The sequence below is a fragment of the Epilithonimonas pallida genome (assembly GCF_900182975.1).
Classification (GTDB): Bacteria; Bacteroidota; Bacteroidia; order Flavobacteriales; family Weeksellaceae; genus Epilithonimonas; species Epilithonimonas pallida.
In genome coordinates this window covers 1-57,671 of the sequence record NZ_FXUO01000009.1, presented here as the reverse complement: position 1 = coordinate 57,671, position 57,671 = coordinate 1, and the positions used below count along the sequence as shown (strand labels likewise).

The 57,671-nt window shown below is 35.7% G+C and carries 56 protein-coding genes (1 of these 56 running past the window's edge); 38 read left to right on the top strand and 18 right to left on the bottom strand.

The genetic code is table 11. The features are described from left to right. The 22 genes from QOL71_RS15690 to QOL71_RS15590 all read left to right on the top strand — a co-directional run. Positions 1-1,925 carry the 3' portion of an MMPL family transporter gene (locus tag QOL71_RS15690; protein WP_283417835.1) on the top strand. The gene continues 1,741 nt to the left of window position 1, outside the view, so 1,925 of the gene's 3,666 nt are visible here — the last part of the coding sequence; its start codon lies beyond the left edge, outside the window; the stop codon is at positions 1,923-1,925. A gap of 33 nt (positions 1,926-1,958) precedes the next feature. Then, positions 1,959-2,873 (top strand): dialkylrecorsinol condensing enzyme DarA, encoded by a 915-nt coding sequence (locus QOL71_RS15685; RefSeq protein ID WP_283417834.1) that lies wholly within the window; start codon positions 1,959-1,961, stop codon positions 2,871-2,873. A gap of 2 nt (positions 2,874-2,875) precedes the next feature. Then, positions 2,876-4,015 (top strand): dialkylresorcinol biosynthesis protein DarB, encoded by a 1,140-nt coding sequence (gene darB / locus QOL71_RS15680; RefSeq protein ID WP_283417833.1) that lies wholly within the window; start codon positions 2,876-2,878, stop codon positions 4,013-4,015. Then, entirely contained in the window at positions 4,015-4,446 is a 432-nt protein-coding gene (locus tag QOL71_RS15675) for a hotdog family protein (protein WP_283417832.1), read from the top strand. Before darB ends, QOL71_RS15675 begins: the two co-directional genes overlap by 1 nt. A 145-nt stretch (positions 4,447-4,591) precedes the next feature. Further along, positions 4,592-5,035 carry a hotdog family protein gene (locus tag QOL71_RS15670; protein ID WP_283417831.1) on the top strand — a complete coding sequence of 148 codons (444 nt, stop codon included), beginning with the start codon at positions 4,592-4,594 and terminating at the stop codon, positions 5,033-5,035. A gap of 4 nt (positions 5,036-5,039) precedes the next feature. Beyond that, a complete protein-coding gene (gene DarG, locus QOL71_RS15665) occupies positions 5,040-5,444 on the top strand; it encodes a flexirubin biosynthesis protein DarG (protein WP_240580538.1) in 405 nt (134 codons plus the stop codon). A 71-nt stretch (positions 5,445-5,515) separates the two neighbouring features. Beyond that, positions 5,516-6,511, top strand: coding sequence for a BtrH-related acyltransferase DarH (gene darH, locus QOL71_RS15660; protein ID WP_283417830.1), 996 nt, complete (start codon positions 5,516-5,518; stop codon positions 6,509-6,511). Next, the gene (locus tag QOL71_RS15655; protein WP_283417829.1) at positions 6,512-7,267 is read left to right on the top strand and encodes an ABC transporter ATP-binding protein; all 756 of its coding nucleotides are present in this window, start codon (positions 6,512-6,514) and stop codon (positions 7,265-7,267) included. It abuts the gene before it with no gap. Further along, positions 7,254-8,522 carry an ABC transporter permease gene (locus QOL71_RS15650; protein WP_283417828.1) on the top strand — a complete coding sequence of 423 codons (1,269 nt, stop codon included), beginning with the start codon at positions 7,254-7,256 and terminating at the stop codon, positions 8,520-8,522. The genes QOL71_RS15655 and QOL71_RS15650 overlap by 14 nt, the downstream gene beginning before the upstream one ends. Continuing rightward, on the top strand, positions 8,512-8,934 hold the full coding sequence (locus QOL71_RS15645; RefSeq protein ID WP_283417827.1) for an acyl-CoA thioesterase: 423 nt from the start codon (positions 8,512-8,514) through the stop codon (positions 8,932-8,934). Before QOL71_RS15650 ends, QOL71_RS15645 begins: the two co-directional genes overlap by 11 nt. Continuing rightward, positions 8,934-9,878, top strand: a complete 945-nt coding sequence (locus tag QOL71_RS15640; protein ID WP_346772107.1) for a beta-ketoacyl synthase N-terminal-like domain-containing protein — start codon at positions 8,934-8,936, stop codon at positions 9,876-9,878. Before QOL71_RS15645 ends, QOL71_RS15640 begins: the two co-directional genes overlap by 1 nt. A 12-nt stretch (positions 9,879-9,890) precedes the next feature. Then, positions 9,891-10,100 (top strand): hypothetical protein, encoded by a 210-nt coding sequence (locus tag QOL71_RS17685; protein WP_346772106.1) that lies wholly within the window; start codon positions 9,891-9,893, stop codon positions 10,098-10,100. Between the two features lie 10 nt (positions 10,101-10,110). After that, the gene (locus tag QOL71_RS15635) at positions 10,111-10,650 is read left to right on the top strand and encodes a 3-oxoacyl-ACP synthase (protein ID WP_283417826.1); all 540 of its coding nucleotides are present in this window, start codon (positions 10,111-10,113) and stop codon (positions 10,648-10,650) included. 104 nt (positions 10,651-10,754) lie between these two features. Continuing rightward, on the top strand, positions 10,755-11,012 hold the full coding sequence (locus QOL71_RS15630) for a phosphopantetheine-binding protein (protein ID WP_034672593.1): 258 nt from the start codon (positions 10,755-10,757) through the stop codon (positions 11,010-11,012). An 82-nt stretch (positions 11,013-11,094) separates the two neighbouring features. Beyond that, complete coding sequence (locus QOL71_RS15625) at positions 11,095-12,294, top strand: beta-ketoacyl-[acyl-carrier-protein] synthase family protein (protein WP_283417825.1); 1,200 nt, start codon at positions 11,095-11,097, stop codon at positions 12,292-12,294. Further along, complete coding sequence (locus QOL71_RS15620; RefSeq protein WP_283417824.1) at positions 12,291-13,352, top strand: beta-ketoacyl synthase N-terminal-like domain-containing protein; 1,062 nt, start codon at positions 12,291-12,293, stop codon at positions 13,350-13,352. The genes QOL71_RS15625 and QOL71_RS15620 overlap by 4 nt, the downstream gene beginning before the upstream one ends. Positions 13,353-13,513: 161 nt before the next feature. Next, on the top strand, positions 13,514-14,275 hold the full coding sequence (locus tag QOL71_RS15615; protein WP_283417823.1) for a polysaccharide deacetylase family protein: 762 nt from the start codon (positions 13,514-13,516) through the stop codon (positions 14,273-14,275). Positions 14,276-14,424: 149 nt separating this feature from the next. After that, entirely contained in the window at positions 14,425-15,051 is a 627-nt protein-coding gene (gene lolA2, locus QOL71_RS15610) for a flexirubin biosynthesis/transport protein LolA2 (protein ID WP_283417822.1), read from the top strand. Continuing rightward, the gene (gene lolB2, locus QOL71_RS15605; RefSeq protein ID WP_283417821.1) at positions 15,017-15,652 is read left to right on the top strand and encodes a flexirubin biosynthesis protein LolB2; all 636 of its coding nucleotides are present in this window, start codon (positions 15,017-15,019) and stop codon (positions 15,650-15,652) included. The genes lolA2 and lolB2 overlap by 35 nt, the downstream gene beginning before the upstream one ends. A gap of 1 nt (position 15,653) precedes the next feature. Beyond that, positions 15,654-16,034 (top strand): ApeI family dehydratase, encoded by a 381-nt coding sequence (locus QOL71_RS15600; protein WP_072958162.1) that lies wholly within the window; start codon positions 15,654-15,656, stop codon positions 16,032-16,034. Next, complete coding sequence (locus tag QOL71_RS15595) at positions 16,031-16,507, top strand: hypothetical protein (protein WP_283417820.1); 477 nt, start codon at positions 16,031-16,033, stop codon at positions 16,505-16,507. The genes QOL71_RS15600 and QOL71_RS15595 overlap by 4 nt, the downstream gene beginning before the upstream one ends. A gap of 4 nt (positions 16,508-16,511) precedes the next feature. Beyond that, on the top strand, positions 16,512-17,684 hold the full coding sequence (locus QOL71_RS15590) for a DUF2062 domain-containing protein (protein ID WP_283417819.1): 1,173 nt from the start codon (positions 16,512-16,514) through the stop codon (positions 17,682-17,684). A 61-nt stretch (positions 17,685-17,745) separates the two neighbouring features. On the opposite strand, the gene QOL71_RS15585 is transcribed toward QOL71_RS15590, so the two are convergent. From QOL71_RS15585 to flxA, 7 genes are all read right to left on the bottom strand, one after another. After that, on the bottom strand, positions 17,746-19,404 hold the full coding sequence (locus QOL71_RS15585; RefSeq protein ID WP_283417818.1) for a C45 family autoproteolytic acyltransferase/hydrolase: 1,659 nt from the start codon (positions 19,402-19,404) through the stop codon (positions 17,746-17,748). Continuing rightward, positions 19,404-20,930 (bottom strand): phytoene desaturase family protein, encoded by a 1,527-nt coding sequence (locus tag QOL71_RS15580; RefSeq protein WP_283417817.1) that lies wholly within the window; start codon positions 20,928-20,930, stop codon positions 19,404-19,406. Before QOL71_RS15580 ends, QOL71_RS15585 begins: the two co-directional genes overlap by 1 nt. 168 nt (positions 20,931-21,098) lie before the next feature. After that, the gene (locus QOL71_RS15575) at positions 21,099-21,983 is read right to left on the bottom strand and encodes a lysophospholipid acyltransferase family protein (protein WP_283417816.1); all 885 of its coding nucleotides are present in this window, start codon (positions 21,981-21,983) and stop codon (positions 21,099-21,101) included. Between the two features lie 48 nt (positions 21,984-22,031). Further along, positions 22,032-22,286 carry an acyl carrier protein gene (locus tag QOL71_RS15570; RefSeq protein ID WP_283417815.1) on the bottom strand — a complete coding sequence of 85 codons (255 nt, stop codon included), beginning with the start codon at positions 22,284-22,286 and terminating at the stop codon, positions 22,032-22,034. 7 nt (positions 22,287-22,293) lie between these two features. Then, positions 22,294-23,514: a beta-ketoacyl-[acyl-carrier-protein] synthase family protein gene (locus QOL71_RS15565; RefSeq protein WP_283417814.1), complete on the bottom strand. Its 1,221-nt coding sequence runs from the start codon at positions 23,512-23,514 to the stop codon at positions 22,294-22,296. 85 nt (positions 23,515-23,599) lie between these two features. Beyond that, complete coding sequence (gene flxB / locus QOL71_RS15560) at positions 23,600-24,331, bottom strand: flexirubin biosynthesis SDR family reductase FlxB (RefSeq protein ID WP_283417813.1); 732 nt, start codon at positions 24,329-24,331, stop codon at positions 23,600-23,602. 11 nt (positions 24,332-24,342) lie between these two features. Next, positions 24,343-25,878, bottom strand: coding sequence for a flexirubin biosynthesis tyrosine ammonia-lyase FlxA (gene flxA / locus QOL71_RS15555; RefSeq protein WP_283417812.1), 1,536 nt, complete (start codon positions 25,876-25,878; stop codon positions 24,343-24,345). Between the two features lie 85 nt (positions 25,879-25,963). On the opposite strand from flxA, the gene QOL71_RS15550 reads away from it, so the two are divergent. Then, positions 25,964-27,211 carry an NAD(P)/FAD-dependent oxidoreductase gene (locus QOL71_RS15550; RefSeq protein WP_283417811.1) on the top strand — a complete coding sequence of 416 codons (1,248 nt, stop codon included), beginning with the start codon at positions 25,964-25,966 and terminating at the stop codon, positions 27,209-27,211. A 45-nt stretch (positions 27,212-27,256) separates the two neighbouring features. Here the strand turns inward: QOL71_RS15550 and QOL71_RS15545 are convergent, their stop codons facing one another. Continuing rightward, complete coding sequence (locus tag QOL71_RS15545) at positions 27,257-27,844, bottom strand: hypothetical protein (protein ID WP_283417810.1); 588 nt, start codon at positions 27,842-27,844, stop codon at positions 27,257-27,259. Positions 27,845-27,867: 23 nt separating this feature from the next. Beyond that, positions 27,868-29,157 carry a flexirubin biosynthesis putative acyl-CoA ligase FlxY gene (gene flxY, locus QOL71_RS15540; protein ID WP_283417918.1) on the bottom strand — a complete coding sequence of 430 codons (1,290 nt, stop codon included), beginning with the start codon at positions 29,155-29,157 and terminating at the stop codon, positions 27,868-27,870. A gap of 171 nt (positions 29,158-29,328) precedes the next feature. Between flxY and ileS the strand changes: the two genes are divergently transcribed. The 7 genes from ileS (at position 29,329) to trpS (ending at position 36,203) form a co-directional block, all read left to right on the top strand. Then, complete coding sequence (gene ileS, locus QOL71_RS15535) at positions 29,329-32,784, top strand: isoleucine--tRNA ligase (protein ID WP_283417809.1); 3,456 nt, start codon at positions 29,329-29,331, stop codon at positions 32,782-32,784. A gap of 139 nt (positions 32,785-32,923) precedes the next feature. After that, positions 32,924-33,304: a TraR/DksA family transcriptional regulator gene (locus QOL71_RS15530; protein WP_072997529.1), complete on the top strand. Its 381-nt coding sequence runs from the start codon at positions 32,924-32,926 to the stop codon at positions 33,302-33,304. A gap of 78 nt (positions 33,305-33,382) precedes the next feature. Further along, positions 33,383-33,625 (top strand): DUF6576 domain-containing protein, encoded by a 243-nt coding sequence (locus QOL71_RS15525; RefSeq protein ID WP_283417808.1) that lies wholly within the window; start codon positions 33,383-33,385, stop codon positions 33,623-33,625. Between the two features lie 61 nt (positions 33,626-33,686). Beyond that, entirely contained in the window at positions 33,687-33,878 is a 192-nt protein-coding gene (locus tag QOL71_RS15520; RefSeq protein WP_283417807.1) for a DUF2683 family protein, read from the top strand. Continuing rightward, a complete protein-coding gene (locus QOL71_RS15515) occupies positions 33,878-34,522 on the top strand; it encodes a lipoprotein signal peptidase (protein WP_120212340.1) in 645 nt (214 codons plus the stop codon). Before QOL71_RS15520 ends, QOL71_RS15515 begins: the two co-directional genes overlap by 1 nt. Before the next feature lie 2 nt (positions 34,523-34,524). After that, positions 34,525-35,166, top strand: coding sequence for a SanA/YdcF family protein (locus QOL71_RS15510; protein WP_283417806.1), 642 nt, complete (start codon positions 34,525-34,527; stop codon positions 35,164-35,166). A 68-nt stretch (positions 35,167-35,234) separates the two neighbouring features. Continuing rightward, on the top strand, positions 35,235-36,203 hold the full coding sequence (trpS, locus tag QOL71_RS15505; RefSeq protein ID WP_283417805.1) for a tryptophan--tRNA ligase: 969 nt from the start codon (positions 35,235-35,237) through the stop codon (positions 36,201-36,203). Between the two features lie 50 nt (positions 36,204-36,253). Here trpS and QOL71_RS15500 read toward each other — a convergent pair whose 3' ends face one another. From QOL71_RS15500 to QOL71_RS15475, 6 genes are all read right to left on the bottom strand, one after another. Then, on the bottom strand, positions 36,254-36,952 hold the full coding sequence (locus tag QOL71_RS15500) for a YjjG family noncanonical pyrimidine nucleotidase (RefSeq protein WP_283417804.1): 699 nt from the start codon (positions 36,950-36,952) through the stop codon (positions 36,254-36,256). 80 nt (positions 36,953-37,032) lie between these two features. Continuing rightward, positions 37,033-37,170: a hypothetical protein gene (locus tag QOL71_RS15495; RefSeq protein ID WP_170144185.1), complete on the bottom strand. Its 138-nt coding sequence runs from the start codon at positions 37,168-37,170 to the stop codon at positions 37,033-37,035. 43 nt (positions 37,171-37,213) lie between these two features. Then, positions 37,214-37,804 carry an RNA polymerase sigma factor gene (locus tag QOL71_RS15490; RefSeq protein WP_120212336.1) on the bottom strand — a complete coding sequence of 197 codons (591 nt, stop codon included), beginning with the start codon at positions 37,802-37,804 and terminating at the stop codon, positions 37,214-37,216. A 218-nt stretch (positions 37,805-38,022) separates the two neighbouring features. Then, a complete protein-coding gene (locus QOL71_RS15485; protein ID WP_283417803.1) occupies positions 38,023-38,496 on the bottom strand; it encodes a hypothetical protein in 474 nt (157 codons plus the stop codon). 128 nt (positions 38,497-38,624) lie between these two features. Next, a complete protein-coding gene (gene metK, locus QOL71_RS15480) occupies positions 38,625-39,905 on the bottom strand; it encodes a methionine adenosyltransferase (protein ID WP_120212334.1) in 1,281 nt (426 codons plus the stop codon). 200 nt (positions 39,906-40,105) lie between these two features. Further along, positions 40,106-41,059 (bottom strand): hydrogen peroxide-inducible genes activator, encoded by a 954-nt coding sequence (locus QOL71_RS15475; protein WP_283417802.1) that lies wholly within the window; start codon positions 41,057-41,059, stop codon positions 40,106-40,108. Between the two features lie 112 nt (positions 41,060-41,171). Between QOL71_RS15475 and QOL71_RS15470 the strand changes: the two genes are divergently transcribed. The 3 genes from QOL71_RS15470 (at position 41,172) to recJ (ending at position 45,500) form a co-directional block, all read left to right on the top strand. Beyond that, positions 41,172-42,662 (top strand): catalase, encoded by a 1,491-nt coding sequence (locus QOL71_RS15470; RefSeq protein WP_283417801.1) that lies wholly within the window; start codon positions 41,172-41,174, stop codon positions 42,660-42,662. A 132-nt stretch (positions 42,663-42,794) separates the two neighbouring features. Further along, positions 42,795-43,694, top strand: a complete 900-nt coding sequence (locus QOL71_RS15465) for a T9SS type A sorting domain-containing protein (protein WP_283417800.1) — start codon at positions 42,795-42,797, stop codon at positions 43,692-43,694. A gap of 93 nt (positions 43,695-43,787) precedes the next feature. Further along, positions 43,788-45,500 (top strand): single-stranded-DNA-specific exonuclease RecJ, encoded by a 1,713-nt coding sequence (gene recJ, locus QOL71_RS15460; RefSeq protein ID WP_283417799.1) that lies wholly within the window; start codon positions 43,788-43,790, stop codon positions 45,498-45,500. A 37-nt stretch (positions 45,501-45,537) separates the two neighbouring features. On the opposite strand, the gene QOL71_RS15455 is transcribed toward recJ, so the two are convergent. The 3 genes from QOL71_RS15455 to QOL71_RS15445 all read right to left on the bottom strand — a co-directional run bounded on the left by QOL71_RS15455 (position 45,538) and on the right by QOL71_RS15445 (position 52,424). Next, a complete protein-coding gene (locus tag QOL71_RS15455; RefSeq protein ID WP_283417798.1) occupies positions 45,538-49,671 on the bottom strand; it encodes a DUF7619 domain-containing protein in 4,134 nt (1,377 codons plus the stop codon). Positions 49,672-49,752: 81 nt separating this feature from the next. Continuing rightward, on the bottom strand, positions 49,753-50,514 hold the full coding sequence (locus tag QOL71_RS15450) for a LytR/AlgR family response regulator transcription factor (RefSeq protein ID WP_283417797.1): 762 nt from the start codon (positions 50,512-50,514) through the stop codon (positions 49,753-49,755). Continuing rightward, positions 50,511-52,424, bottom strand: a complete 1,914-nt coding sequence (locus QOL71_RS15445; RefSeq protein ID WP_283417796.1) for a tetratricopeptide repeat-containing sensor histidine kinase — start codon at positions 52,422-52,424, stop codon at positions 50,511-50,513. Before QOL71_RS15445 ends, QOL71_RS15450 begins: the two co-directional genes overlap by 4 nt. Positions 52,425-52,531: 107 nt before the next feature. Here QOL71_RS15445 and nadD point away from each other — a divergent pair, with 107 nt between their 5' ends. The 5 genes from nadD to QOL71_RS15420 all read left to right on the top strand — a co-directional run bounded on the left by nadD (position 52,532) and on the right by QOL71_RS15420 (position 57,586). Beyond that, positions 52,532-53,152: a nicotinate (nicotinamide) nucleotide adenylyltransferase gene (gene nadD, locus QOL71_RS15440; RefSeq protein ID WP_283417795.1), complete on the top strand. Its 621-nt coding sequence runs from the start codon at positions 52,532-52,534 to the stop codon at positions 53,150-53,152. Positions 53,153-53,158: 6 nt separating this feature from the next. Further along, positions 53,159-53,764, top strand: a complete 606-nt coding sequence (locus QOL71_RS15435) for an XAC2610-related protein (RefSeq protein WP_283417794.1) — start codon at positions 53,159-53,161, stop codon at positions 53,762-53,764. Beyond that, complete coding sequence (locus QOL71_RS15430) at positions 53,761-54,102, top strand: DUF3817 domain-containing protein (RefSeq protein ID WP_283417793.1); 342 nt, start codon at positions 53,761-53,763, stop codon at positions 54,100-54,102. The genes QOL71_RS15435 and QOL71_RS15430 overlap by 4 nt, the downstream gene beginning before the upstream one ends. A 201-nt stretch (positions 54,103-54,303) precedes the next feature. Then, positions 54,304-55,302: a 2-hydroxyacid dehydrogenase gene (locus QOL71_RS15425; RefSeq protein WP_283417792.1), complete on the top strand. Its 999-nt coding sequence runs from the start codon at positions 54,304-54,306 to the stop codon at positions 55,300-55,302. 271 nt (positions 55,303-55,573) lie between these two features. Then, positions 55,574-57,586 (top strand): outer membrane beta-barrel family protein, encoded by a 2,013-nt coding sequence (locus tag QOL71_RS15420; RefSeq protein WP_283417791.1) that lies wholly within the window; start codon positions 55,574-55,576, stop codon positions 57,584-57,586. Positions 57,587-57,671 lie beyond the last annotated feature (85 nt).

Genomic DNA, 57,671 nt, shown 5'->3' with positions numbered 1-57,671 from the left:
TAAATAAATCCTACTCCACTTTAAGTTTAAGAGATTACGAAAAAATTAAAGCCCTTCAAATCTCAGAATTCCTAAGCAACGAAAATGGATTTTACACCGTCTCGAATGTGGTGAAAGTGGACGAAAAGAAACGCGATGCTTTCATCAAAGATGTTGAAAAAAATCACGATGCTTTGGCAATCGACCGCCAACAGATGAACGAGAACTTTTTAGGTTTGCTTAAAAATGATTTTAATACGCTAATCAATTACTCACTTTTAGCCATTATTCTTACGATTATTGTTTTCTTCAGAAATTTTGAATTGACGATCCTGACAATGTTTCCCATTGTTTTAACGGGAGTTGTGACTGCTGGAACTCTCTATTTCCTGGGATTGGAATTGAATATTTTCAGCACTGTTGTCTGTACTTTGGTTTTCGGAGTCGGAGATGATTTCAGCATTTTCCTCACGAAAGCAATGCAGAAAGAACATACAACTGGTAAAAACGAACTTCCAACATACAGAATTTCGATTATTTTGGCAGTTTTCACAACGATTTTATCCATCGGTTCTTTGATTTTTGCAAAACATCCTGCTTTACATTCTTTGGCTTTAGTCGCTTTAATCGGAATGTTTTCCGTGATTGTGATTACCTCAACCTTATATCCGTTTTGGTTTAGATTTTTAATTATCAACCGACAGAAAAAAGGTTTATCTCCAATTACTCTCAGACTGTTTTTGCACTCTGTTTTATCATTTCTTTATTATGGTTTGGGTGGATTATTTTTTTCTTTTTTCGGAACTATTTTTGTGAAGAATGCGAAAGGAAACACCTTGATTTTCATTAAAAAATTCATTGCAAAATACTTAGGTTCAGTTTTGTACACCAATCCTTTTGTTAAAAAAACTGTTATCAGAAATCCAAACGAAGACTTCGGCAAACCTTCTATTATTATTGCCAATCACACATCGTTTCTTGACACATTAGCGATGGCGATGACGACTCACAAAATCGTTTATCTTGTGAATGACTGGGTTTATGAATCACCAATTTTTGGAAAGTTAGTAAAGGCATTGGGTTTCTATCCCGTTTCTCAAGGCATTGAAAACGGAATGGAAAAGTTGAGAGAAAAAGTGAAAAATGGCTATTCTCTAATGGTTTTTCCGGAAGCGAAACGTTCTTATGACAACGACATCAAGAGATTTCATAAAGGTGCATTTTATCTTGCCGAGCAATTTGATCTGGACATTGTTCCAGTTTATATCCACGGCAATTCAGAAGTCCTGCCAAAAGGCGATTTCATAATCTATGACGGTGCAATCACAGTAAAAGTCGGAGACAGAATTAATAAGAATGATTTGAGTTTTGGAACAAATTATTCCGAAAGAACGAAGAAAATCAATGCATTATTCAGAGAAAAATTTTCTGAATTGAGAACTGAATTGGAAGATGAAAACTACTTCAGAAAGAAATTATTCTTAAGTTTCCTTTACAAAGAAAATGAAGTTGTAAAGGAAATCAAACGAGATTTTGAAGCTAATAAGTCGGTTTATTTTGAACTGAATCAATACATTGCAAAAGACACTGTTATTCTGCATATTGCAGATGATTATGGACAAAAAGATGTTTTACTGAGTCTTTATCATGCTAGCAGAAAAATTTTTAGTTTCATCGGCAATGAAGAAAACCGGGAAATTGCCGGACAGAATTATATTGTAAAAACCAGAAAAATCAGTTACATCAAAAATATTTCCGATGTCAACAAAAATATTGACGTGCTTTTGATTTCTGATGACCATTTTAGCTTTTCAAAAATCTCTGATCTACCAGAAACTGTTATATTGTTAAAAACAAAAGCGTTATTGTTCACTAATCAGAATTATTCCCTAATATTTGAATCAGACGCTATAAAAATTTACAAAAAAAATCAGAATAAAGGCTAAAAATCATAGTTTTGTATAAAACCATTTTTATTAATGTCTAAAAAAATTCTTGTCATATACTATTCGCAAACCGGGCAGCTGAAGGATATTGTGAAGAATATAGCTCAGCCGTTTGAGGAAAAAAAGGACGAATACAGTGTTACCTATTATAACATCCAGCTTAAAAAGGATTTTCCTTTTCCATGGCCAAGTGATGTGTTTTTCAATACATTTCCGGAGTCTTACCTTCAGATTCCAAGTGAAATCCTTCCACCACCGGAAGATGTTCTGAATCAAAAATTTGATCTCATCCTTTTCGGATATCAGGTTTGGTATTTGACGCCTTCGATTCCGATTATTTCGTTCCTGAAAAGTGGTTATGCAGAAAATATTTTGAAAGATACACCAGTCGTTACAATCTCTGGAACCAGGAATATGTGGATGCTTTCTCAGGAAAAACTGAAAGTCTATCTGCGTGATTTGAAGGCTCAATTAGTAGGAAATATCGCGTTGGTTGACAGACACGATAACTACACCAGCGTACTTACAATCCTACGTTGGCTAACAACCGGACAAAAAGAAAAATCCGGAATTTTACCTGCCGCGGGAATTTCTGACGAAGAAATTGCCGGTTCTGTAAAGTATGGTAAGATTATTGAAGGGCATTTGCGCGAAAATAGCTTAAAGGATCTTCAGCCCGATCTGGTAAAAAACGGAGCGGTAGAGATAAGACCTTTTTTGGTAAGAGTAGAAAAAGTCGGGAACAAAATTTTCACCGTCTGGTCGAATCTGATTATCAAGAAAAAAGAAAAGCGTCCTTTGCTGATAAAATTCTTTAAGGTATATTTGATGGCAGCGATCTGGATTATATCTCCGATCGTTTTAATATTTCATATATTATTAGCGCCATTATTATGGTTTAAGAGAAAAAAACAAAGAGAATATTTACAAGGAATTAATTTAAAATAAAAATGAGTAACGTTTATATCACCAAATCTTCTACATACTTACCAAATGAACCGATAGCCAATGATGATATGGAAACCTATCTTGGTTTGGTAAACAACACACCTTCCAAAGCAAGAGCTTTGATTTTGAGGAATAATCAAATCAAAACCAGATATTATGCGCTTGACAAAAATGGACAACCCACTCATACCAATGCTCAGATTACAGCTAATGCGATTAACGGGCTTTTTGATGAGAATTTCAAAAAAGAAGATATGGAACTGTTGTCTTGCGGAACAACGTCTGCAGACCAAATACAGCCGTCTCACGCATCAATGGTTCATGGTGAATTGGGTATGAACAAATCTGTGGAGATCAATACATCAATGGGACTTTGCAACTCCGGGATGAACGCGCTGAACTATGGTTTTCTTTCTGTAAAAGCAGGTGTAAAAAACAATGCGGTTTGTGTTGGTTCTGAGCGGTTTTCTTCTTGGATGACAGCGGACAAATTTGACCACGAAGCAGAAAACCTGAAACTATTGGAAGAGAGGCCAATTGTCGCTTTCAAAAGAGAATTTTTAAGATGGATGCTTTCTGACGGTGCTGGTGCATTTTTATTGGAAAACAAACCAAGAGAAAACCAAACATCATTGAGAATCGAGTGGATTGATTTTTATTCTTACGCTCACGAGATCGAGGCTTGTATGTATTCCGGGTGTGAAAAACAGGAAGACGGAAGTCTAAAATCCTGGGCAGATTATCCTTCTGATGAGTGGTTGAAGCAATCTATTTTTGCTTTGAAGCAAGACACAAAAATTCTGGATCAGTATATCCTTATAAAAGGTGCGCAGAGTTTGAGAGCTTCTTTTGACAAACATGAGCTGGATCCGGAATCTATAGATCACGTGTTAGCGCACATCTCTTCCGGTTATTTCAAAGAAGGATTGAAAGAAGAATTTGCCAATGTAGGATTAGACTTCCCGTGGGAAAAATGGTTCTATAATCTTTCCGAAGTTGGAAATATCGGTGCTGGATCCATCTTTATTGCTGTAGAACAATTGATGAATTCTGGAAAACTGAAAAAAGGAGAAAAAATCCTTCTTTGTGTTCCGGAAAGTGGACGATTCGCTTATTCTTGTGCATTATTGACTGTTTGTTAATGGAAATCAAGTTACCAAATTCTGACAAAGATTTCATAGAAAGTCTGATTCCTCAAAAGTTTCCTTTTGTAATGGTAAGCGGGCTTGTAGAATATTCGGAAAATCATTTGATTTCCGAATTTGTCATTAAAGAAGACAATATTTTTGTTAATGAAAACACATTTCAAACCTCTGGTTTGATTGAACACCAGGCGCAGAGTGTAGCTTTGCATACGGGTTACAAATATTTTCTTTTAGGAAAAGAATCTCCTACAGGTTACATCGGCGCTATCAAATCTTTTGAAGCCGAAAGTTTACCTCAAATCGGCGATGCATTGAAATCGGAAGTGACCATTATTAATGAAATGATGGGCGTAACACTGGTAGAAATCAGTACAAAAATCAATGATAAAGTGATTGCAAAATCGCAGATGAAAACCGTTGTGAAATAATAAAAAATAAACCACAAAAGTCAAGAAAGGAAAAGTAATTAATCTAAGTTCAAAAGAAGAATAGTTTTAAAGTGACAATCTTTTTTGAACTTTTAAAAAATAAAAATGGCAAAAACTTTTGTGACTTTTGTGGTTAAAATAAAATATGGAACCGAAGACTGAAAACTTAATCAATATCCACAACTTTTTGCCGCATCGCGAACCGATGCTGATGACGGATTATATTTTGGAATTGACGGAAGATAAAGTCATCACATCATTCAGAATTACTCAAGACAACATTTTTGTTCACAATAATGAATTTGTTGAAGCAGGTTTGATTGAAAATCTCGCGCAGACCTGTTCATCCATTCTCGGACAAAGTTTCTTCGAAAATCCTGATGCAGACACAAAAGTGATTGGTTTCATCACCAATATTAAGAAAATTGAAGTCTTTGCTTTACCGAAAGTGGGCGATAAGATCATTTCAAAAGCCTCTCTGATTTCTCAGTTTGAAAACATCTGCCATATCTTCTGCGAGACATTTAACAATGATGAATTGTTGATACGGGCTGAAATTAATTTGTTTATTCAAGAAGTAAAACACTAAGCCAATGAAAAAACAAGACCTTCCTCAGGACGAAAGTAATCTGAAGTCAGCCAACATGACCGAAGTGTTATATGTGACTGACGAAAACGATAATTACACCACAGCCAACAGCATCGGCTGGGACGCCAAAAAAGCAGCACTCGAAGAATCGATGGAGCTGATTCATGAAAGAATTGAAGAAGCGAAACAAGATGTTGCCAACAATAAAGTAAGCCCTATCATTTATTTCATGGAACTGAATAAAATGGACTTACAAGTTCTTGCAGCCTATGTCGGAATGTGGCAATGGCGGGTAAAAAGACATGCAAAACCAAAAATTTTTAAAACACTAAGCGAGTCCGTACTGAAAAAATACGCCGATGCTTTCGGAATTTCAGTGGATGAGCTAAAAAACTTTAACGGTAAGTAAATCAAACCTCATAGGTTTTTGAAACCTATGAGGTTTAGCAAAGTTATCCGCGATAAAAGAGATAAGAAAAAATGAAACTTAATTTTGAACACCATCAGACCGCACATTGCGAAAACGGTGTCGCCTCTAATTTACTATTAAACAAAGGGTTAAAACTCAGCGAACCCATGATTTTCGGAATCGGTTCCGGATTGTTCTTTGTGTATCTTCCTTTTTTAAAAGTGAATTTCGCTCCCGGTTTCAGTTATCGCCCGATGCCAGGTGCGATTTTCAGCAAAGCGGCAAAAAGACTGGGAATAAAAATTAAAAGAATCAAATTCTCAAATCCGGCAGAAGCCCAGAAAGCGCTGGAAAAAAATTTAGAAAATAATATCCCGACAGGACTTCAGGTCGGCGTTTTCAATCTCACTTATTTTCCTGAAGAATATAAATTCCACTTCAACGCTCACAACTTAGTTGTTTACGGAAAAGAAGACGGAAAATTTCTGATCAGTGATCCTGTGATGGATTACACAACGACGCTTACAGAAGCCGAACTGGAGAAAGTAAGATATGCAAAAGGCGCTCTTCCGCCGAAAGGTCATATGTACTACCCTACTTACATTCCCGAAAATGTAAATCTGGAAGAAGCGATCAAAAAAGGGATTAAAGATACCTGTAAAAATATGTTGGCTCCCGTTCCAATCATTGGAGTAAAAGCGATGCGATGGGTGGCCAAAAGCATTCCGAAATGGGCAGCCAAAAAGGGAACCAAAACAACCAATCATTATTTGGGACAACTGATCAGAATGCAGGAAGAAATCGGAACCGGAGGCGGTGGTTTCAGATTTATTTACGGAGCTTTCTTACAGGAAGCTGCGGTGATTCTTAAAAATGATGAGTTAAGAGAACTTTCCAAAGAAATTACAGCAATCGGTGATCTTTGGAGAGATTTTGCGGTGGATATTGCAAGAGTCTACAAAAACAGGAATTCGAAAAGCGATATTTACAACAAACTTTCGAAAACAATGCTTCATATCGCAGATCTGGAAGAAGCTTTCTATAAAAAACTGAGAAAAGCGATCTAAATGGAGAACTTTATTGAGATTAAAAATTTATATAAAAAATATAAAAATGCAGAAGAGTTTTCTGTAAATGATATTTCGTTGAATATTGATAAAGACGAAATCTACGGAATTCTCGGGCCCAACGGAGCGGGAAAAACAACATTGATTTCCATGCTTTCAGGTTTAATAAAACCAACATCAGGAAGCTTTAAAATCAATGGATTAACTCCTCAAAAAGATGGTTTTAAATTAAGACAAATCATCGGAATCGTTCCGCAAGAATACGCTTTGTATCCAACTTTGACCGCTAAAGAAAACTTAATGTTTTTTGGAAGTCTGTATGGCTTAAGTCACAAAAAATTAAGAAATGCTATTGATGAATCTTTGGAAATCATGGGTTTGTCAAAATTCGCAGATAAAAAAGTAGAACAGTTTTCAGGAGGGATGAAGCGTCGTTGCAACCTGATCGCGGGAACCCTTCATAATCCTAAAGTTTTATTCCTTGACGAACCAACTGTTGGTGTTGATGTTCAGTCAAAAAAAGCCATCATCGATCATCTTTTAGATCTGAATAAAAAAGGAACCTGTATCATTTATACATCTCATCACCTTTCAGAAGCAGAGGAATTCTGTACAAAAATTGCCATCATCGACCATGGAAAGATTCATGCGGTGGGAAGTCCTGAAGAATTGGTGAACAGAGTAACAAATGCCGAAAACTTAGAAGATGTTTTCATTTCATTAACCGGAAAAGAATTAAGAGATGTTGTTGTATAAACTGTGGAGAAGTTTCGTTAAGGAAATCCTTTTGCTGAAAAGAGATATCGGAGGAATCGTCATTATTTTTGTGATGCCTTTATTGTTGATTATCACGATTACCTTGATTCAGGATTCTACCTTTAAAAATCTGGAAGGCTCAAAAATTCCAATCATTTTCATTGATAACGACAAGTCAGAAGTTTCGAAAAACATAAAACAGGAGCTCGAAAGCAGCAAAACATTCGAATTGCTGACCAATTTTACGGAAAAATCCGCTCAGGATGCCGTTTTTGGCGGTGATTATCAAATGGCGATTGTCATCCCCGAAAATTTAACGAAAGATATTAATTCAAATATTGATTCTAAAGTTCAGACCATCATCAGTTCATTCGGTCTGGAAACGGATTCTTCCGCTGTGAAGAAAACGGTTTCAAAAGCGAAAGATATTCATTTATATTTCGATCCGGCAACCAATATCGGCTTCAAAAACAATGTAATGAATGCTGTGAACAAAATGGTTTTTGAGATCGAAAATAAAAAGATTTACAAAGCTTTCCAGGATCAGCTGGGAACGACAGAAAATTTGGAAGAAAATAAAAATTTGATCAGCTTTAAAGAAATCACCCCAAAAAAAGGCAACATGGATATCATGCCGAATTCCGTTCAGCACAACGTTCCGGCTTGGGCTTTATTTGCCATTTTCTTTATTGTGGTTCCTTTGTCTATTAATTTAGTTAAAGAAAAAAGTCAGGGAACAAGCGTGAGAGCGAGAATCAGTCCGACTCCTTATTTTATTCATATTTTAGGAAAAACATTTACGTATCTTATCATTTGTGTCATCCAGTTTTTATTGATGGTTGCAGTAGGAATTTACCTTTTCCCATATATGGATTTACCACAATTCGACGTCACAGGGAAGATGTTCCAGCTAATAATTGTAACTTTATTTGCAGGTTTGGCCGCAATAGGATTTGGTGTTTTATTGGGAACTGTTGCCGATACACAGGAACAGTCTGCGCCTTTTGGGGCAACTTCGGTTGTCGTTTTGGCGGCTGTCGGAGGAATCTGGGTTCCGGTATTTTTAATGCCTGAATTTATGCAGACCATCGCCAAATTCTCTCCTATGAATTGGGGATTAAATGCTTATTACGACATCATTTTAAGAAACAGCGGAATAGGCGGAATTGCGAAAGAAATCACTTTCTTATTTTTATTTTATGTAGCCATGGTCGCTATTTCATTATTTTACGAAAGAAAACAAAATGCAGTCTAAAGAAAATTTAACTTGTACAGAGGAAGTTCGCGTAAGGTTCAACGAAACAGACCCGTTGGGAATTGTCTGGCATGGACATTACATCGTGTATTTTGAAGACGGAAGAGAAGCTTTCGGAAGACAGCACGGTTTGACGTATCTTGATATTCAGAAAGCGGGTTACGTTACACCGATCGTAAAAAGTACCTGTGAACATTTTCTTCCTTTAAAATACGGGGAAACCTTTAAAATTGTAACCACTTTCGTGAATTCAACTTCAGCGAAATTGATTTACAGATACGAGCTTTTTAACGAAGACAATAAATTGGTCTGTTCGGGAGAAACCATTCAGGTTTTCCTGGATTCTGAGAATAATTTATGTTTGTATAATCCTGAGTTTTTTCAGGCCTGGAAAGATAAAATGGGATTATAATGAGGAAAGAAATTTACATCACAGATTACAACTGCGTCACGCCTTTAGGTTTTGATGTTTCTTCGAACTGGAATGCTCTTTTGGAAGGAAAATCCGGCGTCGCTTTACATAAAATCATAGAAAATCAGGAGCCTTTTTACGCTTCGATGATTGATTCCGAAAAACTGAACGAAGAATTTAATAGATTCTTCGACTCCGCTCAGAATAACAATTTGAGTTTTACAAGGCTTGAAAAAATGTTTTTGTTGAGTTTAAAACCTTTGGTTGAAAAACATCAGATTTCAGACGAAACGGCTTTTATTTTATCAACAACAAAAGGAAATATCAGTTTATTAAAAAACCAGAAGACTTTACCGGAAGGTATTTTTCTTTCCAGCTTAGCTCAAAAAATTGCTGACTTTTTCGGATTTAAAACAAAACCGATTGTTGTTTCTAACGCCTGTGTTTCTGGAGTAATGGCGATTGCTGTGGCCAAGAACATGATTCGGGCTGGAAAATATAAAGATGCTTTTGTCATTGCCGGAGACGAAATTTCTGAGTTTGTAATTTCGGGATTCAACTCTTTTCAGGCGATCGGAACAGAAATTTGTAAACCCTACGATAAAAATAGAGACGGAATCAATATTGGCGAAGCCGCGGCAGCAGTTTACATAACAGGCTGTCATTCTGACGAAGGAAGAATCTCACAAAACGAAAAATTTAGTTTTAAAATTTTAGGAGATTCAGCAATTAATGACGCAAACCATATTTCGGGACCATCAAGAACTGGTGACGGATTATTTTCAAGCATCAAAAATACAATAACAGAAGCTAATGTTTCGACAGAAAAAATTGATTTTATTTCTGCACACGGAACAGCGACAATATATAACGACGAAATGGAAGCCATCGCTTTCAACAGGATGGAATTACAAAATGTTCCTCTAAATAGCATGAAAGGCTAATACGGACATTGTTTGGGAGCATCAGGATTGTTGGAAAGCATCATTTCAATGGAATCTGCGTTGAGTAATATTTTAATTCCATCTAAAAATTTCGAAGAAACGGGGACTTCCCAACCTTTGAATATTATTAAAGAAAACCAACCTGCGGAAATTAAATATATTCTGAAAACGGCTTCAGGTTTTGGCGGGTGTAATGCAGCAATTGTTTTGGAGAAATGTTAAAATGAAAACGATGAAGAAAACAGACATTTGTACCATAGAAAAGTCAAAAATCATTCTCAACAACGAGATTATTTTTGAAACCCCAACTGAAAATTTTTCAGATTTTGCGAAAGAAGCTTATAAGAGTTTAGAATTAAATTATCCTAAATTTCATAAAATGGATAACTTAAGCAAACTCGCTTTTCTTGCTTCTGAAATGGTTTTAAAAGACGAAGATCATAACAGAACAGCTTTGGTTTTTGCCAACAGATCATCAAGTTTAGATACCGATTTTAAATATCAGGAAAGTATCAATTCCCTGGAAAATTATTTTCCGAGTCCTGCCGTTTTTGTGTATACTTTGCCTAATATTTGCGTGGGTGAAATCAGCATCAAACATAAAATGCAGACAGAGAATGCTTTTTTCGTTTTGGACGAATTTGATGAAAATTTTTTAAATGATTACGCAGCACAGATTTTACAATCGGGCAAGGCTGATAAAGTCTTGTGTGGCTGGGTAGAACTCTATCAGGAAAGTTATCAAGCTTTCGTATATTTGCTTACTTTGTAATTAACAATATAAAAATGTACCAGTTTACCAATCTTAAAATAATCTTATAATTATTGTTACATTGTTAAATTTATACATTGGTACATTATAAATGAAATTTATTTATGGAAAACTTAAGAGAAGAATTAAAGCACAAAATCATTGAAGTTCTTAATTTAGAAGACGTTGCAGTAGAAGAAATCAAAGATACAGATCCGTTATTCGGCGGAGGTCTTGGGTTGGATTCTATCGACGCGCTGGAATTGATCGTGCTTTTGGATAAAGAATACGGAATCAAATTAGCCGATCCCAAAAAAGGGAAAGAAATTTTTTCTTCGATCGACACAATGGCTAAATTCATTGAAGAAAACAGAACAAAATAAATTAATATACCAATGTATCCATGTAGCGGTCTAGCAATTGGTAAACTGTTACATTGATACATTGTTACATTATAAAATTAAGATGGGTCAAAAAATTGCCATAACAGGAATGGGCATCATTTCCGCTATTGGAAACAATGTGGAGGAAAATTTGAGTTCGTTAAAAACCGGAAAACACGGAATTTCAGACATTCAATTGTTTGAAACTCGTCATGTTGGAAATATCAAAACGGGCGAAATAAAATTGTCTAATAAAGAACTTGTTGAAAAACTTCTGTTAAATGAAGATAACAATGCTACAAGAACCTCTTTGTTAGGCATGGTTGCTGCAAAAGAAGCTGTAGAAAGTGCCAGAATTTCTGACATTAATGAATATAAAACCGGTCTGATTTCCTCAACCAGCGTTGGCGGAATGGACGTAACCGAAAAATATTTCTACACTTACGAAGACTTTCCTGAAAAGCAAAAATATATTGACGCACATGATGCAGGAAATTCATCGTTATTGATTGCAGATTATCTTGGCTTAAAAGGCATGGTTTCAACGATCAGTACGGCTTGTTCGTCTGCAGCCAATGCGATTATGATGGGCGCAAAATTGATTAAAAACGGTGTTTTGGATCGCGTGATTGTTGGCGGAACAGATTCTCTTTCAAAATTTACGTTGAATGGTTTCAATACGCTGATGATTCTGACAGATTCTTACAACACCCCTTTTGACAATGACAGAAAAGGTCTGAATCTGGGTGAAGCCGCCGCTTTCATCGTTTTGGAATCTGATGAAATCGTAAAAAAGGAAAATAAAAAAGTCTTAGGCTATCTTTCAGGATACGGAAATGCGAACGATGCGCATCACCAGACCGCTTCTTCGGAAAACGGACAAGGCGCTTATTTAGCCATGGAAAAAGCATTGAAAATTTCAGGCTTAGATAAAGAAAACATCGATTATATCAACGTTCATGGAACGGCAACTCCGAATAATGATTTATCTGAAGGCATTGCAATGATCCGAATTTTTGGAGAAAATAAAGTTCCGGAATTCAGTTCTACAAAAGCTTTTACGGGTCATACTTTAGCAGCGGCGGCGGTAATTGAAGCGGTATATTCGTTGTTGGCCATTCAAAACAATCTTATTTTCCCGAATCTGAATTTTAAAACAAAAATGGAAGAATTTGATTTAACGCCTGTAACGGAACTCAAAGAGAAAAATATTAACCACGTTCTTTCCAACTCGTTTGGTTTTGGAGGAAATTGTTCAACTTTAATTTTTTCAAAATCATGAGTGCAGTTTACATCAACAGTGCAGCCTGTATCTCAGTTCAGGACACATTAAATGAAAATTTTTTCCAAAATCTTAAGCCCGAAAATTCATCTCAGGTTTTAAAAGTGATCGAACCCAATTACAAGGAATTCATTCCGCCTGCAGCCAGCAGAAGAATGTCTAAAACCGTAAAAATGAGTTCCGTAGCTTCACAATATGCTTTAAAAGAAGCCCGAATCGAAAATCCTGACGCGATTATCGTCGGAACAGGAATGGGCTGTTCCCAGGATTCTGAAAAATTCCTGAAAAATGTATTGGATAACAATGAAGAGTTTCTGACTCCTACGTTTTTTATTCAGTCTACACACAATACGGTTGCGGGACAAATTGCGTTAGGTCTGCAATGTCACGCATACAATTTCACGTATGTCAACACATCTTCCTCGCTGGAATTTTCATTTTTAGACGCAAAATTACAGATCAATGATGGTGAAGCAGAGAACATTTTGGTTGGTTCCACAGACGAACAAACCGACCGAACCATGGAATTGTACAGATTAAACAAAACCATTAAAAAAGAAGAAAATCTTCCCGTTGATTATCTGAACTCGACAACAGACGGCGTTATTTGGGGAGAAGGGGCAAGTTTTTTTGTTTTAGGGAAAGATAAAACTGAAAATTCTTACGCTCAATTAAAAGATATTCAAATCAGCAACAGATTAGATTTAGAAGAAACTCAACAATTTATTGAAGATTTTTTAGCTAAAAATAATTTGAAAAATGATGAAATTGATGCTGTAATTTTAGGTTTCAGCGGAGATGCGAAATCGAATGTTTATTATGCAAAAGCAATGAATTTGTTTGAAAATTCGGCTTTGTTGTATTATAAACATTTGAGTGGCGAATTTAATACAGCAAGTGGTTTTTCGACATTTATGGCTTGTCATATTCTTAAAAATCAGGAAATTCCGGAAGTGATGATGATTAATTCGGTGAAGAAAGACAGAATTAAAAATATTTTGCTTTATAATCATTTGGGAGGAAATGACCATAGTTTGGTTTTGTTAGGGAAAGCTTAGTTTTTAACTCAAGTTTGTCATTCTGACGAAGGAAGAATCTCTATATTATATTTTAGATTCTTCATTTAGCTTTGCTCCATTCAGTTAGCTTTGCTCCATTCAGAATGACATTGCGCATATAAAATTGTGGATATTTTAAACCAAATCCAAAAACAATAAAGATGAAACATTACCCATTTATCCTATTTTATCTTTTCTGTAACGTTTTTATTTATGCGTTTCACGGAACTTTTTGGATGTATTTGTTTTGTTTTTTATTGTTTTCTGCAGTTGTTGTTTGGGGTTCTTTCGATATTGAACTGGGATATTTCGTTAACAGCATCACTCATAAAAGAACAAAGATCAAGGAAGTGGCTCTGACTTTTGATGATGGACCAACAGAATTCACACCAAAATTTTTAGATCTGTTGAAAGAAAATAACGTAAAAGCGACCTTTTTCTGCATCGGAAAACAGATTGAAAAATATCCCGAAACGTTCCAAAGAATTATTGCAGAAGGTCATAAGATTGGAAATCATACACTTTCACATTCCAACAAAACCGGATTTTTATCGACTTCAAAAATGGTTGAAGAGATTGAAAAATGCGATGAAGTGATGTTGAAAATCGGAAATTTAAAGACCAATTTATATCGACCACCTTTTGGAGTTACCAATCCGAATATTGCCAAAGCCATTAAAAAAACTCATAAAAAAAGCATCGGCTGGAATGTTCGTTCGTTAGATACGATTACAGAAGATGAGAAAAAAATTTACCGAAAAGTTACCAAAGGATTGAAAAAAGGAAGTATTATTCTTCTCCACGATACTTCGGAAAAAACGTACAATGTTTTGGTGGATTTATTAGTATTTTTGAAGGATAAAAATTATTCAACTTTTACAATTGATAATATTTTAACCACAAAAGAGACAAAAGCTTTTTAACATATTAGAATTTTAAGTTTAAATTGTAAGAAGAACACATAAGTCCTGAAAATCTTTGATTTTCATCTTTTGTAAACTCTATTTCTAAATATTTAAGTTAAAAAATAATCTTTTGTGACTTTTGTGGTTAAATTTAAAAACGTTAAACAATGATTAAAAATATTGCTCTCGGAGTATTCTTATTAGTTTCAAGCTTCTTTTTTGCTCAAAATACGGCGATGTCTGGAGCGGAAGCAAAAGCATTTGTAACTAAAGTTTCTTCGGAAACCAAAGAAATAAAAACCTTACAGGCAGATTTTACCCAAACCAAAAAAATGGATTTTTTGGATAAAAGCATCGTAACGTACGGAAAAATGTCTTTAAAAACTCCGAATATGCTGAGTTGGAAGTATACGAAACCTTATCAGTACAGTATTGTTTTCAAGGATAATAAAATTTTCATCAATGACCAGGGGAAAAAATCTTCGGTTGATGCGAAAAGCAAAACGTTTGAGAAGATCAATAAACTGATTGTCGGAAGTTCAAACGGACAAATGTTCAACGATCCCGAATTTTCTGTGACTTACTTAAAAAATGCGAATTTCAACATTGCAAAATTTACTCCGAAATCAGCTCAATTGCTGAAATACATTAAACAGATCGAATTGAGTTTTCCAAAAGGCCAATCAACGGTTTCGCAGGTGAATATGACGGAAGCTTCAGGTGACACGACGAATATTGTTTTTAAAAATACCAAGATCAATGCGCCGATTGCTGCTTCAGAATTCAGTTTATAGCCTGATTTTCTTACTGTTCGTTTCGTGTAAGACATACAAATTAACGAATGTAAAACCTGTTTCCAATTCTGAAAAAACAGTTGAGAATTTATATTTTTCTTCCAACGAAGATTATGTTTATAAATGTCAGATAGATATTTATAAAAATCATGTCAGCGGAATTTTGATATTAAAAAAAATTAACGAAACGACGCATCGTGTTGTTTTAACTTCAGATTTCGGAAATAAATTAATCGATTTTGAAATTTCGGATAATAATTTTAAGCTGAACTATGTTCTTCCTGATTTAGACAAAAAAATTGTCATCAACTTTTTAAAGAACGACTTTCAGCATCTTTTAAAAAGACAATATCCTGTGAATGAAAGTTTTGAAAACCAAAATTCTAAAATCTATCTTTCAAAAATTGATAAAAAAACATATTATTTATTCTTTAACAAAGAAAATGGTTTATTGAAACAAATCATTTACACGAAAAATAATAAGGAAAAAATCGATTTTACTTTTGATGCAAAAAAACATATCTTCGCGGATAGTATTGATCTTCAACACAAAGATTTCAAGATCAACATAAAACTATTTCAAATAACTGAAACAGAATAACATGCAGACCATTCTTACAGATTTTTATACTTTACAATCATACGAACAGGCAGAAAACGGAAGTTATATTGCCAACATTTCCCTTAATAAAGATCATGATATTTTCAAGGGACATTTCCCCGGAAATCCTGTTACTCCGGGAGTTTGCATGATGCAGATCGTAAAAGAACTTTCTGAGGAATTCACTGGTTCGCCTTTATTTTTAAAAACGGCATCCAACGTGAAATTTATGGCGATCATCAATCCGTTTGAAACACCGGACCTGAAACTGCAACTCGATATCACTCAGACCGAAGAAGAAGTGAAAGTAAAAAATACAACGTCTTTTGGCGAGACTATTGCATTAAAAATGTCAGTTAACTACCAAAAAACAGCAAAATGAAGCTAATTTTTTCATTTTTAACGGCTTTTATTCTTTTTTTCCAATCGGGTCTTGAATCTTTAAGGGAAAGCTATGCAAAGGCCAATTCGTCTAATGCAAATACGGAAGAATTCATCAATATTGCGGAAAAAACATCCGGATCAGACGCTGTAATTCAGGGCTATAAAGCTGCAGCCAAGATTATGGAAGCCAAAATTACCAAGAACAACAGAAAAGCTTTGGTGAAATCCGGCGCAACAAGTCTTGAAGCGATTATTAAAAGCAATCCGAACAATGCCGAACTGAGAGTGATCCGAATGAGTGTTCAGGAAAATATTCCTAAAATTGTAGGATATAATAAAAATCTGAAAGAAGATAAAACTTTTATTCTAAATAATTATTCTAAGCAAAATTCCGCACTGAAAACATACATCAGAAAATTCGCTATGCAGTCTAAAACGATGACCGCAGCAGAAAAAAATTCATTAAAATAACCGAATGACCCTGCCTGAAGTACAAAATGCAATCGCTGAAAAAAAGATCTGCGTTTTAATTCCTACTTACAATAATGAAAAAACTCTGAAAAGAGTGATCGACGGTGTTTTAGAATACACAGAAAATATCATTGTTGTCAACGATGGCTCTACCGATTCCACAAAGGAAATCTTAAACCAATATCCTCAAATCAATGTCATCAGTTTACCTGAGAACAGAGGAAAAGGAAACGGCTTGAAAATCGGCTTCAGAAAGGCAAAAAAATCAGGTTATAACTATGCAATAACGATAGATTCCGACGGACAGCATTATCCAGATGATATTCCTGTTTTTGTGGAAGCTTTGCTTAATGAAAATGAAGATGTTTTATTGATTGGAAACAGAAATATGTCTCAGGACGGAATTCCGAAGAAAAGCAGTTTTGGAAACCGTTTTTCTAATTTTTGGTTCTGGTTTGAGACAGGAATTAAGCTTGAAGATACGCAATCCGGTTATCGATTATACCCTTTACACAGAATTCCGAAAAAATATTTCACCCCAAAATTCGAGTTTGAGATTGAAATAATTGTGCGGACAGCATGGAGGCATGTTCATGTAAAGAATGTTCCGATAAAAGTTTTGTATGATCCTGCGGAAAGGGTTTCGCATTTCAGGCCTTTTAAAGATTTTACGAGGATCAGCATTCTCAATACTATCTTGGTAACCATCACTTTGCTTTATATTATTCCGCGAAACTTCGTGAATAATTTCAAAAAAAAAAGCTTTAAAAAGTTCATCAAAGAAGATGTTTTAGAAAGTGACGGAACCAACCGTAACAAAGCGTTTTCTATAGCTCTGGGTGTTTTTATAGGATTATCTCCGTTCTGGGGATTCCAAACCTTACTGGTAATTTCTTTAGCCGTTCTTTTTAAATTGAATAAAGTGTTGGCTTTTGTAGCTTCCAATGTGAGCTTACCTCCATTTATTCCTTTTATTATTGCTGCTTCATTGTTTTTAGGAGCTCCGTTTGTGAGTGGAAACAGTGATATTTTTAGTCAGGAATTAAATTTTGATCTTGTAAAGAATAATTTGCTACAATATGTAATCGGAAGTATGATCTTAGCAAGTATGGCTTCGGTTATTTCTGGTATCGCAACATTTTTGTTTTTGAACCGGGTAAGTCCGGAGATTAGCTAATTTTTCTCGTTATTGGATTCAAGGTTTCGGCGGCGGCTTTGCCGCCGCCGAAACAAAAAAACTACCTCAATTTCCTTAACGTTTTCTTCAAGTATCTTTCCACATTTTCTTTATCTGGAATGGTTGTAATCTCTTTAGTCAAAGCTTTTTCGAATTCCATTTTTGCTTTGGAATATTCTTTTTTATTAAAATAATATTTTCCGGATTGATAATACACCAGCCAAAAATCAGGATTCAAAGACTGGTAATAGAGCAGAAAATCATCCGTAAGCATTACGTCCTTATCATCAGTTGCATGATTCACTTCAGAGCTGGCAAATTTATACTCTTCATAGTTTTCAAATTCCTTAGAATCTACGAAAGGATCTTTTGCTATGTTTAAGTTTGATTTTGCAAACTCTCTGTTTTTCAATCTTTTATCCGAAAAAATTTCATTTAAATCATAGCAAACAAATTCTCCCAACTGGTACGGATTCGAAGAAACCCAAACCAGCTTTTTCTGAGGCGAAAAAATCACCGCATGATGCGCTAACAACTGATTGATTGCCTTTTCATTTCCATAGCCGATCTTTTCTCCATTCAAACCCGATTTATCTCTTAAGATTGCTGCCATTTTCTCAGGATTAAGCTTTTTATTTTCCTGTAAAAGTTCCTGTAATTTTTCATAACGGTACTCAGAATGGCTTTCTACAATATGTTTCTGATTCCTCTTGTCATTTTTGTAAGCATCCGACTGGAAATGATTCGTACAAAAAACACGGCTTGTATTTTCCACTTTGTACACTCCAAAATTGTTTGGAGAAACTTCAATAATCACCGCATTCTTATCATTCGCGCTTCCCACCAAAATCGATTCTGAAACGAAAACTTTCCGTTTTCTGGCAATGGCAATTGCTTCATCGATGTTTTTGGCATATTGTAAAATTTCTCTTGTTACCAGAGAAATTGGTGTTTTTGCCGTCAGCGGAATTTTAGATTTTCCTGCATTGATCGTCACCGTAATTCCTTCCTTATTCATCCCCGAAACGACACCTATCATTCCCGGCCAGCTTACGGACAGGTAAGGAATTCCTTCTTCCGGCTCTACAAATTCGATCAATTTATTTTTAGAAAAATCATCGCCTACATGAAAATCAAAATTCCTTCCGATCAGCAGGTCTCCATCTTCTGTATTTTCATTCCAGACCGCGAGAGAAGTACAGCCCACAACCATTAAATCCTGCATCGCGTGGCCAATATCATGGGCACCGTGCAAATACATACTTCTTAAAAATTTCGGAGCTATAAAATCATATTTATCTGATGAATATTGGGATAAACCGTATAATTCTGCCTGATAATCTTCACGAACGTTCAGGTACATTTTCCGGTTGTACCACTTTAGAAAACCGCGCAATAAATTTTGCTTAAACTTCGATGGTACAAAACCTTCTACTTTTGAAAAGAAAATCTCTTCCTGTTTCTGCATCAGATTTTGCGTCAAAGCTCCGTTATTGTAACCCAGTTGCAAAGGATTTCCTTTAATATACAATTCCCAAAGCTGTTGTTTATTTTTTGTTAAATAATTCTGATTAAAACTAAAAGTAGAGTCGTTGATCTTGTTAACTTTCGGAATTTCAAGCGAATATTGTTTTACATCGGGAATGTGTTTGATAGATTTTCTTATTCCGCAGGATGTGATGTTGAGAATCAATAAAAGGTAAAGTAAAACTCTCTTCATCAATTCTTATTTAAAACTTTCATTAATCTTTCGTCAATCACTTCTTTTCCAAGAATTTCCGAACATGTAACAAATGCGCCAATCGTAACACCAAGAATTCCATGCATGTTGATGCTTTGTCCCGTCAAGAACAAATTACTGATTTTGGTTTTTGGGGAGATGATCGTTTTCAAAGGATTGCCGGAATCTTTTACATAGCCGTACATATTTCCTTTGTAACCACCAATATAATCCCTGTAAGATAATGGCGATGAAGTATAAATCTCCACAATATGAGATCGCAGATGAGGATATTTTTTTTCTATTTCAGCAATGAATTGTTCAGCTTTTCTTTTCTTAAAATCCTCATATTCCTGTCCTCTTTCATGCTTGTCTGCAACTATATTAAAAGTCTTTTCCCATTCCCTAACCTCATCATAATCCATATAGGTAATAGCGGTAAGACTCTCTGCAAAATCAGGGTTATCTTTTGAAGAACAAGATGACAGCATATAACACTCCGGCCAGCTTTCCCTGGAATAGCTAGAGCCGTTCCAAACCTTATCTTCTGACTTGTAATGGTAATAGTTGTAATTAAAATGCTTGAAGGATTGAGGCTTCAAAACAATATAAATACTGAAACAAGAACTTGTGGGAACGAAGTCATTAACTCTATTGGTAAACGATTTTTTAAATCGATCCCGTCCCGCTAAATCTAATGTCGTTCTGATTTCTATATTTGATATGAATTTTTTCGAAAAAAATTCTTTTCCATTTTTTGTTTTTACGGATTTCAGCACATTATTGTCGTCGAAGATCATTTCTGTAACTTCTGAGTGTTTATAAACTTCTGCCCCGTGATTACGAAGTTCCTTGATGATCAGTTTTGAAATCTGACTTCCTCCATTAATGCATTTGTAAGAACTCTGAATGTAGGAGTTAACTGTTAATGCATGGACATAGAGTGGCGTTTTATGAGCAATCCCGGCATATAAAAAATTAGAACCGGATAAAACAGCCTGAAGTTTTTTATTAGAAGTAACAGATTCTATAAATTCCTGAGCATTGATGTAAAGAATATCATCGTTATATTTCCCTTCACCAACAAGATTGTATCGGGGAAACTCGTTACAAACGTTTTGGATCTCTTCTATGTATTTTTTCAAATTTTCTTTTTCATCCGGAAAAATTGCAGAGAGTTGCTCTACAAAATTATCGTAACCTTGGGAATGCGGATATTCTATCTCGTCATTATCAAAAGTAATCTTATCAAAACCGTTTTCATCCAGTTTTTTTAGGTTCAGTCCGTCCATTATTCCGAGATATGTGAAATATTGGTTAAGATTTTGCCCTTTGGAAAGTCCGCCCAAATAGTGGACACCTGTATCAAAAATCAGCTTGTTTCTGGAAAAAGTCTGCAGGTTACCACCATATTGGTTGTTTTTTTCTAACACACACACTTTCAGACCTTCTTTTGCCAAAACTAGAGCAGACACAAGACCTCCCAAACCGCTTCCGATAACAAGTATGTCGTATTCTTTTTCCAATTCCTAGAGAAGTGAGATGTTAGACTTTAGATGTTAAATAAAAAAATAAGCTTTAAACGTTGAATCACTCGCAGCCCGACTTGAGCGGAAATCCTTTTTGTTTTTTTGCTAAAAAATAAAAAGATTGGGAGCGGAAGGCGGATTAAGCTGCCATAAAAATATTGAAAATTAATCAATATCGTCCCAAAAGTCGAAGTAATTGAACCATTGGAGCGGATATTTTTTAATCATTGATTCAAGATTTTGGGTGTAGGAGTTTAAAAGTCCCTGCGAATCCCGTTTTTTAATGTTCTGAGCAACTCTTGCATATAAATGGTAATGCAGATTTTTTTCTTTCATAACATACACATACAGAACAGGAACGCTCAATCTGGATGCAATAAGAAAAGGGCCTGCCGGAAATCTGGCAGTCTTACCTAGCAATTCTGCTTCGAGAAATTTGGAGCCTTCGAAATAGCGGTCGCCTGTGAAGCAAATCAATTCGTTGTTGGACAAAGCCTGATTGATGTCAAAAATGTGGGACATATCATCCTTGACGTAAATAAATTTGATGTTACTTCTTTTTACCGCAATACTGTCCAGATATTCTTTGATGACTGTAACTTCCTGATCAGTTGTGACTAAGTTGATCTGCGCATCAAAATCTATATCTGCAAAAAAATGTTCTGCAATCTCAAAGTTGCCGATATGGGCACTGATCAAGACACCACCTTTTTTCTCGTTGAGAAGGCTTTTGAGATTTTCTATCCCGTCGAATTCATAAGTGAATCGGTTTCTTAAACCTACAGAAATAGCCGTTTTGTCAATCAATACTTTTCCAAAAACAAAGTAACTTTTGAAAACAGACAGCTTTGATTTCCAAAAACTATAACCTAATCTCCTTCGAAAATAATATGAAATATATTGATTGCTCTTCTTAAGAAACAAGAAGTAATAAGTTGCTACAAAATACAGCACAAAATATGAACTGTGGACGCCAAGATTTTTGATGCTCCAAACAAATATCCTGTAACCGAGTATCGTTCCTTTGGACTTGCCTTTCCACTTAGTCATGATGAATTACCAATTATCAGTAATATTGGTATATCTTTGAAATATTAGTTATGCTACTTTTTCAGAAATTTTGGTTTCTATCGTATCATAAAAATCATCAAAAGTAACGACCTTTTTAAAATCAGCTTCACCCAACTTTACACCAAAATTAGACTCAATTACAACAACCATATCGATATAATCCAAACTGTCCAAGCCCAACGTTTCCTTAAAATTGGCATCGTTGACGATATCATCGCGGTCCACTTCAAACTCATTGACAAGAAAATCATTAACAATTGTAACAATTTTTTCTCTTTCCATAATGTCTTTAAACAAATTTTTTAACAATTAGTGACGAATTGGTTCCTCCAAAACCAAAAGAATTCGACAAAAATACGTCAATTTTTTGATTTTTTGTTTCAGAGATTAAATTTATCTTTTTTGCATCTTCGTCCGGATTATCGAGATTGATATTTGGTGCAATAAAATTATTCTGCATCATCAGAACCGAATATATAATCTCACTTGCTCCAGCCATCCAGCATTCATGTCCCGTCATGGATTTGGTAGAGCTTACCGGAACTCCGTTACCGAAAATTTCATAAATCGCTTTTGCTTCGTTAGCATCGCCTAAAGGTGTAGATGTTGCGTGGGCATTGATATAATCAATATCTCCCGCCGTTAGCCCGGCTTGAGTCAGAGATCTTTCCATTGCCAAAGCCGGTCCGTCCACATTGGGTGTAGAAATATGTCCGCCATTGGATGAGAAACCATAACCAACAATTTCTGCAATGATATTTGCACCCCGCCGCTGTGCAGATTCCAAACTTTCAACAATCAAAGTTGCAGCGCCACCACTTGGAATCAATCCATCTCTTCCGGAATCAAATGGTCTTGAAGCTTTTGTAGGGTTATCTTCTCTCACAGAAAAAACGCCTAATCCGTCAAAGCTCGCCATCGAAAACTTGTTGGTTTCCTGCGCTCCTCCACAGACAACAGCATCTTGTAATCCATTCTTGATCAAAAGATAAGCTAATCCCAGAGAATGGGATCCGCTTGCACAAGCTGCACTGATTGTCAGATTAATTCCTCTTAATTTAAAAATTGTGGAAAGATTCATGGTTACAGTGGAATTCATTGATTTAAAAATTGCACCAGAACCCATCAATTGAGTATCTTTTTTTTCTCTAACGATGTCTGTAGCTTCTATAACTGCCTGTGAAACACTGTCGTTACCATATAAAATCCCGACTTCATTAGCGTCCAGGAATTCCTGTTCTATTCCGGCTTGTTTTAACGCATCAATTGTAGCCAGGTAAGCATATTCGCTTTCCTCGCCCATACTGATACGCTGTCTCCTGCTTAGAAGACTTTTAAGATCTGGCTTCGGAACGCGTCCCGTTAAACCGGACCTGTAACCAAATTCCTTTCTGTCCTGGTCCAGAACGATCCCGGATTTGCCATCATAGAGCGACTTCTTCACCTCTTCCAAAGAAGTCCCAATGCAGGAATAAATTCCCATCCCGGTAATCACAACTCTATTTTCCATTTTATCAAATTTAACAATGTATCAGTCTAATAATGTAACAATTTCAATATTAGTAAGCTGTTACACTGATATATTGGTACATTATTTAAGAATAAATTCCTCCATTAATATTAATCACTTCACCTGTAATGTAAGATGACTTCTTAGAAGCTAAAAATGCAACAAGATCAGCTACTTCTTCCGCCTCACCAAATCGGTTCGCCGGTATCATTGCTTTCAGTTCGTTCTCATCAAAGTCCTGCGTCATATCGGTTTTGATAAATCCCGGTGCGACAGCATTTACAGTTATATTCCGTTTAGCAATCTCTTGTGCCAAAGCTTTTGTTGCGCCAATTACCGCTGCTTTTGCGGCTGAATAATTAGTCTGTCCTGCTGTTCCTTTAACTCCGGAAACAGAAACCATATTGATGATTCTGCCATATTTATTACGCAACAATCTTTGGATAAAAAAATTAGTCACATTAAAAAACCCGTTCAAACTTGTATTGATAACATTGTTCCAGTCTTCGTGTTTCATCCACATAAACAATCCATCCTTTGTGATTCCTGCATTATTGACAATAACTTCAACCACAGAATCCGGATTTTTTTCCTGCCAATTATTTAAAACATTCTGGGTTTCTTCGGCATTACTTACATCAAATTTAAGAATTTCGCCTGTAGAACCCAACTCTTCAACACCTTGTAAAGTTTCCTCTGCCGCAGCCTGATTGGAAGTATAATTAATCAGAATATGATAATTTTTTTCCTCGGCCAATTTCAGACAAATAGCTCTGCCAATTCCTCTGGATCCTCCTGTTATGATTGCACATTTCATAATCTTCTGTATTAATGATATAAAGCTTCAGTTTTCATCAGATACTCCTTCACTTTTTGCAGATATGGATACATTACCATATCATCGGAAAAAGCAGGGATTATTTTTCTGATTTCGTCATACAATTCTTTAGTCGATGATGAAACTTTATCCTGGAACCCAAGATATTCAATTGCCTGAACAATCGTAATCAATTCAATCGATAATACTTCGAAAGCATTTTCTATAACTTTTCTGCAAATTACCGCAGCATTGGTTCCCATACTTACAATATCCTGATTGTCGTTATTATTCGGGATACTGTGGATATACATCGGATTAGACAACATTTGGCTTTCTGCCGTTGTAGAAGTTGCCGTGAACTGAACGCCCTGCATCCCGAAATTGAATCCTAATTTCCCCAGATTCACAAACGGTGGAAGTATTTCATTGATTTTAGAATTCAAAAGATAGTTCAGTTGTCTTTCTGCTAACATTGTCAGTTTCGTAACAACGATTTTAAGCTTATCCATCTCAAGAGAAATATAATCGCCGTGGAAGTTTCCGCCATGATAAACATGCTGATCTTCAACATTAATGATTGGATTATCATTGGCAGAATTAATTTCGTTTTCAAGAACAACTTCTGTATATTCCAAGGTGTCTAAAACCGGTCCTAAGATCTGCGGAACACATCTCAAAGAGTAATATTCCTGAACCTTATCTTTAAAAACTTTTTCCTGCTCTTCAAAACTTGTATAGAGATGGTCTTCTCTTTTCCTTATCAACTGGCTGTCAGAAAGATATTCACGCATTTTCTCCGCAACTTTTTGTTGTCCAACATGCCTTTTCGTTGCATTCAGAGATTCTGAAAAATGATCATCGTAAGCCTGAACAATCTCGTTGATCGCGCAAGATAATTTAATAGAAATTTCTGTTAACTGGCTGGCTTTATAAGCATTAACGATTCCGATTCCCGACATCACAGAAGTTCCGTTCATCAAAGCCAGACCTTCACGAATCTCTACTTTTATCGGTTCCAATCCTAGTTCTCCAAAAACATCTTTTGTTGATCTTCTTTCGTCTCTATAAAAAACCTCGCCTTCGCCAATAAGAACTAAAGCTAAATGCGCCAACTGAACCAGATCTCCACTTGCGCCAACACCTCCGTGTTCAAAAATAATCGGTGTAACATCTCTGTTAATTAATTCTTTAAGTAGATAAATAACCGAATCGTGAACACCGGAATGTCCTAATGATAAGACATTCAATCTTGCCAACATACAAGCCTTAACTTCATCTGCGGGTAACGGATTTCCGATACCTGAAGAATGACTTCTTATCAGATTATATTGTAACTGATGGGTATCGCTATCGTTGATTTTGAATTGCGCCATTGGTCCGAAACCCGTGTTCACACCGTATATGACTTTATTTTTTGAAAATTCTTTTAAAAACTGGAAACTTTTCTCTACTCTTTGCAGCAGCTCATTATCCAATTCTATCTTTTGGTTGCCAATGATTATCTTTTGAAAATCCTGAATGTTTAAATGGTCGTTAATTTTCATTAATTATGGTGATAAGAGACAAATTTGTAATATAATTCAATATTTGTCATTAATTTTGCGCAAAGATAAAAGTTTTATTAAACAAATGGGTAAAGAATTTGTTGATGTTCTTGTAATTGGAGCTGGTCCTTCTGGCTGCGTTTCTTCTGCATTTCTCAAAAAGAATAACATCAATGTAAAAGTTGTCGAGAAAACAAAATTTCCAAGACTGGTTGTTGGCGAAAGTCTGATTCCAAGAGTAATGGACCATTTTGATGAAGCCGGACTATTTCCTGCACTTGATAAAATGAGATTTGAAAAGAAATTGGGCGCACGTTTTATGCGAGGCGACGAGGTTTGCATTTTCGATTTCAGCAACAAATTTGGGGAAGGCTGGGACTGGACCTGGCAGGTTCCGAGAGCCGATTTTGACAATGCATTAGCCCAGGAAGTTATTAATAAAGGAATTGATCTTGAGTTTGAAACCGAAGTCGTCGGGATTGAATTCAATGGAACTGATTCTATTACAACTGTCAAAAATAAAAACGGAGAAACGAAGGAAATTCACGCTAAATTTGTGATTGATTCCAGTGGCTACGGACGGGTTTTACCGAAACTTTTAGATTTGGAAAAACCTTCGAAATTGTCTCCTCATTCTGCTATTTTTTCTCATGTTGATGACATCAACAGAGAGGAAGGTGTTGAAGGCACTTTGATTTCTTTTGACATCATTGAAACTGAAGTCTGGCTTTGGGTTATTCCTTTCTCAAATGGCAATACGAGTTTGGGAGTCGTTGGTCCGACTGAATATATCGAAAAGCTAATAGAAAACGGAGATGCAACAGTTGCTTTAAGAAAAGCGATTGCTCTTTCCGATTATTATGTAAAACGTTTTGGCGATGTGGAATTTCTTTTTGAACCCAAACATTTGAAAGATTATTCCTGTTCGGTAAAAAGTTTATTCGGAGACGGATTTGCTTTGACAGGAAATGCATCGGAATTCCTTGACCCGGTTTTTTCATCGGGAATGGCTTTCGCAACAGAATCCGGAATGCTAGCCGCAAAATTAGCCTTAAGACAAATAAATGGCGAAACTATTGATTGGCAAAAAGAATATTCGGATTATATTTTGTACGGTGTTAATGTTTTCACGACTTATGTAAAGGAATGGTACACCGGCAATCTCCAGGAATTATTTTTTCATCAGCCAGAAAATCCGGATGTCAAAAGAAAAATCTGCGCTGTCTTGGCGGGCTATGTTTGGAACAAGAAAAATCCTTTTGTAAGATTGCACGATTCTGCGATTGTCAATCTTGCCAATTATATCAAAACAGAAAAACAGGAACAACAATAAAAAAAGACCGCGATATGCGGTCTTTTTGTTTTTTAATAAATAATATTATTTTTTTCCTTTCTTGATATCTGCTGCCAATTCTTTTGCCAGTTTTGCGTAAGATTCAGAAATCCTGTATCCTGAGTTATAATCGTTTCCAAAAGCACCTCCGCCCGGAACATCGGAATAATCAACAGTTAAGAGAATCTTATCTGGATTAGCTTTATCAGATATTGTAATTGTAGTATTGATCTTAGAATCCTGTCGCCACGCACCCACATTGTATCCAGGATATATCCAAGTTGTTTTTACTGTCATTACATAAGGAGCTCCATTGTTTTTCCCAACCTGGATAGACGGTTCTCTTTTGTTAAAAGATTCGATAAATTTTGGTTCATAACGGTCTTCTCTGTCAGCAAACCAAGACTTTTTGAAATCATCATCTGTTCCTTTCTCTTCTCTTTTTTTCATTTTATCCTTAAGGAAATCCTCTTCAGTTTTGAATTTGTCAACCTTAAGATTAGAATAATCGAATGTTACATCATATAGTGTGATTCCCTTCAAGGCAGCGAAGCTACCTGATGTGACCTTCATTTTCTGAGCTGTTAAAAATGTTGAAACAGCTATCAATCCCAGTAAAAATAGTTTTTTCATAGTTGATTTGTTAAATATAATTTTTATGTTCGTAAATCTATAAAATTAATTGGTTTTCTACTGTTCGGATGATGAACTATTTTAAACAAAGTATCAAAATCGACAATCTCAATTTTCGGACTGACTCTCAATTTTGCACGGAAATGATCCCGAACTTCATTCACAAAATTTTCATCGTTATTTTCTGTACTCAACTTAATAATAATTTCATCCAAACCTATTTCACTGGAGTGGATCACAATCTGATAACAGGAAATTCCCGCAAAATCATTCAAAATATCATTCATCGCCGGCGGATAAAGCGTCGTTCCTTTGTATTTTATCATTTGCTGTTTTCTTCCGATAACAGGACTTAATCGCATTGTATTTCGGCCGCATTTACAAGGTTCGTAATGCGCTTTTACCAGATCTCCGGTTTTAAATCTCAACAACGGAAGCGCTTCAACCCCCAAAGTTGTAATCGTTAATTCACCGCTTTCTCCTTCTTTTACAGGATTCTCGTCTTCATCGAGGATTTCTGTAATGATCAATTCCGGATGATGATGTCCACCAACTTGAAATTCACATTCTGTAAAAGCCGTACTCATTTCCGTAGAAGCATAAGTTGAAAACAACTGAATATTCCATCTTTCCTTGATTTTTTGAGACAAAATATTATCTGTGAAATCCTGATTTTTTATACTTTCGCCAATGCATACCGCACCAACCACGCTTGAATTTTTATAATCTATACCATTTTTCTCAGCATAATCGATCATTTTCAATAGAAAAGACGGAACGGTTATCAGATATCTTGGCTTGTATCTAAAAATTGAATCCCATTGTAATTCAGGAATTCCCGGTCCCATTCTCACAACGCCTGCCCCGATTTTTCTGAGACCAAGCAAATAAGCTAAGCCGGCAATGAAGCGCTTATCGATCGTTGTAATCATTTGAACGACATCACCTTTGGAAATCCCTGCGCACGAAAGAGAAATTGCTTCGTTGTAGGCAATTCTTTCCATATCTTTTTCTGAAAGACCAAAAGTCACAGGGTCGCCTAAAGTTCCGGAAGTGGTACTGAAATCAACAATTTCGGTCATCGGAACACAAAAGAAATCATTATTATTTTGCTGAATATCATTCTTTTCCGTAGTAGGAATTTTGCGCAGATCTTCCAACGTATTGATATCATTAATATCGATATGATTTTCTTTGAATAATTTCTGATAAAATGGCGAATGATTTTGCAGGTAAATCAACAGTTCTTTCAATTTTGATTCCTGAAATTTTTTAATTTCTTCAGCCGTTGATTTCTCGATGATTGGGTACAGTTCCAAGTATGATGATTTTAAAGGACAAATTTATAAAACATAATATAATTTTATGATTCTGAAATTGAAGTTTTTAACATTCAGAAACGCCATAAAATATGCTTTAAAAATCGACAAAAATCACTAAATTCGCAAACTTAATCCACAAGAAACAGATTTGACACATTAAAAATGAGCAAGTTTACCGAATATAAAAATCTTAGCCTTACCGAAACTGCTAAAAACATTGCAGAATTCTGGAAAAATAACGACACTTTCAAAAAATCCGTAGAACTTCGTGAAGGACAGCCGGAGTTTGTTTTTTACGAAGGACCGCCTTCCGCCAACGGAATGCCGGGAATTCACCACGTTATGGCAAGAGCGATTAAGGATATTTTTTGCCGTTACCAGACGCAAAACGGGAAACAGGTTTTCCGTAAAGCCGGTTGGGACACACACGGACTTCCTGTAGAATTGGGTGTGGAAAAAGAATTGGGAATTACCAAAGAAGACATCGGTAAAAAAATAACAATCGAAGAATACAACGAAGCCTGTAAAAACGCTGTTATGCGTTACACAGATGTCTGGAACGATATGACCGAAAAAATCGGCTATTGGGTCGATATGGAAAATCCATATGTAACTTACAAACCAAAATATATGGAAACGGTTTGGTGGCTTTTGAAGCAGATGTATGACAAAGGTCTTATCTACAAAGGTTACACAATCCAGCCGTATTCTCCGAAAGCTGGAACTGGATTATCTTCTCACGAGGTTAATCAGCCTGGCGCTTACCGTGATGTGACGGACACGACTGTTGTAGCTCAGTTCAAAACTTTGCCGGAAACTCTGCCTTCATTTTTACAAGGTTTTGGTGATGTTCATTTCCTGGCTTGGACGACAACACCTTGGACTTTACCATCAAACACCGCTTTAACTGTCGGACCAAAAATCGATTATGTTTTAGTTAAGACTTTCAATCAATATACATTTGAGCCGATCAATATTGTTTTAGCTAAACCTTTGGTTGGAAAACAATTTGGAAAAAAATTCGTGGAAGGAACTGAGGAAGATTTCGCCAACTACACTTCAGAAAGCAAAACCATTCCTTATCAAATCTTAGCAGAATTCAAAGGTGCTGATCTGGTTGGAATTAAATACGAGCAACTTTTAGACTACGCGAAACCTTACCAAAATCCGGAGAATGCTTTTCGAGTAATTTCTGGAGACTTCGTAACAACGGAAGACGGAACGGGAATCGTTCACACAGCTCCGACTTTTGGTGCGGATGATGCTAAGGTAGCAAAAGAAGCTTCGCCGGAAGTTCCGCCAATGTTGGTTTTGGATTATAATGGAAATCCTGTTCCTTTGGTAGATTTGCAAGGTCGATTCTTATCGGTTGTTAATGATGAGATCTACGGTTTTGCAAATGAATATGTGAAGTCTGAATATCTTAATGATGACGAAAAAACTGCAGAATTTAACATTCAGAAAGAGAAATTAAAATCGATCATCTCGGATTTAAAAGTCTATCTATCCGTAGATGAGAGAATTGCACTTAAATTAAGAAAAGAAAACAAAGCTTTCAAAGTTGAAAAATATGTCCACAGTTATCCGCACAGTTGGAGAACCGATGAGCCATTGTTGTACTATCCGTTGGATTCTTGGTTCATCAAAGTAACTGATGTGAAAGACAGAATGTTCGATTTGAATGAAACAATCAACTGGAAACCAAAATCTACCGGTGAAGGCCGTTTCGGAAACTGGCTGAAAAATGCCAACGACTGGAATCTTTCCCGTTCAAGATATTGGGGAATTCCGTTACCGATTTGGAGAACAGATGACAAAAAAGAAGAAGTTTTAATCGGTTCTGTTGAGGAATTATACAACGAAATCGAAAAATCAATCAAAGCCGGTTTCCAAAAAGAAAATCCTTTCAAAGGTTTTGTGATTGGCGATATGTCTGAAGAAAACTATGCGAAAGTTGACCTTCATAAAAATATTGTTGACCAAATTACCTTGGTTTCAGCTTCGGGAAAACCGATGAAGCGCGAAAGCGATTTGATTGACGTATGGTTCGATTCGGGTTCGATGCCTTATGCGCAATTGCACTATCCTTTCGAAAATAAAGAACAAGTAGACAACAACAAAGCTTTCCCTGCAGATTTTATCGCGGAAGGCGTTGACCAGACGCGTGGCTGGTTCTATACTTTGCACGCAATTGCAACAACGGTTTTCGACTCAGTCGCTTATAAAAATGTAGTGTCGAATGGTTTGGTCTTAGACAAAAACGGACAAAAAATGTCTAAACGTTTGGGGAACGCTGTTGATCCGTTCGAAACGCTGGCGGTTTACGGACCAGATGCAACGCGTTGGTATATGATTTCGAACGCGAATCCTTGGGAAAACTTAAAATTCGATATTGAAGGAATTGACGAAGTGAGAAGAAAATTCTTCGGAACACTTTATAACACTTATTCTTTCTTCGCTTTGTATGCTAACGTTGACGGCTTCAAATATCTTGAAAGTAACGTAGAAAACCGTCCGGAAATTGATCGTTGGATTTTATCCGAATTAAACTTATTAATCAAAGAAGTAAAATCTTTCTACGAAGATTACGAACCGACCAAAGCTGCAAGAGCAATCAATACGTTTGTTAATGATAACTTGTCCAATTGGTACGTGAGACTATGCAGAAGACGTTTCTGGAAAGGTGATTATTCCGATGACAAAATTTCCGCTTATCAGACTTTATATACTTGTCTTGAAACTGTTGCTAAATTGTCTGCACCAATTGCACCATTCTTTATGGACCAATTGTTCCAGGATCTTAACAAAGTAACCGGAAGAGATTTGGTAAACTCTGTTCACCTGACGGATTTCCCTGTTGCAGATGAAAGTTTGATTGACCAGGATTTGGTTGAAAAAACACATTTGGCTCAGCAAATTACTTCGATGGTTTTTTCGTTAAGAAAAAAAGAAAATGTAAAAGTTCGTCAGCCACTTCAAAAAGTGATGATTCCTGTTTTGGATAAAAAGACAGAAGAGCAGATTCTGGCAGTTTCAGAACTCATCAAGCAAGAAGTGAATGTTAAGGAATTACAACTGATTAATGCAGAAGAAGCATCGCATCTTATTGTAAAACAGATCAAACCGAATTTCAAAACGCTGGGTGCGAGATTAGGAAAAGATATGAAAACGGTTGCTGGAGAGATTTCAAACTTTACTTCCGAACAGATTACTGAGTTGGAAAAATTAGGAAAAACAGAGGTTGCAGGCTACGAAATTACGATAGAAGATGTTGAAATTTCCACGAAAGATATCCCGGGCTGGACGGTTGCAAGCGAAGGCAAAACAACTGTGGCATTAGATTTGACGCTAACGGAGGAATTGAAGGCTGAAGGAATCGCAAGGGAGTTCATCAACAGGGTTCAAAACCTGAGAAAAGACAAAGATTTTGAATTAACGGACAGAATTTCAATTGAAATGGAAGAATCCTGCCCTTTCCGACAAGAATTTATTAACAATGATGCATATATTTCTGCAGAAGTATTGTCGGATAAAATAGAATTTGTAAATTCACTTTCAAATTATGAAGAAATAGAGATAGATGAAGAAAAATTCAAAGTAAAAATTGAGAAAATATAATCCATATTACTTTATTATTAAGGATTTGTTAATTGAATTTTTAACTGGATTATTTTCAAATTTTATCTTTATTCTTGCTGGTTGAAAAATGCGTGATAATAAAATAGAATAAAAGTTAAACAATAAATAACCGCTGGAAATGGCTGACGAAAAATTACGATATAGCGATGCTGAGCTTCAGGAATTCAAGAAACTGATTCAAGACAAAATCGCAAAAGCTGAAAACGACCTTGGTCTTATAAAAGAGAGTTTTATTAATAATCAAAATAACGGAACGGACGATACTTCGCCAACTTTCAAAGCTTTTGAAGAAGGCGCTGAAACACTGAGTAAAGAACAGAATGCTATTTTAGCTTCGAGACAGGAAAAGTTTGTGCGTGATTTGAAACACGCGCTCATCAGAATCGAGAACAAAACTTACGGTATCTGCAGAGTGACTGGAAAACTAATTCCAAAAGAAAGGCTCCAGGCTGTTCCGCATGCCACACTTAGCATTGAGGCTAAGAATATGCAAAGATAAATCACTGTTTATCAAAACACAAAGTCCGAATTTCTGATTCTAAAGATTGGAAATTGGGACTTTTTTCTTATAACAAAAATGACAATTCTAATTATTCTACTTCTGGTTGCAGCAGTCGGTTTTGCCGTAAGCAGAAATCAATCGGTAAAAAACATCTTCAAGCCCGGACAAAAATATTACTCCATTGATGATGAGTATAATGCCCAGCGAAAAGAAAGACAAGACGAGATTGATCGTCTTTTAAGCAAAATTGGAAAAAACGGCTTAAATGATCTGACACAAAAAGAACGCAAAAGACTGGACGAATTGTCCAAGAAATAAGTTATTTGAATTACATTTGCAAAACTCTTTTTGAAGGAAACAGATCTCAAAAATTTAATCAATGGAATCTATTATTGTACATCCAAAAAACTCTATGGAACTGACAGCGCTGAAAAGCGTATTGAAAGATATGGGCATTGAGTTTGAAAAATTTCACACCAGAAATCAATTTCATAATCAGAAAACGGTTCAAAAAATCAACGACAGAAAGGAGAAAAAAATTAATAAAAATCAAAAACCCAAAGGATTGTAATGAAAAAAATAGTACTCATCACTTTTCTTATTCTATTAATAGACCAGTTTTCTAAAATCTATGTTAAGACTCATTTTTATCTTGGAGAAAGCATCAACGTTTTCGGACTGAGCTGGTTCAAACTGACTTTCGTAGAAAATCCCGGGATGGCATATGGCCTGCACTTTGGCGGATTGTGGGGAAAATACACGTTAATTCTTTTGAGAATCGTCCTGGCAATCGGAATGGTTTTTCTGTTCAAAAAGTGGTTGAGAGAAGGCGCATCCAATTATCTGATCATTCCAATGGCGATGATATTTGCAGGCGCAATCGGCAATGTTTTTGACGGTATTTTCTACGGTGTTATTTTTGACAGCGGTACTTTTTATGATGCAGAATCCGGAAGATGGATCGATTACGGCGGAATTTCTAAACTAACACAATTTGGACACGGCTATTCTGATCTGATGAAAGGCTGTGTGGTAGATATGCTCCATTTTCCCCTGGTTGATACAACCTGGCCGGACTGGGTTCCAATCTTTGGAGGTAACAGGATTGAATTCTTTAAGTATATTTTTAATGTTGCGGACAGTTCTATTACGCTGGGTGCATTATTTTTGTATATCTTCAGAAAGAAAGCTTTCCCCAATGGATTGGATTTTTAACTATGAAACGATTCAAAAAAATATTATTTGCAGGACTGATTTTCTTCGGAATATCGGTTCTTTTTATTTTCTGGGCTAATTTCAAAATCGAAAATGAAACCGAAGACAAAGTTACCTCCGAATTGTCAGAACTTCCCAATGAAAAAGTCGGACTTCTTTTAGGAACCAGTAAAATACTGGCCAACGGAAACCCGAATCCTTATTTTTTTAACCGAATCGAGGCTACAGTTCAACTTTACAAATCCGGAAAAATTAAAAATATTATTGTAAGCGGTGATAACTCCCGAAAACATTACAACGAACCGGAAGACATGAAGAACGAGCTAATCAGATCCGGCATTCCAGCAGATAAGATTTACGAAGATTTCGCAGGTTTCAGAACTTTGGATTCGGTGGTGAGAGCCAAAGAAATTTTTGGACAGAAATCCTACATTATTGTTTCTCAGCAATTCCATAATGAACGTGCTGTTTTTCTTGCGCAAAAAAATGGCATAGAAGCCTTTGGTTATAATGCAAAAGACGTTAACCAATATGCAGGTTTTAAAACTAATGTCCGCGAAAAATTAGCAAGAGCAAAAGTGTTCTGGGATTTTTTATTTGGTGTGGAACCGAAGTTTGGAGGAGAAAGAATAGAAATCAAATAAATCCTTTCGTTTTTTTAAGTTGTCCAAACTTTTTATCTTTCTTATTTTTACAATCTGAAAAAATTATAATGTCAAGAATACTTACAGGTATACAAGCCACAGGTACGCCACATCTCGGAAACCTTTTGGGAGCCATTATTCCCGCAATCGAGTTATCAAAAAAAGCAGAGAACGAATCTTTTTTGTTTATTGCTAACCTGCATTCTTTAACCCAAATCAAAGATGCAAAAGAACTGAAACAGAACACTTACGAGATTGCTGCAGCCTGGCTTGCCTGCGGACTGGATACAGAAAAAACATTTTTCTACAGACAAAGTGACATCCCGGAAACTTGTGAATTATCATGGCATTTGTCGTGCTTTTTCCCTTACCAGAGACTGACTCTTGCTCATTCTTTCAAAGATAAAGCAGACCGATTACAGGATGTCAATGCCGGATTGTTTACTTATCCGATCCTGATGGCTGCTGATATTTTGTTATATGACGCAGAGATTGTTCCTGTGGGAAAAGACCAGCTGCAACACTTGGAAATAGCACGCGATGTAGCATCCAGATTCAATAATCAGATGGGTGAAGTTTTTGTTTTACCAAAAGCCGAACTGGAAGAAAATACGAAATATGTTCCGGGAATCGATGGACATAAAATGTCAAAATCCAGAGGAAATATTATTAATATTTTCTTGCCCGAAAAAGAATTAAAGAAACAAGTAATGTCCATCGAAACTGATTCTACACCTCTCGAAAACCCAAAAGATCCTGATACAGATAAAGTTTTTGCTATCTATTCATTAATTGCGACACCGGAACAGACAGAAGAATTGAGAGCCAAATACTTAGCCGGAAATTATGGTTACGGTCACGCCAAAAAAGAATTATTGGATTTGATTTTAACCAGATTTGAGAAGGAAAGAGAAACCTTCACTTATTATATGAATAATCTAAATGAATTGGAAGCAAAACTACAGGAAGGTGCTGAAAAAACCAGAGTTATCGCAACTCAAACGATAAAAAGAGTAAGAGAAAGTTTGGGAATATAATTTCAACTTTTAAAATGTAAAAAGCCTTTCGGATCTGAAAGGCTTTCTTTTTATAAATATTGTTTGATTTCCGATAGATGTTTGATGAATTTCAACCCTTCTTCCTGAGGATTTTCGTCCAAAACGTCAAAGAAAATAATATCAATCCCAAAATTCTGCGCGCCTTTGACATCGGCAATCCAATCATCTCCTATTAAAATACTTTCTTCTTTACTGGCTTTCGCAAGTTTTAATGAATATTCGAAAATTTCCGGTCGTGGCTTTCTGATGTTGACGGAATCTGCACTGGTAATGGTTTCGAAAAAACCGGAGATTCCGGAGAGAATACATTTCCGTTCAGTTACTTCCTGAAAACCGTTGGAAATAATGTGCATTTTATAGTTCTTAGATTTCAAATAGTTGAGCAGATCCAGTGCACCGTCAACCAACTCATTATATTTAAGGATTTCGTCCAGGAAATGATGTTCGAAGTAATCGGCGAGATTGACATCATCCACTCCAAAATTCAGGAACGTATCATAAAAACGGTGTTTTCTCAGATATTCCTTATCAATTTCACCGTCACGGATCTGTTCCCAAAGTTTTTCGTTGATGATATGATAGGTACTGTGAAATTCTTCAAAATCAATTTTATACTTCTCAGATATTTCCTGATTTTTAAATAATTCTTTGATGGTTAAATAAGCATTCTTGCGATGATCCCACAACGTATTATCGAGGTCAAAAAAAATGTGCCTTACGTTTTTCATAAGGCACAAATCTAGTCAATTTTTTTTGTCCACGTAGGAAAGCTCAGTCATAAAATTCAATTATTTAAAATCTAAAAATCTCAGTTTTTTGAAACTAAAACAATTTTTCTATTTTTAGTTTTTATCGGTTGAATATTTTTCGAATAATTCAACAGAAAATCGATGATTTCTTTTTTAGGCGTCAAAGCTTTTGTTGTTAAAGTGTCGTTTTTTTTCATAGGCAGGCTTTTACAACATAACGCCAAAAAAAAATGTTTATTATTATTTTGTCAAAATAATTTTATTTTCCTCCATGATTTTTCTCAGGTTGATCAAAGCATATCTCACTCTGCCCAGAGTTGTATTGATACTTGTATCTGTATGATCCGCAATCTCTTTGAAACTCAGACCATCAAAAAATCTCAGCTTGATTACCTCTTGCTGATTGTCAGGAAGCATTACCAGCATTTTTAGCAAATCCTCATTTATTTGATCTGCTATTAGTTTATCCTCAATATTGTTTTCCGGCTCCTTAATGATATCAAATATGGAGAATTCTTCATTATCAAAAGAAGTTTCCGAGATTTTGATATTTTTAGATTGCAGCCTGAAATGATCGATGATCAGATTATGTGCAATACGTTTTGCCCAAAGGATGAACTTGTTTTCTTCTTTGTAACGACCTTCTTTTAAGGTCACAATGATTTTAATAAAGGTATCCTGAAAGATATCGTTTGCCAAATCTTCATCCATCAACTTGTAGTAGATGAATGTGAAGAGATCTTTTTTGTGTCGGTTGATCAGTGTAGAAAGGGCCTTCTCATCGCCATTCTGATATTGGAAAATCAGTTTGCTGTCCGTTTGCGTTTTCATAACTATACTCTTAATTTGTGAACCCAACCATACACTCAGATACTGGTGTAACTGATTTGACAGGTTCGATTCTGTTATTATTTTTTAAGAGTAAATTTTTTCTATACGCAAGATTTTAAAGAGGTGTAAAAATAATAAAAAAGATCAAACAAAAAGTTAAAGGATTGTTAAATTTTCATTTTTCTTTAATTTGATTCAAAAAAAACCAGATAGTTAAATCAATTAAGTAAAACCAATGGGATATTTATTGTGAAATTGATATTAAGTCCTTTCAGCTCTTTTCCATTAATTCCGTCTTTATCTAAAGAAAATCCATAACCTCCGGTCAAATCTAAAATCCCGAAAAGACTAAAGCCGGCTTTTGGTGCAATATATTTATTAGTTGCTTCTGCTCCTAAAACAAAATAATGAGCGTGATAAAAATCCACGTTTTTCTGGAAATTCAATAAAATGTCAGCACTTACTTTAGGCATTATAGCAAATTTTTGATTCGATGAGCCCATCAAAGCAGAAACTCCTGTCCTGAAAACGACATCATCATTACTCAGAAAAAGTAGTTTTCCGCCGACTTCACCAAAACTTTGATTCTGATAAACATAACCTGCGGTCAACAGCTTATGAACGGTAAGCTGAGATTTTACAAGTCCACAAAAGGTAAAAAGCAAGACAACTGTATATATAATTGATTTCATTGATTAATTTTTTAACAGAATTATTTATTCCTGCACAAAAGTAGCAAAAGTGATGCAATGATTTAATAAAATAAAAAACTGCTTTACCCAAAGATAAAGCAGTTTCCAGATTTCTAAAATTCCGAATCTTACAACCCGAATTCTTTTTTGATATCCTCTACCCGATCCAGTTTCTCCCAAGTGAAAAACTCAAGATCTTTTAGAGTTAATTCGTTTTTCTGTCCTTTGTTAAAAGTTTTATCAGCTACATAATAATCTTTTCCCATATGTCCGTAAGCTGCAGTTTCTATATAGATAGGGTTTCTCAGCTTAAGATTTTTCTCAACAGCATAAGGTCTAAGGTCAAACAATTGCTGAACTCTTTTCGCCAATTCTCCATCATTGATATCCAGTTTTGAAGTGCCATAAGTATTAATATAAAGTCCACAAGGCTCTGCAACACCAATCGCATAAGAAACCTGAACCAAAACCTCATCTGCAACGCCTGCCGCAACTAAGTTTTTAGCAATGTGTCTTGTTGCATAAGCAGCACTTCTGTCCACTTTGGAAGGATCTTTTCCCGAGAAAGCACCACCTCCGTGAGCACCTTTTCCTCCGTAAGTATCAACGATGATTTTTCTTCCCGTCAAACCTGTATCGCCGTGAGGACCACCGATTACAAATTTTCCGGTTGGGTTGATATGATATTTGATATCGCCGTTGAACAATTCCTGGATTTCCGGCTTTTGTTTAGCCTTAACTTTAGGAATTAAAATTTCGATAATATCTTTTTTGATTTTAGCTAACATCGCTTCTTCACTTCCGAAATCGTCGTGCTGTGTAGAAACCACAATACTGTCGATTCTGATTGGCTTGTGATCGTCAGAATACTCGATAGTTACCTGAGATTTTGCATCCGGACGCAAGTAAGGAATTGCGTTTCCTTCTCTTCTTAGATCTGCTAATTCTTTTAGAATCTGATGCGCAAGATCCAAAGCCAAAGGCATATAATTTTCAGTTTCGTTGGTAGCATAACCGAACATCATCCCCTGATCTCCAGCTCCTTGAGCGTTTGCTCTGGCTTCGAAGTCGGTTTCGTCCAAAGTTCTGTCAACACCCTGATTGATATCCGGAGATTGTTCGTGGATTGCGGAAATTACACCACAAGAATCACCATTGAACATATATTCACTTTTCGTGTAACCAATTTTATTGATCACATCTCTCGCGATATGCTGTACATCAAGGTAAGCATCAGACTTCACTTCACCAGCCAAAACAACCTGACCAGTCGTAACCAATGTTTCACAAGCTACTTTTGAGTTTTTGTCATAAGCTAAGAAATGATCGATAAGCGCGTCAGAAATCTGATCAGCTACTTTATCAGGATGCCCTTCAGAAACTGATTCGGACGTAAATAAATAAGACATAAATAAATTCCTTTTATATTAATTTGTTTAAGGATAAACCACTGATTGTAAAAAGGAACTAAAAGAGAAAAATCTGTTTTAGCATTTTTTATTGAGGTTGCAATCAGTCAAAGTTCTCCTCCGTTTATTCAAAAATCGAGGGCAAATTTACAAAGTAATTCTTAAACTTCAAAATGAATTCCTATTAAACCAGTATGAATTTATTCAGGTTTTATGCTGACATAGTTTTCAGAATCCTTATAATAATTAAGTCTTTGTGACATCGATTCTCTGATTTCTGAAATCAGTTCATCAATAATTTTCTGTTTATAAGTCGGTTTATAATAGATGATGCTGATTTCTCTGAAAGGAAACGGTTTGATAAATCTGGAAACTTTTTGTTTTTGTTCTGTTGACAATTGCTCAACGCCCATTTCCGGAAGAATCGTGATACCACCTACCTTATCGACCATTTGGATTAATGTATTGATGTTGGAAGCTAAGAACTCCAAATTACTGGGTTTCAGAGAGTTTTCTTTTAAATGGCAAATATTTTCAAATTGTGTTCTCAAACAATTTCCTTCTTCCAAAAGCCAAACTTTGTCCACATCGATGTCATCAGGAACCACAAAACAATCCTTTTTTGAACCACTTTCCTGGCTTGCGGAGTACAACATCAGTTCCTCGTTGAAAAGAAAATCCTGGTAAAACTCATCAGCCGCAGAATATGGTGTAGAAATAATTCCTGCATCTAATTCTCCGGATTTCAAAGATTTGATGATACTTTCAGTTGTCATTTCTTTGATATTCAGTTCAATCTGGGGATTGTTTTGAAGGAAACTAAAAATCTCATTCGGGAGAATATAACTTGAAACGGTTGGGATAATTCCTAGATTCAACTTACCTGCAAGAATATTATTGAGAAAATTAGCCTTGTTCTTGAGTTCCATTACAGAATCAATGACTTTCTGAGCTTCTTTGATAATTTCCGCTCCGGCGTCTGTTGTTCTGATTGGGTGAGTTGTTCTGTCAAAAACCTTCACATCAAGCTCATCTTCAAATTTCTGAATCATTGCACTAAGTGTTGGCTGAGTAATGAAACACGCTTGCGCAGCTTTACCAAAATGTTTATATTTATCTACTGCAATCAGATATTCTAGTTGTTGGATATTCACGATTTCTAATTAATTTTATCTATTACAAATATACTTATTAATTTGTTTCATAAATAGGTTTTTTTATCGAATTTAGCATCACAATTAATGAATTAAATCATAAATCTGAAATATGGAAAATAAGAGAAAACTCACAAACGCTGTTGGCTCACCTTATTATGAGCATCAGGATTCGCAAACCGTAGGACCTAGAGGTCCGGTTTTGTTACAGGATTTTATACTTCAGGAGAACCTTGCTCATTTCGTAAGGGAAAGAATCCCGGAAAGAATTGTTCACGCCAAAGGTTCGGGTGCATACGGAACTTTTACGGTAACACACGATATCAGCCAATATACAAGAGCAAAACTGTTTTCCAAAGTCGGGAATTCCTGCAGGATGTTTGCGAGATTTTCTACAGTAGGCGGAGAAATGGGAAGTGCCGATACGGAAAGAGATCCCAGAGGATTTGCTTTGAAATTCTACACCGAAGACGGAAACTGGGATCTGGTTGGAAACAATACACCGGTTTTCTTTATTAAGGATGCAAAAAAATTTCCTGATTTTATCCATACTCAGAAACGTGTCCCGAAAACCAATTTGAAAAGCAAAACGATGATGTGGGATTTCTGGTCGTTGAATCCGGAATCACTTCATCAGGTTCTGATTCTGATGTCTGACAGAGGAACACCCTATGGTTACAGACATATGCACGGATTCGGGTCTCACACTTTTTCTATGATCAATGAAAATAATGAGAGAACCTGGGTCAAATTTCATTTCAAGACGCAACAGGGTATCAAGAATTTTTCTGATGCCGATGCAACCAAAATGAAAGGTGAAAACCCGGATTTTGCGCAGGAAGATTTAGTCAATGAAATAGAAGCCGGAAATTTCCCGAAATGGAAACTTTACATCCAGACTATGACAGAACAACAGGCAAAAGAATGGCGCTGGAATCCATTTGATGTGACTAAGGTCTGGTTTCAGGACGAATTCCCACTACAGGAAGTTGGCGTAATGGAACTGAATGAAGTTCCAAGAAACTACTTCGTTCACGTGGAGCAGTCGGCATTTGCACCAAGTCACTTAGTTGACGGCATCAGCTTTTCTCCGGACAAGATGCTTCAGGGCAGATTATTTTCTTATGCTGATGCGCATCGATACAGAGTTGGTGTGAACTCGCATCAGCTGGAAGTTAACAGATGCCCATTCGCTGTGAATAATTTCCAAAGAGGTGGTTTTATGGCAGACGATTCTAATTACGGTGACCAGCCGAATTATTATCCAAACAGCTTCAGTGATATAGAACCAACAGAATCATACAAATCTTTCGAATATGACCTGGACAACAATCATGTCGCCAACTTCAACAGGAATCAAAACGATGATGACCATTATACACAGCCGGGATTGTTCTATACAAAAGCTCTGAATCAGGAAGCGAGAACAGCTCTGGTCAACAACATCGTTGGCCATATGAGCGGAATTGACGGGCCAAAACGAGACGAGATCATCAACCGTCAGCTTTGTCATTTCTTCCGTGCTAATATAGAATTAGGAATGAGAGTAGCGCAAGGTCTTGGAGTTAACATCGATGCGAATGCAATGAACCACACTAAGTAGACTCAGAGATAAAAGACTGATAGAAAATAGATTTCATAGGAAACCTTTCGAATTTTTTTCGGAAGGTTTTTTTATTGATTATAAGTGAATTAATAATTATTTCTTTAAATTCGCTTCCCTTTTAATTTATCTATGAAGAAAACTTTATTCTCTTTAACATTTGCGTTATTATCAGTCCCATTTTTTGGGCAACAACAGAAAATTTCTTTTGAAACATCCGAAGGTTATAATCTGGGAACGGTTGTCGGACAAAAAGAATGGACCGTTAAAACCGATAATGTTCCGAACAATAACTTCAAAGTTGTTACCGGAAAGGCGACCGATGGCAACAATTCTGTGGAAGTCACCAGCACTAATAATTACACCGAAAACTTTACTTTCCTTTTCAAAAAAATCCCTGAATATAATAGACTTTCTGTTTCAGCAGACGTGAAAATGGAAAAATTGGACAGTTCCGATTACTATATGCTTTCCTTGTACTATAACAATAATGGCAATTATTCCTGGGCCGGCGGATTCAATTTTATGTACAGTGGTAAATTATATGCTGACAGTGATGTCAATTTTAAAGATCTTGGAAGCTGGGTTCCCGGAAAATGGTATAACCTGAGGATTGAGATCGATCATGTAACCGACAAAAACGTAAAATATTATCTTGACAATCAATTGGTTCACACCTCTGCTCTAGGACCAAAAGTTGTAAGAGCAAACGATTTGAATTTTGAATTCGATAATGATGGAAGCGGTTTTATTGTTGATAATATCATCATCAAGGACATGGATCAACTGGTAGTTTCAGAAGTTGCGAAAACTGAAATTAATGTATTTCCAAATCCAATTTCGGATTTTATTAATATCAAATCCAATCAAGCCATTAGATCTGTTAAATTATACAATGCTGCAGGATTATTGATTAAAACCGAAAACAGCAATTCATCAAAAATAGATATGTCTTCTTTTCCAAAAGGAAATTACTTGATTTCCATCGAAACTGAAACCGGAACTGAAACTAAAAAAATCATTAAGGAATAAGCACCATATTCTTCAAAACTTAAAAACGGTTACTGATCATTCGGTAACCGTTTTAATTTCCGAAAGCCGTTTTTTTTCTTTACTTTTGTAACTATGAGTCAAAGATGGATTTATAAACCCGAGCCTGATGAAGAAATTGTTGACGGACTGATTTCTTCGATTGGATTTGGAACTTTAGAATCCAAAATCCTGGTGATGCGTGAGATTGACAATTACCAAAAGGCACGCGAGTTCTTCAAACCAAACGGCACAGATATTCACAATCCTTTTCTGATGGCGGATATGCAAAAAGCGGTAGAACGCATTGCAACAGCAATAGAAAACGGCGAAAAAATACTGGTTTACGGCGACTATGACGTTGATGGAACAACAGCCGTTGCGCTGATGTATCTTTATCTCAGCAAGATTGTTGATAAAAAATACCTCGATTTTTATATCCCGGACAGAAATGTCGAAGGCTATGGCATTTCTGATGAAGGAATTTATTTTGCAAAAGACAACGGATTTTCATTGATTATTGCATTAGATTGCGGCATCAAATCGGTTGACAAAATCGACCTTGCCAATTCTGTTGGTGTCGATTTCATTATTTGTGACCACCACTTACCTGGGGAAAAGCTTCCGAATGCAGTCGCAGTTCTTGATCCTAAGAGAAAAGACTGCCGTTATCCTTATAAAGAATTAAGTGGTTGTGGTGTTGGCTTTAAACTTTGCCAGGGCCTTAACACCATTTATAAAATCCCGGAAAACGAATTATTCGAATTGACGGATCTTTTGGCTATCAGTATCGCTTCTGACATTGTTGCAATGACAGGCGAAAACCGTGTTTTGGCAATGCAAGGCCTTAAATTCCTTAGAAAAACAAGAAAATTTGGTTTAAGGCTTTTAATTCCTGAAGAGAAATTAGCGCACTTCGAAATCTCAAATATCGTTTTTGATATTGCCCCAAAAATCAATGCTGCAGGAAGAATCTCGCACGCCAAGGCTTCGGTGGAACTAATGATTTCTAATAATCTGAAACAAGCTCAGCAAATTGTTGATGAGATCATCAATCTGAATGATGAACGACGAGAGATGGATATCACCATCACACAATCGGCAATGACCCAGGTTTTGGAACTGCAGAAAACCGAACGTTTCTCTACCATCGTTTATGATCCGAGCTGGAACAAAGGTGTTATTGGTATTGTAGCTTCCCGTCTTATTGAAACTTACTACAAACCGACTTTGGTTTTTACCGAAGGGAATAATGGAGAATTGGTAGCGTCCGCAAGATCGGTTTCTGATTTTGACATTCATAAAGCTTTGGAGTTTTGTTCTGATCTTTTCATGAAATTCGGAGGACATCAGGCCGCAGCCGGACTTTCTATGGAAAAAGAATTCTTTGAAGAGTTTAAAGAACGTTTTGAAGATTTTGTAAAAAACAACATTCAGGATCATCAGAAAGAACCTTCTATCTATATTGACAGCATTGTGAAACCTGAAGATCTGAACCGCGAATTTTTTAATTTCCACAGAAAGCTAGCCCCTTTTGGTCCTCAGAATATGAAGCCTATTCTGGTTCTTAAAAATGTAAAAGTAAACGGTTATGTAAGGTTAATGGGAAAAGAAAGCTCACATCTGAAATTCAATATTCTGCAACCGACTACAGGAAGGAATATCGAATGTGTAGGCTTCCGATTCGGCGAGTTTGCAGAAGATTTTAAAACAAAAACATTTGATCTAGCATTCACCATCGAAGAAAATCATTGGAAAGGCAATGTTTCTCACTTTCTGAATATTAGAGATGTAAAGTTTCATGACTAAAAAAATATCCCGCCTCATTTCGAGACGGGATTTTATTTTACTCCTTAATGATTTTCTTTATTGAAACTCCTTTATTGGTTTTTATTTTCAGATAATAAATGCCTTTTGGAGAGTTAATATTTATTTTAGATTCTTTTGAAGGCAAATTATATAGTTGCTTCTGTATAATTCTTCCGGCCAAATCATAAACTTCAACAGTATTGATTTTTTCATTAGAAATAATGTTAATCAATCCTTTGGTTGGAATTGGGTAAACTTTCATCTCCGTATCATTAAGATTCCCAGCATCCAAAGTTGGTTGTTTCTGAACCATTTTATTGGCAAATATCAATCCTTCCGAACAGGACACAATTGCATTCACATCTATGGATTGTCTCAACAAATTGTTATTGGAATACAAAAATACTTTAATGTAATATCTTCCCGGAGACAAAGAGTAATTATTTACTTTTGGACTTCTGTTGTTCAACCAGCCTTTGAAACCATCATTCATCCATTGTGTTTTTGTGATTTCGGTTTCAGTCTCACTTCCGTCAGCATTTACTTTTACAAGATATGTCCAGTTTCTTACGAATGATAATGATCTTAGATTCAACTTAGCATCTGTTGCATTATCAGGAATTGTAAATTCTCTGCTCTTATAAGTATAATAACCTTCCAAATTGTTGAGAGTAATCCATTGGCTGTTCTGACCATTTGCAAGATCTGCATAGCTCCAGCCTGTGTAGGTATGTCTAACTTTAGGAGTAATTTCGATTCCATTGATATCATAACCTTTCCAGTCATCTTCATCTGCATCAATTGCTATGAAGTTATTTTCAGAATTTTTACCGGTTGACAAATCTGCGACATTTCCTCCAACGCTGAAAGTAATTGTCTGTGAAGAAGACGCTCCATTGGAATCAAAAACAGTCAATTTCGCTGTGTAATTTCCTGGTGTGTTATACGTAACCACAGGTTTTACATCTGTACTTGAACTGATTGATGGATTACCTAAAAACTCCCATTGATAACCTGCAATATTACCTGTACTAAGGCTTGCATCGAAGTTAATTGGATAATTATTTTGACTGAAATTGGATGCCGAATAATTGATTTTAGCAGCAAGAACATCACTTGCATTATAGATAGTTGTTACATAATCGTTGGTTTCAATCGGGGAATTATAATCAAAATAGATCTCTGCCACGTTATTAACTGTATCACCTTCGACAAGATCTGACTTGGATCTCATTTTTAACAACACATTGCCATGACCTCCGCTGTGCAATTTTATGTTTTTGAATGCGAATTCTACCTGGTTTCCAACGATTTTTGTATCAACACTTGCTGAAGCATTTTGCAATTGTAATGTATTAATATCGAATTCATTTGGATCCACTTCCATTTTCACTACAATATTCTCCGCCTCTGCATTTCCTGTGTTTTCAAAATTGATGACATAGTGCATATATTTTCCTACCGTTGATACAGGAACCGTTTCTCCTTCCAAACAAACAATATCATTGGGATCAAAAGAGTTAACGACAGTATGATTGAAACTAAAAAGATTGTCTTCCGGCGTGATGTCTGTATTAGTTGGCGTAATCTGCGCATTAAAAGCCAGTACATCTCCCATATTCACAGGATTAGTTGAATCCGTTGGTGTATTGATCTTAAATGTAATTTCCGAAGCGGTGTTAGCAAATGGTTTCAGGTCAGTATAACTAAACTCTATCGATCCGTTGCTCAATATAGAATAAGGTAAAGAACTGCTCTGGAAAGTCATCTTATTGGAATCGTAATTCAGAATTACTTTTCCGGATAAAGTCGTGTTTCCCTTGTTTCTCCATACCAAATTGTAAACAGCATCGAACCCTGGTCTTGCACTGGTCAGCGGTGCAATTACTACTTCCGCATCATTCTGGCTTCCGTTAGCTGTTACACAAATATCCTGAGTAAAGACATTATTGTTATTGTCCGCAAAAGTGGTAGAAAAATTAGCTGGAGATACCGTAAACAGGGTTGGGTTTTCTGCAAGTGCAACTATATTAAAATTACCTGCTTGTGTATAAAACTCATATTTCCCATCATTTTGGACAAAAGTTTCGCCAGAATTAGTTCCATCATTAATCTTTAATTTCAGATATTCGAATGGGTTATCCGTAGAATCACAGCCGTTGTTATCAGTATCAATTTTTGCTGTTCCTGAAATAGTATTGTAATTTCCGCCTGGTGTGAATGAGCAGTAAGAGTTGACGTTAGCATTTATTCCTGCCAGTGCTAAATTTGTTTTTATTTCTTCAATTTCAGAATCATCAGCACAGATGTATTTGAGATTTGTAGTAGAGAAAGAACCTTCATATTCAATATACTGCTGTTTTCCATTCTTGATGAAAAGTGACTGCAAGTCTGGATTATTCATAACAGCAATGACTTCTAATTTTTTATTTTGAGAAAAATCTAAAATTGAAAATTTTGAATCCGGACAATATATCATTTTGAGATTTTCAAGTGAAGACACATCTATTGTTGATAATTTGCTACTACCAATATTAAGATTTTCAATTTTAGGAGTATTTACAAAAATCAAAGTTTCCAGATTATTTCCACCAACACTCAAGTTTTTCAAATTGGAACAATTTTTAATATTCAAATCTTTTAGTTCAGTTTCGTCTGCTACTATTGCCGTAATAGAAGAGCAATTTTCAAAATTAAGCTTTTCAATAGCTGTGTCAGAACCAGGAGCGGGCTGAAATAAAAATTGTTTTAGAGAACTACAATTTTTAAAATTTGCATCAACTAACCCAGATTGTTTATCTAATATAACATATTCTAATGAAGTACAATTTTCCGCATTCAAATGATGCATAAAATCAGTAGAAAAATCAGGTTGAGGATCTGCTCCAAAACTAAAGCCTACACTTGCAGAAAGTGTTTCTAAAGATTGCATTCCACTGATATCCAAATCAGAGATGGGTTGGTTATTTAAACTCAGATTTTTCAGAAACGCATTATTTTTAACCGTAAGATTCTTCAAAGATCCAAATGCATTAACAAATGGACTCGTTGAGTAATTAAAATAATCAAGATTTAATACTTCCAAATTGGTTGCTGCTGTGGCATCAAAAGAGTCTCCTTTAAATCTTTGGACAGAAATATTTTTTAGATTGGGAACTTGGCCTAGATCCATAGCATTGCAGGCATATAAATCTATCACACTCAGCAAGGGACAATTGATAGCTTGTAACGCTTGCAAAAACCACGAGCTACATTTTATTGTTACAAGACTCGAACAATTATTAGCAATAACTGTACTTACACCAGAATGATTACCTGTTGAATTATTGCTATCTAAATCTAAGTCTGTTAGCATTGGACAATCACTGACATCAATTGTACCAATCTGCAAAGGATTAAAGGAAGAAAAATTTCCTTTTATTGAAACCGATTTCAGCTGATTACATTGACTAAGATTGATATTGCTAAATTTAATATTAGAAATATAAACCGACTTAAGATTGGTATGATTACTGAGAATCAGTTCATCAGATGGATCAAAATAAGGACTGACACTTGTTAGTGTGATATACTCCAGCAAATCAGCATTCTGAATCTTATCCAAAAATAAATTATTCGCAGAAACACCATAACTCAAGCTAAGGTTTTTGAGCTGTGGGATAATGTTGCCGTCCGCAAGCTCGATACCTGAAAGATTGAGCGACTCGAGATTAGGAAGATTAGCCAGGGATACTTTTGCAGGGTCAGAATTATAAAAAATTACAGAAAATTTCTTCAAATGAGCCAAGCCAGAGATATCTAATCCTGCTAATGGAACTGCTATTCTATGCAAACTAATTGTTGTTGCATTTGAAAAACTATTAATTCCCTGATAATCCATAATGGGATCCAACTCATTGAAATCTGGTTCTTGATATCCTCCTCCAAAATCAATCATTTTTGGTAATAACAAGATTTCACTTACAGATTCTGCTTCAGTAATACTAATCTCCCCATCTCCGTCGGCATCTATAGCAAAATAATTACCACTTAGATTCTTTGCAATAGTATTACCAGAAGAAGAGGACAGTAATACAGCCTTAAAATTCGCATCCGGGAAATTGATGTTTTGTGATCTGATTCCCAAAGAAAAGAGAATCATCATTATCAAGAATAATTTTGTTTTCATCATTTGTGCTTTCAGGGTTTAAATTTACTTTTTATCATTACATTATGTTTGTTACATTTAGAATTCGGAAGGTTTGGGTTAGAATTACAACCTTCCGATAACTTCCTGTAATCGTTCTTTTTTCCTTTGAGAAACAGGCACTTGTGTATTATCAGACATTATTACAAATCCGCCATCTTTTTTGATATAAGATTTCAGTTCATTCAGATTGATGAGATGTGACTGGTGAATCCGTTCAAAACCCTGATCAGATAACAATTCCTCATATTCTTTCAATGTTTTGGAAATCAGGACTGTCTTGTGATTTTTGAAATGGAATTTGGTGTAGTTATCAACAGACTCACAGCGGATAATATCCTTAATCTCAAACAAATGAATTCCATCCGACGTTGACAAGGCAATTTTTTTGAAACTATCTGCTTTCTTCGAGATATTTTCCAACAGAAGTTCTATCGTTTTATTTTCAGAACTGTTATCTGTAATATTTTTAATTTTCCGGATGACACTTTGTAATTCTTCCGGGTCAATCGGTTTCAGAAGAAAATCTAAAGCACTGAAACGAAACGCTTTTATAGCAAATTTTTCGTGCGCTGTTACAAAAACAATATGAGAAGAGATTTTTCCATACTTTTTGTTGAGCCGTTCCAGAATGTCAAAGCCGGAACCATCGTTCATCATAATATCCAGAAAAACAATATTAGGGTTAATTTCTTCGATCAATTTAGTTCCGGTTTTCACGCTGTCAGCTTCGCCTAAAATATTGATTTCAGGAGCATAAAGAGCCAGCATTGCCTTCATCCCATTTCGGAGATTATCATCATCGTCTATTAAAACAGCTGTTATCATTTTTCTATAAATTCTAATGGTAATTTTATCAAAACCTGAGTTCCCAAAATCTTCTCGTTATCTCTAAGTTCTGTGATACTCAGTTCTATTTTTTTATTTTCCAGTTGCTCCAACGTTTCCAATCGCTTTTTAGAAATTTCCATTGCCATAGACTTATGAGCGTTGACAAATGTTTCTTTATTTTTCTTCGATTGTTCTATTCCGACACCATTATCTGTGATGATGCAAATCAGCTGATCCTCAATTTGACGGAAAATAATATTGATGAAACCTTTATCTTCTAAAGGAACTACACCGTGGATAATTGCATTTTCTACATAAGGCTGCAGAAGCAAAGAAGGAATCGCAGTATCATCTTCGATATTGGATTCTTTGGAAATGTTAAAATCGAATTTGTTATTAAACCGCAATTGCTCCAGTTCAAGATAATTTTGAAGTGCTTCGATTTCTTTATCTAGAGTAATACTGGATTCTTTCGAAAATTCCAACGTCAGTCTCATCAATTTCGAAAACTTCGCCAGATAACGAATCGCTTCATCTTTTCCGTTTTGAATCACAAATGCCGAGATTGCTGCCAGACAATTAAAAACAAAATGAGGATTCATCTGCAGATGCAGCGCTTTATGTTCAAACTCTGTCAGTTGTTTTTGTAGAAGCAAGGTTTTTTGCTTTTCCTTATTTCTGTAAAAAAGAAACAATCCGAGTAAAAGTAACCCGATTATTAGAACCGTAAAAATCCATTTCAGCCTTTCCCTGCTTGCATTTTCTCTTTTTTCCAACTGCTGTTTTTCATATTGAAAATTGAGTTCCGTTTTTAGACGTTGCTGCTCATTTTTAACAGCGTCAAATTTTTCTTTCTCGATATCATAATTCTTAAGATGATACAGAGCCAACTTCTGATCTTCTTTTTGATCATAGATTTGAGAAAGTAATTTTTCGGCGTTCATTCGGGCTTCTGTCAAATCCAGTTCTTTAGCAAGTTCAAGACTTTTGTTGGAAAACTGGAGTGACTTTTCAAGTTCTTTCTCATCAAAATAAATCTGAGCCAGAAACATATAAGTGTCAGATAACCCAAACTTATCGTCAACCGATAAAAATTCTTCTTCCGCTTTTTGAAGACTATTTTTAGCTTCTTTTTTCTGATTTTTACGAATGTAATACTGAGAATAACTGTTATAAAGTTCTCCTAAACCACGCGGATTCTCATTTTCCTGGTAAGATTTTAGACTCTCGTCAAAATACTTTTTCGCCTGCTCCAGCTTATTCTGAAACAAATAAATCAATCCAATGTTAGAAGCACTTGCAGCAAAAGTTTCTGGGTTAATTTTCCTGGAAGTCTGGTTAGCTTTCAGAAAATATTCTAATGCTTTTTCTTGATCATCAATAGACTTATAAATAACTCCAATATTGTTATAAAGCTTTGAAGTCTGGAGATTATTTTTGTTTTCTTCATAGATTTTCAAAGCCTGGAAATCATTTTCCAACGCCGCAGCATAATTGTTCTGTTGAGAATAAACAACGCCTTTGCTTCCAAACGTTTTGGCTAATGTTTCCTTGATTTCTTTTTTTTCAGAATTGATTTTTAAAAGAATCTTTTCCGATGAATCAAAATTCTGTAAGGCCTTTTTATAATCACCATAAATCAAAAATGAAACACCAATATTCTGATAAGCAACTGATTGCTGATAAATATTTTTATTTTTCCTGGAGTTTGTAAGTGCCAACAATGCAAATTTCTGCATCTGCTCAGGATCCGAATGTTTATAAGCATCCGAAATCTGATTTTGTAAAGCCGCAATATGGTTTGGATTTTTTTCTTTTTTAAGAACCGTCAATAGAGAATCCACCGCAGATTGCGCAGAAATCAAGATGACAGAAATGATCATCAGAAAAAGTAGAATTTTTCTCATCAATTATGTTTGTTGCAAAAATAATCATAAATTATTGACTATTAAATGACCAATGAGAAAATTAATGATTTGACTTAGAATTCGATTTCAATTATAATTTTCTAAATTTGAAAAGTAAAAACGACTATTCTATCTTGGAAAAACGCAAAAAAATCGGTCTATTTTTCGGCTCATTCAACCCGATTCATATTGGACATCTGATTCTCGGGAATTATATTTTGGAGAATTCTGATATGGAAGAATTGTGGTTTGTGGTGAGTCCGCAAAATCCATTCAAGGATAAAAAATCTTTGCTGAAAGATCACAATCGATTGGACATGGTTCAACTGGCCATCAAAAGTTATCCGAAAATGCGTGCTTCCAATGTAGAGTTTTCTTTGCCAACACCAAGTTACACGATTGATACATTAACTTATCTTCAGGAAAAATATCCGGATTATTCTTTCTCTTTGATAATGGGTGAAGACAATCTTGGAAGCCTTCATAAATGGAAAAACTATGAATTGCTCTTAAAAAATCACCAGATCATTGTTTATCCCAGAATTTTCGGAGAAGACAAAAAAGACACGGACTATTTGCAACACGAGAGTATTTCACTCATCAAAGCACCTGTTATAGAGCTTTCTGCAACGGAAATCCGAAATATGATTAAGGAGGGTAAAAATGTGCGGCCGATGCTTCCACCAGAGGTTTTTGAATATCTTGACGGTTCTTCATTTTATAAATAATTTTGAATGAAAAGCGCTCTTCTTCTCTCTGTTTTTTCAATATTTCAAACATTACTTTTTGCTCAAAACAAAGAGCTTATTAAAATAAACTGTGATTCAATTTTTGGTAAAAAAGGTTATCTCGTTTCTTTGGAATTTGACCCGAAAGATGAAAGCCAATTCAATGTACTCTTTACTTTTTCAAAAAAAATCAACGGAAAGAAAAAAATTATTCATCAGGAAAAGTTGTACAGTCAATTTCAAAATGTCGAGTTTACTGATTTCAATGGGGATGGAATCAAAGATATTCTAATTGAAAATACTGCAGATGTTAGGAGTAATGAGACTTACCATCTTTTTATTGTCGATTTCAAGAATCAGAAACTAAGGAAAATAGAAGGCTTCGAGAAAATCAAAAATCCAAATTACCTGGAGAAATATAACCTCATCGATTGTCTTGTGATGTCTGGCAGAAACTGGACGCGTTTTTATAAAATCGAAGGCGATAAAATCAAAGATTTTGGCTATATTGTAGAAGACGGCGAAGATGACAATGGGAAAGACTTGGAATACGATAAAAATTACAACCTGACTTTATCAAAAATCCTGAAATCTGAAAAAGTAAAAAGATGAACTTTATAGAAAAATATTACTCAAAATATCCGGAAGAAAAACTTATCAATTGGTTTAAGCAGATTTGTTTTGCAGAAGCTATTTCGTGGCTTTTATTATTTTCCGCCATGATTTGGATTCGGGTTGAGCCGGAAAATATTTTCGCCATTATTTACATCAGTACTATTGGGAGTATCCATGGACTTTTTTTCACACTTTATCTTATCTTTCTTCCCGCGATTAGAAAAATATACGATTGGGATGATGAGGATTTTATCTTTGCATTGATGGGTGCTTTCTTCCCTTTCGCAACGATTTGGGTTGATAAAAAGTTAGCCCGAAAAAATCGGGTTGAGTGACGAATAGCAACTAAAAATAATCTAAAATTCATTCACCACAAAAGTCACAAAAGGAGTGAATTAAATTTAAATTCACATTGATATAAAGAGCAAAAAAAGGAGATGTTTAATAAAAACTGATTTGTACTTTTTATAAGCAGAAAGATAAAAATCTCATGTGACTTTTGTGGTTAAAAAACTAAATCATAATAACTTTAAAATATGAAAATCACGTTCTTCTCTTCCAAACCCTACGACAAAGAATTTTTTGATAAAGCGAATAAAAAATTCAATTTTGAGCTAGATTATTTTGAGACCCATCTTGGTCCGCACGTTCTTAATCTTATCGAAAATACCGACGCAGTTTGTGCCTTTGTGAATGACAAGCTTGATGCTGAAGTTCTAGAGTTTCTGGCAAAAAAAGGTGTTAAATATGTTGCGATGCGATGTGCAGGTTTCAACAATGTGGATTTGGAAGCCGCTAAACGTCTTGGTTTGAGAGTCAGCCGGGTTCCGGCTTATTCTCCCGAAGCCGTTGCAGAACACGCAATGGCAATGATTCTTACGCTTAACAGAAAAACTCATAAAGCTTATAACAGAGTTCGTGAACAGAATTTTGCCCTGAATGGATTGATGGGTTTCAATCTTTATCAGAAGACAATCGGCGTTATCGGTACCGGAAATATTGGTGCTGCTTTTGCAAAAATTGCGAAAGGATTTGGAGCAAGAGTTTTAGCTTATGATATTACAGAAAATCAAGAACTTAAAGACCTCGGAATCGAATATGTTTCGCAACAACAATTACTTTCCGAATCTGATATCGTTTCACTTCATTGTCCACTAATGGAAGCTACCCATCATTTGATCAATGAAAATTCTATCCAAAAAATGAAACCAGATGTGATGCTAATCAACACTAGTCGTGGTGGACTAATCGATACAAAAGCTGTTATCAATGGTTTGAAATCCAAACATATCGGTTACCTCGGCATCGATGTCTATGAACAGGAAGACAAACTATTTTTCCGGGATCTTTCTCATACGATTATTGAGGATGATACAATCCAGCGTCTGATGAGTTTCCCAAACGTTTTAGTAACTGCACATCAGGCTTTTTTCACTCAGGAAGCGCTTGAACAAATTGCAAATTCAACTTTATCAAGTCTTTCCCATTTTGAAAAGAAAGAAGAATTTGAAAATCCAAATGCCATTTTAATCTGACAAAAATTCAGATTTTGAATGCTTAACAATCAAGCCTTTGCACATTTTGCAAAGGTTTTTTTATATTTTTTTGATAAATGATGTAATAAATCATTATCAAAAATTGTCTTAATAATAAATCAACCAAAAAATTTTATCTCTGAAAATCAATAGATTAAAAACAATAAACAATTTTATTTACTACTTTGTATTGCATAATACTTAAAATAATACATATCTTTGCAATGTAAATTATTATAAACTACAAACTACTTTACTAAAACCAAGTATTATGAAAGCCAAAATCCTAATTGCAGTTATTTTTTTCTCAGGAATGATTTCTGCGCAACAGACCCAGAAAAAAACGGAAGAGACAAAAACGATAGAAGAAGTGAAACTTAGCAAGAAAGTTTTCGTGAAAAAATCCGACAGGTTTGTTTACGATGTGGCTTCCTCTCCTGTTGCAAAGGGAACCAATTCTTTCAATCTTCTTCAGCAGACGCCAATGTTGTCCAGCACAGACGGAAAAACTTTCAAAATAATGGGAAAGTCCAACGTGGTTTTTTACATCAATGGCAAAAGAACGCTGATGGATGCAGAAGCCATTACGGAAATGCTAAAAAATACGCCATCCGAAAACATCCAAAGAATCGAGGTCGTAACTGTTCCTGGAAGTGAGTTCCAAGTGGAAGCAAATGAAGGCGTCATCAACATCGTAATGAAAAAAAGCAAAACGAATGGCTACAACGGAACTTTGAAAATGAACAACAGCCAGACTTTCTATAATAATCCCTCGTCCGGAATTGCGTTTAATGCAAGACAAAACAAATGGTCGTTCAGCACCAACTTCAATATGGGAAGCTGGAGAGAAAGAGAAAAATATACGTTGACCAACGGAAATGACACTTTCCAGAATAATTCTTTCGGAACAATGGATGACCCGAACAAAAACTACGGCGGAAGTGTGAATATCGATTATGAAATCAACAAAAAACAAAGTCTTGGTTTCAGCTACAATATGCGCTACAACAAGAGCTTCGGGTCTGTTTTGGATATGACGAATTTTGAAAACGGCGTGTTGTCCAACAGAACAATTAACCAGGAAGATGCGCAGACCAGAAATCATAACTTCAACCTGAATTATGAAATCAAAACTGATACGCTGGGCAGTAAATTGAGTTCAAACGTTTCCTATTTATGGTTCAACAGGGACAAAGTGAGTCTGGGCGAATCTTTCCCACTAAAACCTAATGGTTCTTACAGCGCATTCCAGCAGGCTGTTCCTCAAATCATCAACAATTACGCTGCAAATATCGATTATATTAAAAAATTCAAGAATGAAAGTACGTTTGCTATCGGAAGCAGCTATAACTACACCAACACAGACAGCGATACAAGACAAAATGATTTTAACGGAACACAATTCGTGACCAATAACACGCTTTCCAATCACTTTATCTATAAAGAAAATATCATCGGCGCTTATGCGACTTTCGAGAAAAAATTCTCTGACAAATTCTCAGGAAAAATCGGAACAAGATTCGAAGCCACATTGAGCACAGGTGATGTTGTAGGAAAATCCGACATCGGTTTTGAAAGAAATTATAACAATCTTTTGCCTTACGCCACATTGAACTATGCCATCAATGAAAACAACAACATCAGTTACAGCTTTTCCAGCCGGGTGAGAAGACCTGGATTTGGACAACTGAATCCTTCCAGAACGTACTTTACACCGACCAATTATATTCAGAACAATCCTTTTATGCAGGCTTCCAAGAATTATAATCAGGAAATCAACTACATGTATAAGAATGCATTTTATGCGAATGTAAGTTTCAATTATGCTGAAAATGCTTATGGACAATTGCCTTTGCAAGGAGTTGAAACAAAACTTGTAAGAGACGAAAATGGAAATCCTACATATGATGCAGACGGAAATCCAATAAAAATCACATCCGAATTCCTAAGATACATCAGAACCAATTATGGCAACAATAAGCAGATTGGATTGACTCTAGGGATGAACAAAGGGTGGTTTGGCGATATCTGGACAACCAACTACTCCGCCAACTTCGAGTATGCGACTTTCAAAGGTGGTGTAACAAATGACCCAACTTCGCAACTACTTCCAGGAGACACAGAAACATTAGAGCCATTCATTATCGATGTGAAAACCTTGAACACTTTCTTCCAGGCCAACAATATGATAAGATTATCTCCGAAAAAAGACTGGTATCTGGGCGTTAATTACTGGCTGATGCCGACAAGAGAAGTGGAAATGGGAAAACTTTACACACAATAGCTAAGTTTTCGTTGCGTGCGAAGCACGAACAATGAAAACCCTGTTGAACGGAAGCTTCGGGAGCTTTTTTCAACATTATGGGTTT

Bases quoted from the DNA above. Each gene is read 5' to 3' on its own strand.
- QOL71_RS15685 (WP_283417834.1), top strand. From the start codon at position 1,959: ATGTCTAAAAAAATTCTTGTCATATACTATTCGCAAACCGGGCAGCTG.
- darB (WP_283417833.1), top strand. From the start codon at position 2,876: ATGAGTAACGTTTATATCACCAAATCTTCTACATACTTACCAAATGAA.
- QOL71_RS15675 (WP_283417832.1), top strand. From the start codon at position 4,015: ATGGAAATCAAGTTACCAAATTCTGACAAAGATTTCATAGAAAGTCTG.
- QOL71_RS15670 (WP_283417831.1), top strand. From the start codon at position 4,592: ATGGAACCGAAGACTGAAAACTTAATCAATATCCACAACTTTTTGCCG.
- DarG (WP_240580538.1), top strand. From the start codon at position 5,040: ATGAAAAAACAAGACCTTCCTCAGGACGAAAGTAATCTGAAGTCAGCC.
- darH (WP_283417830.1), top strand. From the start codon at position 5,516: ATGAAACTTAATTTTGAACACCATCAGACCGCACATTGCGAAAACGGT.
- QOL71_RS15655 (WP_283417829.1), top strand. From the start codon at position 6,512: ATGGAGAACTTTATTGAGATTAAAAATTTATATAAAAAATATAAAAAT.
- QOL71_RS15650 (WP_283417828.1), top strand. From the start codon at position 7,254: ATGTTGTTGTATAAACTGTGGAGAAGTTTCGTTAAGGAAATCCTTTTG.
- QOL71_RS15645 (WP_283417827.1), top strand. From the start codon at position 8,512: ATGCAGTCTAAAGAAAATTTAACTTGTACAGAGGAAGTTCGCGTAAGG.
- QOL71_RS15640 (WP_346772107.1), top strand. From the start codon at position 8,934: ATGAGGAAAGAAATTTACATCACAGATTACAACTGCGTCACGCCTTTA.
- QOL71_RS15635 (WP_283417826.1), top strand. From the start codon at position 10,111: ATGAAGAAAACAGACATTTGTACCATAGAAAAGTCAAAAATCATTCTC.
- QOL71_RS15630 (WP_034672593.1), top strand. From the start codon at position 10,755: ATGGAAAACTTAAGAGAAGAATTAAAGCACAAAATCATTGAAGTTCTT.
- QOL71_RS15625 (WP_283417825.1), top strand. From the start codon at position 11,095: ATGGGTCAAAAAATTGCCATAACAGGAATGGGCATCATTTCCGCTATT.
- QOL71_RS15620 (WP_283417824.1), top strand. From the start codon at position 12,291: ATGAGTGCAGTTTACATCAACAGTGCAGCCTGTATCTCAGTTCAGGAC.
- QOL71_RS15615 (WP_283417823.1), top strand. From the start codon at position 13,514: ATGAAACATTACCCATTTATCCTATTTTATCTTTTCTGTAACGTTTTT.
- lolA2 (WP_283417822.1), top strand. From the start codon at position 14,425: ATGATTAAAAATATTGCTCTCGGAGTATTCTTATTAGTTTCAAGCTTC.
- lolB2 (WP_283417821.1), top strand. From the start codon at position 15,017: ATGCGCCGATTGCTGCTTCAGAATTCAGTTTATAGCCTGATTTTCTTA.
- QOL71_RS15600 (WP_072958162.1), top strand. From the start codon at position 15,654: ATGCAGACCATTCTTACAGATTTTTATACTTTACAATCATACGAACAG.
- QOL71_RS15595 (WP_283417820.1), top strand. From the start codon at position 16,031: ATGAAGCTAATTTTTTCATTTTTAACGGCTTTTATTCTTTTTTTCCAA.
- QOL71_RS15590 (WP_283417819.1), top strand. From the start codon at position 16,512: ATGACCCTGCCTGAAGTACAAAATGCAATCGCTGAAAAAAAGATCTGC.
- QOL71_RS15585 (WP_283417818.1), bottom strand. From the start codon at position 19,404: ATGAAGAGAGTTTTACTTTACCTTTTATTGATTCTCAACATCACATCC.
- QOL71_RS15575 (WP_283417816.1), bottom strand. From the start codon at position 21,983: ATGACTAAGTGGAAAGGCAAGTCCAAAGGAACGATACTCGGTTACAGG.
- QOL71_RS15570 (WP_283417815.1), bottom strand. From the start codon at position 22,286: ATGGAAAGAGAAAAAATTGTTACAATTGTTAATGATTTTCTTGTCAAT.
- QOL71_RS15565 (WP_283417814.1), bottom strand. From the start codon at position 23,514: ATGGAAAATAGAGTTGTGATTACCGGGATGGGAATTTATTCCTGCATT.
- flxB (WP_283417813.1), bottom strand. From the start codon at position 24,331: ATGAAATGTGCAATCATAACAGGAGGATCCAGAGGAATTGGCAGAGCT.
- flxA (WP_283417812.1), bottom strand. From the start codon at position 25,878: ATGAAAATTAACGACCATTTAAACATTCAGGATTTTCAAAAGATAATC.
- QOL71_RS15550 (WP_283417811.1), top strand. From the start codon at position 25,964: ATGGGTAAAGAATTTGTTGATGTTCTTGTAATTGGAGCTGGTCCTTCT.
- QOL71_RS15545 (WP_283417810.1), bottom strand. From the start codon at position 27,844: ATGAAAAAACTATTTTTACTGGGATTGATAGCTGTTTCAACATTTTTA.
- ileS (WP_283417809.1), top strand. From the start codon at position 29,329: ATGAGCAAGTTTACCGAATATAAAAATCTTAGCCTTACCGAAACTGCT.
- QOL71_RS15530 (WP_072997529.1), top strand. From the start codon at position 32,924: ATGGCTGACGAAAAATTACGATATAGCGATGCTGAGCTTCAGGAATTC.
- QOL71_RS15525 (WP_283417808.1), top strand. From the start codon at position 33,383: ATGACAATTCTAATTATTCTACTTCTGGTTGCAGCAGTCGGTTTTGCC.
- QOL71_RS15520 (WP_283417807.1), top strand. From the start codon at position 33,687: ATGGAATCTATTATTGTACATCCAAAAAACTCTATGGAACTGACAGCG.
- QOL71_RS15515 (WP_120212340.1), top strand. From the start codon at position 33,878: ATGAAAAAAATAGTACTCATCACTTTTCTTATTCTATTAATAGACCAG.
- QOL71_RS15510 (WP_283417806.1), top strand. From the start codon at position 34,525: ATGAAACGATTCAAAAAAATATTATTTGCAGGACTGATTTTCTTCGGA.
- trpS (WP_283417805.1), top strand. From the start codon at position 35,235: ATGTCAAGAATACTTACAGGTATACAAGCCACAGGTACGCCACATCTC.
- QOL71_RS15500 (WP_283417804.1), bottom strand. From the start codon at position 36,952: ATGAAAAACGTAAGGCACATTTTTTTTGACCTCGATAATACGTTGTGG.
- QOL71_RS15495 (WP_170144185.1), bottom strand. From the start codon at position 37,170: ATGAAAAAAAACGACACTTTAACAACAAAAGCTTTGACGCCTAAAAAA.
- QOL71_RS15490 (WP_120212336.1), bottom strand. From the start codon at position 37,804: ATGAAAACGCAAACGGACAGCAAACTGATTTTCCAATATCAGAATGGC.
- QOL71_RS15485 (WP_283417803.1), bottom strand. From the start codon at position 38,496: ATGAAATCAATTATATATACAGTTGTCTTGCTTTTTACCTTTTGTGGA.
- metK (WP_120212334.1), bottom strand. From the start codon at position 39,905: ATGTCTTATTTATTTACGTCCGAATCAGTTTCTGAAGGGCATCCTGAT.
- QOL71_RS15470 (WP_283417801.1), top strand. From the start codon at position 41,172: ATGGAAAATAAGAGAAAACTCACAAACGCTGTTGGCTCACCTTATTAT.
- QOL71_RS15465 (WP_283417800.1), top strand. From the start codon at position 42,795: ATGAAGAAAACTTTATTCTCTTTAACATTTGCGTTATTATCAGTCCCA.
- recJ (WP_283417799.1), top strand. From the start codon at position 43,788: ATGAGTCAAAGATGGATTTATAAACCCGAGCCTGATGAAGAAATTGTT.
- QOL71_RS15455 (WP_283417798.1), bottom strand. From the start codon at position 49,671: ATGATGAAAACAAAATTATTCTTGATAATGATGATTCTCTTTTCTTTG.
- QOL71_RS15450 (WP_283417797.1), bottom strand. From the start codon at position 50,514: ATGATAACAGCTGTTTTAATAGACGATGATGATAATCTCCGAAATGGG.
- QOL71_RS15445 (WP_283417796.1), bottom strand. From the start codon at position 52,424: ATGAGAAAAATTCTACTTTTTCTGATGATCATTTCTGTCATCTTGATT.
- QOL71_RS15435 (WP_283417794.1), top strand. From the start codon at position 53,159: ATGAAAAGCGCTCTTCTTCTCTCTGTTTTTTCAATATTTCAAACATTA.
- QOL71_RS15430 (WP_283417793.1), top strand. From the start codon at position 53,761: ATGAACTTTATAGAAAAATATTACTCAAAATATCCGGAAGAAAAACTT.
- QOL71_RS15425 (WP_283417792.1), top strand. From the start codon at position 54,304: ATGAAAATCACGTTCTTCTCTTCCAAACCCTACGACAAAGAATTTTTT.
- QOL71_RS15420 (WP_283417791.1), top strand. From the start codon at position 55,574: ATGAAAGCCAAAATCCTAATTGCAGTTATTTTTTTCTCAGGAATGATT.